Annotated in this window: 50 protein-coding genes and 2 tRNA genes; 27 read left to right on the top strand and 25 right to left on the bottom strand. The window is 71.2% G+C overall.

The features are described 5' to 3' along the window. Positions 1 to 32 precede the first annotated feature (32 nt). Positions 33 to 105 (bottom strand) — tRNA-His (locus tag TR42_RS09655). Between the two features lie 37 nt (positions 106 to 142). Next, positions 143 to 760, bottom strand: a complete 618-nt coding sequence (gene orn, locus TR42_RS09650) for an oligoribonuclease (RefSeq protein WP_042215305.1) — start codon at positions 758 to 760, stop codon at positions 143 to 145. 264 nt (positions 761 to 1,024) lie between these two features. Between orn and TR42_RS09645 the strand changes: the two genes are divergently transcribed. From TR42_RS09645 to TR42_RS09605, 9 genes are all read left to right on the top strand, one after another. Continuing rightward, on the top strand, positions 1,025 to 1,381 hold the full coding sequence (locus TR42_RS09645; RefSeq protein ID WP_042215303.1) for a GntR family transcriptional regulator: 357 nt from the start codon (positions 1,025 to 1,027) through the stop codon (positions 1,379 to 1,381). After that, positions 1,378 to 2,265 carry an ABC transporter ATP-binding protein gene (locus TR42_RS09640; RefSeq protein WP_042215302.1) on the top strand — a complete coding sequence of 296 codons (888 nt, stop codon included), beginning with the start codon at positions 1,378 to 1,380 and terminating at the stop codon, positions 2,263 to 2,265. The genes TR42_RS09645 and TR42_RS09640 overlap by 4 nt, the downstream gene beginning before the upstream one ends. Next, positions 2,265 to 3,023, top strand: a complete 759-nt coding sequence (locus tag TR42_RS14350) for a hypothetical protein (RefSeq protein WP_052405911.1) — start codon at positions 2,265 to 2,267, stop codon at positions 3,021 to 3,023. The genes TR42_RS09640 and TR42_RS14350 overlap by 1 nt, the downstream gene beginning before the upstream one ends. A gap of 318 nt (positions 3,024 to 3,341) precedes the next feature. Next, positions 3,342 to 4,349 carry an ABC transporter substrate-binding protein gene (locus TR42_RS09630; RefSeq protein ID WP_042215300.1) on the top strand — a complete coding sequence of 336 codons (1,008 nt, stop codon included), beginning with the start codon at positions 3,342 to 3,344 and terminating at the stop codon, positions 4,347 to 4,349. A 106-nt stretch (positions 4,350 to 4,455) separates the two neighbouring features. Next, positions 4,456 to 5,991, top strand: coding sequence for a sugar ABC transporter ATP-binding protein (locus TR42_RS09625; protein WP_042215298.1), 1,536 nt, complete (start codon positions 4,456 to 4,458; stop codon positions 5,989 to 5,991). Next, the gene (locus tag TR42_RS09620) at positions 5,988 to 7,028 is read left to right on the top strand and encodes an ABC transporter permease (RefSeq protein ID WP_042215296.1); all 1,041 of its coding nucleotides are present in this window, start codon (positions 5,988 to 5,990) and stop codon (positions 7,026 to 7,028) included. The genes TR42_RS09625 and TR42_RS09620 overlap by 4 nt, the downstream gene beginning before the upstream one ends. 8 nt (positions 7,029 to 7,036) lie before the next feature. Beyond that, on the top strand, positions 7,037 to 8,059 hold the full coding sequence (locus TR42_RS09615) for an ABC transporter permease subunit (RefSeq protein WP_042215329.1): 1,023 nt from the start codon (positions 7,037 to 7,039) through the stop codon (positions 8,057 to 8,059). A 55-nt stretch (positions 8,060 to 8,114) separates the two neighbouring features. Further along, complete coding sequence (locus tag TR42_RS09610; protein WP_042215294.1) at positions 8,115 to 9,644, top strand: sugar ABC transporter ATP-binding protein; 1,530 nt, start codon at positions 8,115 to 8,117, stop codon at positions 9,642 to 9,644. Positions 9,645 to 9,646: 2 nt separating this feature from the next. After that, the gene (locus TR42_RS09605; protein WP_042215292.1) at positions 9,647 to 10,666 is read left to right on the top strand and encodes a LacI family DNA-binding transcriptional regulator; all 1,020 of its coding nucleotides are present in this window, start codon (positions 9,647 to 9,649) and stop codon (positions 10,664 to 10,666) included. 1 nt (position 10,667) lies between these two features. On the opposite strand, the gene TR42_RS09600 is transcribed toward TR42_RS09605, so the two are convergent. After that, entirely contained in the window at positions 10,668 to 11,777 is a 1,110-nt protein-coding gene (locus TR42_RS09600; protein WP_042215291.1) for an NADH:flavin oxidoreductase/NADH oxidase, read from the bottom strand. A gap of 81 nt (positions 11,778 to 11,858) precedes the next feature. Further along, the gene (locus TR42_RS14345) at positions 11,859 to 12,458 is read right to left on the bottom strand and encodes a TetR/AcrR family transcriptional regulator (RefSeq protein ID WP_052405909.1); all 600 of its coding nucleotides are present in this window, start codon (positions 12,456 to 12,458) and stop codon (positions 11,859 to 11,861) included. Between the two features lie 214 nt (positions 12,459 to 12,672). Here TR42_RS14345 and TR42_RS09590 point away from each other — a divergent pair, with 214 nt between their 5' ends. Further along, positions 12,673 to 13,719, top strand: coding sequence for a heme-binding protein (locus TR42_RS09590; RefSeq protein ID WP_201770796.1), 1,047 nt, complete (start codon positions 12,673 to 12,675; stop codon positions 13,717 to 13,719). A gap of 110 nt (positions 13,720 to 13,829) precedes the next feature. Here TR42_RS09590 and TR42_RS09585 read toward each other — a convergent pair. Continuing rightward, positions 13,830 to 13,903: transfer RNA gene (locus TR42_RS09585), tRNA-Arg, on the bottom strand. Positions 13,904 to 14,084: 181 nt separating this feature from the next. Here TR42_RS09585 and TR42_RS14340 point away from each other — a divergent pair. From TR42_RS14340 to TR42_RS09560, 5 genes are all read left to right on the top strand, one after another. Then, on the top strand, positions 14,085 to 15,674 hold the full coding sequence (locus TR42_RS14340; RefSeq protein WP_052405906.1) for a dynamin family protein: 1,590 nt from the start codon (positions 14,085 to 14,087) through the stop codon (positions 15,672 to 15,674). Then, positions 15,671 to 17,131, top strand: a complete 1,461-nt coding sequence (locus tag TR42_RS14850) for a GTPase (RefSeq protein ID WP_052405904.1) — start codon at positions 15,671 to 15,673, stop codon at positions 17,129 to 17,131. Before TR42_RS14340 ends, TR42_RS14850 begins: the two co-directional genes overlap by 4 nt. A 182-nt stretch (positions 17,132 to 17,313) precedes the next feature. Beyond that, complete coding sequence (locus TR42_RS09570) at positions 17,314 to 17,835, top strand: single-stranded DNA-binding protein (RefSeq protein ID WP_042215289.1); 522 nt, start codon at positions 17,314 to 17,316, stop codon at positions 17,833 to 17,835. Between the two features lie 130 nt (positions 17,836 to 17,965). Next, entirely contained in the window at positions 17,966 to 19,648 is a 1,683-nt protein-coding gene (gene ettA / locus TR42_RS09565; RefSeq protein ID WP_042215288.1) for an energy-dependent translational throttle protein EttA, read from the top strand. A 135-nt stretch (positions 19,649 to 19,783) separates the two neighbouring features. Further along, positions 19,784 to 20,278, top strand: a complete 495-nt coding sequence (locus tag TR42_RS09560; RefSeq protein ID WP_143059027.1) for a hypothetical protein — start codon at positions 19,784 to 19,786, stop codon at positions 20,276 to 20,278. A gap of 20 nt (positions 20,279 to 20,298) precedes the next feature. Here TR42_RS09560 and TR42_RS14330 read toward each other — a convergent pair whose 3' ends face one another. Then, complete coding sequence (locus TR42_RS14330) at positions 20,299 to 20,682, bottom strand: VOC family protein (protein ID WP_052405902.1); 384 nt, start codon at positions 20,680 to 20,682, stop codon at positions 20,299 to 20,301. A gap of 40 nt (positions 20,683 to 20,722) precedes the next feature. On the opposite strand from TR42_RS14330, the gene TR42_RS09550 reads away from it, so the two are divergent. After that, positions 20,723 to 21,202 carry an acyl-CoA thioesterase gene (locus TR42_RS09550; RefSeq protein WP_042215284.1) on the top strand — a complete coding sequence of 160 codons (480 nt, stop codon included), beginning with the start codon at positions 20,723 to 20,725 and terminating at the stop codon, positions 21,200 to 21,202. A 215-nt stretch (positions 21,203 to 21,417) separates the two neighbouring features. Here TR42_RS09550 and TR42_RS09545 read toward each other — a convergent pair whose 3' ends face one another. The 6 genes from TR42_RS09545 to TR42_RS09520 form a co-directional block, all read right to left on the bottom strand. After that, positions 21,418 to 22,317 (bottom strand): glycine betaine ABC transporter substrate-binding protein, encoded by a 900-nt coding sequence (locus tag TR42_RS09545; protein WP_042215283.1) that lies wholly within the window; start codon positions 22,315 to 22,317, stop codon positions 21,418 to 21,420. 141 nt (positions 22,318 to 22,458) lie between these two features. Then, positions 22,459 to 23,397 carry an ABC transporter permease gene (locus TR42_RS09540; RefSeq protein WP_052405900.1) on the bottom strand — a complete coding sequence of 313 codons (939 nt, stop codon included), beginning with the start codon at positions 23,395 to 23,397 and terminating at the stop codon, positions 22,459 to 22,461. Further along, a complete protein-coding gene (locus tag TR42_RS09535) occupies positions 23,397 to 24,695 on the bottom strand; it encodes a quaternary amine ABC transporter ATP-binding protein (RefSeq protein ID WP_042215281.1) in 1,299 nt (432 codons plus the stop codon). Before TR42_RS09535 ends, TR42_RS09540 begins: the two co-directional genes overlap by 1 nt. A 334-nt stretch (positions 24,696 to 25,029) precedes the next feature. After that, positions 25,030 to 25,905 carry an acyl-CoA thioesterase gene (locus TR42_RS09530; RefSeq protein ID WP_042215279.1) on the bottom strand — a complete coding sequence of 292 codons (876 nt, stop codon included), beginning with the start codon at positions 25,903 to 25,905 and terminating at the stop codon, positions 25,030 to 25,032. Then, positions 25,905 to 26,327, bottom strand: a complete 423-nt coding sequence (locus tag TR42_RS09525; RefSeq protein WP_042215276.1) for a globin — start codon at positions 26,325 to 26,327, stop codon at positions 25,905 to 25,907. The genes TR42_RS09530 and TR42_RS09525 overlap by 1 nt, the downstream gene beginning before the upstream one ends. A 26-nt stretch (positions 26,328 to 26,353) precedes the next feature. Continuing rightward, a complete protein-coding gene (locus TR42_RS09520; protein WP_052405898.1) occupies positions 26,354 to 27,445 on the bottom strand; it encodes a mechanosensitive ion channel family protein in 1,092 nt (363 codons plus the stop codon). A gap of 64 nt (positions 27,446 to 27,509) precedes the next feature. Here TR42_RS09520 and malQ point away from each other — a divergent pair, with 64 nt between their 5' ends. Continuing rightward, the gene (gene malQ / locus TR42_RS09515; RefSeq protein WP_042215274.1) at positions 27,510 to 29,654 is read left to right on the top strand and encodes a 4-alpha-glucanotransferase; all 2,145 of its coding nucleotides are present in this window, start codon (positions 27,510 to 27,512) and stop codon (positions 29,652 to 29,654) included. A 41-nt stretch (positions 29,655 to 29,695) separates the two neighbouring features. Here the strand turns inward: malQ and pepN (TR42_RS09510) are convergent, their stop codons facing one another. The 3 genes from pepN (TR42_RS09510) to TR42_RS09500 form a co-directional block, all read right to left on the bottom strand. Beyond that, positions 29,696 to 32,290, bottom strand: a complete 2,595-nt coding sequence (pepN, locus tag TR42_RS09510; RefSeq protein WP_042215273.1) for an aminopeptidase N — start codon at positions 32,288 to 32,290, stop codon at positions 29,696 to 29,698. A gap of 305 nt (positions 32,291 to 32,595) precedes the next feature. Then, on the bottom strand, positions 32,596 to 35,196 hold the full coding sequence (pepN, locus tag TR42_RS09505; protein ID WP_042215271.1) for an aminopeptidase N: 2,601 nt from the start codon (positions 35,194 to 35,196) through the stop codon (positions 32,596 to 32,598). Positions 35,197 to 35,271: 75 nt separating this feature from the next. Then, positions 35,272 to 36,747, bottom strand: coding sequence for a GGDEF domain-containing protein (locus TR42_RS09500; RefSeq protein WP_143059026.1), 1,476 nt, complete (start codon positions 36,745 to 36,747; stop codon positions 35,272 to 35,274). A gap of 91 nt (positions 36,748 to 36,838) precedes the next feature. Between TR42_RS09500 and TR42_RS09495 the strand changes: the two genes are divergently transcribed. Next, complete coding sequence (locus TR42_RS09495) at positions 36,839 to 38,218, top strand: MFS transporter (protein WP_236623417.1); 1,380 nt, start codon at positions 36,839 to 36,841, stop codon at positions 38,216 to 38,218. A 6-nt stretch (positions 38,219 to 38,224) separates the two neighbouring features. Here the strand turns inward: TR42_RS09495 and TR42_RS09490 are convergent, their stop codons facing one another. Further along, on the bottom strand, positions 38,225 to 38,803 hold the full coding sequence (locus TR42_RS09490; protein WP_042215268.1) for a DUF3558 family protein: 579 nt from the start codon (positions 38,801 to 38,803) through the stop codon (positions 38,225 to 38,227). 158 nt (positions 38,804 to 38,961) lie between these two features. Here TR42_RS09490 and TR42_RS09485 point away from each other — a divergent pair, with 158 nt between their 5' ends. Further along, positions 38,962 to 39,426, top strand: a complete 465-nt coding sequence (locus TR42_RS09485; RefSeq protein WP_042215266.1) for a MarR family winged helix-turn-helix transcriptional regulator — start codon at positions 38,962 to 38,964, stop codon at positions 39,424 to 39,426. Between the two features lie 9 nt (positions 39,427 to 39,435). Here TR42_RS09485 and TR42_RS09480 read toward each other — a convergent pair whose 3' ends face one another. Continuing rightward, a complete protein-coding gene (locus TR42_RS09480) occupies positions 39,436 to 39,912 on the bottom strand; it encodes a tRNA (cytidine(34)-2'-O)-methyltransferase (RefSeq protein ID WP_042215265.1) in 477 nt (158 codons plus the stop codon). A gap of 75 nt (positions 39,913 to 39,987) precedes the next feature. Here TR42_RS09480 and TR42_RS09475 point away from each other — a divergent pair, with 75 nt between their 5' ends. Continuing rightward, positions 39,988 to 41,832, top strand: coding sequence for an ABC transporter ATP-binding protein (locus tag TR42_RS09475; RefSeq protein ID WP_042215315.1), 1,845 nt, complete (start codon positions 39,988 to 39,990; stop codon positions 41,830 to 41,832). A gap of 39 nt (positions 41,833 to 41,871) precedes the next feature. After that, positions 41,872 to 43,572 carry an alpha-glucosidase gene (locus TR42_RS09470; RefSeq protein WP_042215263.1) on the top strand — a complete coding sequence of 567 codons (1,701 nt, stop codon included), beginning with the start codon at positions 41,872 to 41,874 and terminating at the stop codon, positions 43,570 to 43,572. Here TR42_RS09470 and TR42_RS09465 read toward each other — a convergent pair. Both TR42_RS09465 and TR42_RS09460 read right to left on the bottom strand, forming a co-directional pair. Then, complete coding sequence (locus TR42_RS09465) at positions 43,569 to 44,186, bottom strand: hypothetical protein (protein ID WP_143059025.1); 618 nt, start codon at positions 44,184 to 44,186, stop codon at positions 43,569 to 43,571. The two genes, TR42_RS09470 and TR42_RS09465, sit on opposite strands and share 4 nt — an antisense overlap. Positions 44,187 to 44,339: 153 nt before the next feature. Beyond that, positions 44,340 to 46,277 carry a M13 family metallopeptidase gene (locus TR42_RS09460; RefSeq protein ID WP_042215259.1) on the bottom strand — a complete coding sequence of 646 codons (1,938 nt, stop codon included), beginning with the start codon at positions 46,275 to 46,277 and terminating at the stop codon, positions 44,340 to 44,342. A 197-nt stretch (positions 46,278 to 46,474) separates the two neighbouring features. On the opposite strand from TR42_RS09460, the gene TR42_RS09455 reads away from it, so the two are divergent. Beyond that, complete coding sequence (locus TR42_RS09455) at positions 46,475 to 46,927, top strand: ribose-5-phosphate isomerase (RefSeq protein ID WP_042215258.1); 453 nt, start codon at positions 46,475 to 46,477, stop codon at positions 46,925 to 46,927. A gap of 135 nt (positions 46,928 to 47,062) precedes the next feature. Here the strand turns inward: TR42_RS09455 and TR42_RS09450 are convergent, their stop codons facing one another. The 3 genes from TR42_RS09450 to TR42_RS09440 form a co-directional block, all read right to left on the bottom strand. After that, positions 47,063 to 48,322 carry a GNAT family N-acetyltransferase gene (locus TR42_RS09450; protein ID WP_042215257.1) on the bottom strand — a complete coding sequence of 420 codons (1,260 nt, stop codon included), beginning with the start codon at positions 48,320 to 48,322 and terminating at the stop codon, positions 47,063 to 47,065. Positions 48,323 to 48,422: 100 nt separating this feature from the next. After that, positions 48,423 to 49,691 (bottom strand): GNAT family N-acetyltransferase, encoded by a 1,269-nt coding sequence (locus TR42_RS09445; protein ID WP_042215256.1) that lies wholly within the window; start codon positions 49,689 to 49,691, stop codon positions 48,423 to 48,425. A gap of 74 nt (positions 49,692 to 49,765) precedes the next feature. Further along, the gene (locus tag TR42_RS09440; RefSeq protein ID WP_081953292.1) at positions 49,766 to 50,272 is read right to left on the bottom strand and encodes a CoA-binding protein; all 507 of its coding nucleotides are present in this window, start codon (positions 50,270 to 50,272) and stop codon (positions 49,766 to 49,768) included. Positions 50,273 to 50,427: 155 nt separating this feature from the next. On the opposite strand from TR42_RS09440, the gene TR42_RS09435 reads away from it, so the two are divergent. Further along, positions 50,428 to 50,928 carry a Dps family protein gene (locus TR42_RS09435; RefSeq protein WP_081953291.1) on the top strand — a complete coding sequence of 167 codons (501 nt, stop codon included), beginning with the start codon at positions 50,428 to 50,430 and terminating at the stop codon, positions 50,926 to 50,928. 66 nt (positions 50,929 to 50,994) lie between these two features. Here TR42_RS09435 and TR42_RS09430 read toward each other — a convergent pair whose 3' ends face one another. The 3 genes from TR42_RS09430 to cysK form a co-directional block, all read right to left on the bottom strand. Further along, the gene (locus TR42_RS09430) at positions 50,995 to 51,927 is read right to left on the bottom strand and encodes an aldo/keto reductase (protein ID WP_042215254.1); all 933 of its coding nucleotides are present in this window, start codon (positions 51,925 to 51,927) and stop codon (positions 50,995 to 50,997) included. An 86-nt stretch (positions 51,928 to 52,013) separates the two neighbouring features. Further along, complete coding sequence (cysE, locus tag TR42_RS09425; RefSeq protein WP_074789523.1) at positions 52,014 to 52,661, bottom strand: serine O-acetyltransferase; 648 nt, start codon at positions 52,659 to 52,661, stop codon at positions 52,014 to 52,016. A 51-nt stretch (positions 52,662 to 52,712) separates the two neighbouring features. Further along, complete coding sequence (cysK, locus tag TR42_RS09420) at positions 52,713 to 53,648, bottom strand: cysteine synthase A (RefSeq protein WP_042215253.1); 936 nt, start codon at positions 53,646 to 53,648, stop codon at positions 52,713 to 52,715. A gap of 365 nt (positions 53,649 to 54,013) precedes the next feature. On the opposite strand from cysK, the gene TR42_RS09410 reads away from it, so the two are divergent. The 4 genes from TR42_RS09410 (at position 54,014) to TR42_RS09395 (ending at position 56,502) form a co-directional block, all read left to right on the top strand. After that, positions 54,014 to 54,481, top strand: coding sequence for an SRPBCC family protein (locus tag TR42_RS09410; RefSeq protein WP_042215249.1), 468 nt, complete (start codon positions 54,014 to 54,016; stop codon positions 54,479 to 54,481). Between the two features lie 63 nt (positions 54,482 to 54,544). Beyond that, positions 54,545 to 55,015, top strand: a complete 471-nt coding sequence (locus TR42_RS09405) for an SRPBCC family protein (protein ID WP_042215247.1) — start codon at positions 54,545 to 54,547, stop codon at positions 55,013 to 55,015. Between the two features lie 65 nt (positions 55,016 to 55,080). Continuing rightward, positions 55,081 to 55,497 (top strand): DUF1761 domain-containing protein, encoded by a 417-nt coding sequence (locus tag TR42_RS09400; protein WP_042215244.1) that lies wholly within the window; start codon positions 55,081 to 55,083, stop codon positions 55,495 to 55,497. A 57-nt stretch (positions 55,498 to 55,554) separates the two neighbouring features. Continuing rightward, on the top strand, positions 55,555 to 56,502 hold the full coding sequence (locus TR42_RS09395; RefSeq protein ID WP_042215243.1) for an aldo/keto reductase: 948 nt from the start codon (positions 55,555 to 55,557) through the stop codon (positions 56,500 to 56,502). The last annotated feature ends 87 nt before the right edge of the window (positions 56,503 to 56,589 follow it).

Raw genomic sequence — 56,589 nt, 5'->3', positions numbered from 1 at the left:
CGGCGTCTGCGACGCCGGGGCCTTCGGATCAGGGTGGCTAACGGGACTTGAACCCGCGGCCCCCGCGACCACAACGCGGTGCTCTACCAACTGAGCTATAGCCACCATCGTCCCTCGCGGGACGGAGACCAGTGTACCGGTTCTACGGGGCTGCTCTTGACGCGTCCGGCGCCACGCGGGCCGCGGCCGCCTTGGCCTCGTCCGAGTCGGGGCCGGGCAGCGGGACGAGGATGGTCTCGCGGTAGTACCGCAGCTCGGTGATCGAGTCGCGGATGTCGCCGAGCGCGCGGTGCCCGCCGGTCTTCGCCGGCGCCTGGAAGAACACGCGCGGGTACCACCGGCGCACCAGCTCCTTGAGCGAGCTCACGTCGACGACGCGGTAGTGGAGGTGGCCGATGACCTCGGGCATGTCCCGCTCGAGGAACATGCGGTCCATGCCGACGGTGTTGCCCGCGAGGTGCGCCTTGCCGGCGACCGGCACGTGCGCCTGGATGTATGCGAGCACCTGCGCCTGCGCATCCTCCATGGTGGTGCCGTGCTCGAGCTCGGGCAGCAGGCCCGACGTCTCGTGCATGGTCCGCACGAAGTCGCCCATGCCCGCGAGGGCCTCGGCGGAGGGCTTGATCACGACGGAGACGCCGTCTCCCAGGACGTTGAGGTCGGAGTCGGTCACGAGGCACGCGACCTCGACGAGGGCGTCGCTGCCCACGTCCAGGCCCGTCATCTCGCAGTCGATCCACACGAGCGGGGTGTCAGTCATGGTGCTCACCCTATCGAGGCCCGCCCGCACGATTCCCAATGGCACGGGTGAACGGTGTGACCAGGGTGACGCAGGAGACGGTCGCGGCCCGCACATCGTCCCCTCCTGTCACTTCCTCCATTGGGAGTCGCCTCCTGTCACTTCCTCCATTGGGAGTCCCTTCCCGTCACTCCCTGCATGGGGAATCGTGCGAGGGGTTGACGGATCGGAGTCGACATGGTTGGTTAGTTAGTGAAGTAACTAACCAACGGACCAGGAGGCGCGGTGGACGACGGCAGGCCGATCTTCCAGCAGATCGCGGAGCAGCTCGAGGACCGGATCCTCGACGGCTCCATGCCGGAGGAGTCCCAGGTGCCGTCCATCAACGAGCTCGCGGCGTTCCACCGGATCAACCCGGCCACGGCGCTCAAGGGCGTCAACCTGCTGGTCGACGCCGGGGTGCTGCATAAGCGCCGCGGCATCGGGATGTTCGTCTCGGCCGGGGCGAGGGCGCTGCTCCTCGCGTCCCGGCGGGACGAGTTCAGGGGCGCGTACGTCGCGCCGCTCGTGGCGCGCGCCACGACGCTCGGGATCGACCCCGAGACGCTCATCGACATGATCAGGAAGGAGGCGGGACGATGACCGCCATCATCGAGGCCCAGGCGCTGAGCCGCCGGTTCGGCTCGGTGCACGCCGTCGACGGCGTGACGTTCGCGGTGGAGGAGGGGAGCGTGACGGGTCTGCTCGGTCGCAACGGCGCCGGCAAGACCACGCTCATGAACCTCGTCACCGGCCAGGACTTCGCGAGCGGCGGCACCGTGAGGATCTTCGGGGAGGACCCCGTCGAGAACGCCCGCGCCCTCACCCGGACGTGCTTCATCAAGGAGTCGCAGGGCTACCCCGACGCCTATCGGGGCCGCCACGTGCTCGCGATGGCGGAGCGGTTCTTCCCGCACTACGACGCCGCGCTCGCCGCCCGGCTGGTCGCGGACTTCGGCGTGCCGGTCGACCGGATGATGAAGAAGATGTCGCGCGGGCAGCGCTCGGCCGTCGGGGCTATCGTCGGGATCGCGTCGCGCGCCGAGCTCACGCTGCTCGACGAGCCCTACGCGGGGCTCGACGCCGTCGCCCGCCATGTCTTCTACGACCGGCTTCTCGAGGACTACGCCGCGCACCCGCGCACCATCGTGCTGTCGACGCACCTCATCGACGAGGCCGCGGACCTGCTCGACCATGTGCTCGTCATCCACGAGGGCCGCCTCGAGATCGACGCCGCGACCGAGGACCTCCGCGGCGCCGCGTCGACGCTCGTGGGCCGCGCCGCGGACGTCGACGCGTTCGTCGAAGGCCGCGAGGTCCTCGGACGCGAGCGCGTCGCGGGGATCTCCTCCGCCACCGTCGCGGGGCTCGACGCTCAGGACAAGGCGCTCGCCGCATCGTCCGGGCTCGAGGTGACGCCCGTGTCCCTTCAGCAGCTCATCGTGCGCCGCACGGGCGGCGCCACCACCCGAGAGGAGGCGGCGTGATGGCCGCCATCGCCGAACCCGTACGTCCCGCCGCGCAGATCCCCACCGGCCGCCGCGTCTGGAACGCCGCACGCATCCACGTCGCCAACCCGTGGCCCGCCGCGATCCTCCCGTGGATCGTGCTGCTCGGCGTCCATGGCCTCACCTGGAGCATCTGGGCGCTCATCAGCCACTACGCGGGCGGCGAGCTCGACCCCGACGCGTTCCGCTACGCCGGGGGAGTCTCGTGGCTGGTCATCTACATGATGATCGTCGCGATCCAGGCGATGAACGCGGGCTTCCGCTTCGCGATGGGCATGTCCTCGACTCGGCGCGACTACTACGCCGGCACCGTGGCCTTCTTCGCCGCGATGGCGCTGGTCTACGCGGTGGGGCTCGCGATCCTCGCGGCGGTGGAGCGCGCGACGGACGGATGGGGCCTCGACGGCTCGTTCTACGCGCCCGCGTACCTGTACGACGAGCCGCTCGCGGTGGTGGGCTTCCACTACTTCGCGCTCTACCTGCTCTTCACCTCGATGGGGGCGCTCATCGGCGCGCTGTTCGTGCGGTGGCGGGCCTACGGCCTCTACGCGTACTTCGCGGGCCTGTCGCTCGCGGTGGTCGCGCTGATCTGGTGGGCCCTCGAGGCGGGCGACACGCTCGTCGCCTTCTTCCGCGACAACCCGATCGCCGTGGTGATGGCCTGGACGCTGCCGCTGAGCGCGGTGCTGGCCGTGCTCGGCTGGCTGGTGATCCGGCGCGCACCCGTGCGCGGCTGACCGACCGCCCGCCGCGCCCCGCGCGGCCGGCATGAGAAGCGGCCCGCGCATCGTCCCCCCTCGACGATGCGCGGGCCCGCCGCGCTCAGGCGCTCCGCGAAAAGTGAGCATTCACATTTCGCGTGACCCCATGGTGCCGTCGCCTGTCACCGTGAACGCAACGAGGACGCCGATCCGTTACATAACCGTGACCCTGGCGTGCTTGTGAACCCTCACAATGTGAGCGCTAATATGCGAATTGCACGGCACCAACGTAGGTGTCGTGGGGCAACGCGCTCGATCCGGCAACGAAGCCGGGCAGGACAGGGAGGTTCTGATATGAAGAAGCGTTTTCTCTCCGGCATGGCACTCGCGGGGGCTGCGGCCTTCGCGCTGACGGCATGCTCCTCCGACGGCGGCGACACCGGCAGCAGCGATGCCGCGTCGGGTGACGGCGGCGGCGGTGGCGGCGACACGATCGTCGTCGGCTTCGCGCAGACCGGCTCCGAGTCGGGCTGGCGCTCGGCCAACACCGAGTCGATGAAGACGGCGTTCTCCGAGGACAACGGCTTCGAGCTCGTCTTCAACGCGGCGGACAACGACACGGCGGCGCAGATCGCCGCGGTCCGCGGCTTCATCAACCAGGGCGTCGACGCGATCGTCATCGCGCCGATCGTCGAGGACGGCTGGGACGATGTCCTCACCGAGGCCGCCGATGCCGGCATCCCGGTGATCCTCGAGGACCGCACGGTCTCGGCGTCGGAGGACCTCTACGCCGCGTGGATCGGCCTCGACTTCGAGGAGGAGGGCGTCAAGGCGGGCGAGTGGGCCGCCGAGATGTACGGCGACGAGGAGACCAAGATGGTGGTCCTCGAGGGCACCACCGGATCGGCTCCCGCCAACGACCGCGCGACCGGCTTCGACGCGGCCATCGAGGGCACGATGATCGAGAAGATCGACTCGCAGACCGGTGACTTCACCCGTGACGGCGGCAAGTCCGTCATGGAGGGGTTCATCCAGAACTACGGCGTCGACAACATCGACCTGGTCTACGCGCACAACGACGACATGGCGCTCGGTGCGATCGAGGCGATCGAGGCGGCCGGCGCGGTGCCGGGCGAGGACATCAAGATCATCTCGATCGACGCGGTCCACGACGGCATGCAGGCGCTCGTCGACGGCAAGATCAACTACATCGTCGAGTGCAACCCGCTTCTCGGCGACCTGGTCGCCGCCGCGGTGACCGGTGTGATCAACGGCGACGACGTCGAGGCCGTGCAGTACGTCGAGGACCTGGCGTTCGACCAGGCCGCGGCCGAGGCGGCGCTGCCGGACCGCAAGTACTGATCCTCTCCGGATCGTGACCTTGTAGGCGCGGGCTCCACCTGCGGGGGTCGGCTCAGGCCGGCCCCCGCAGCGGGGACCCGCGGCACCGACCAGAAAGCTGCCCCTCATGACTGCGGACATCGAAGTCCCACCGATCGTCGAGATGCGCGGGATCACCATCCGGTTCCCCGGCGTCCTCGCCCTGGACAACGTCGACTTCACGCTGCGGCCCGGCGAGGTCCACTCGCTCATGGGCGAGAACGGCGCGGGGAAGTCGACACTCATCAAGGCCCTCACCGGCGTGTACGCGATCGACTCCGGGTCGATCGCGGTCGCGGGGGAGCGGCAGACCTTCGACACCGCGGCCGATGCCCAGGAGGCCGGCATCTCGACGGTGTACCAGGAGGTCAACCTCTGCACCAACCTCACCGTCGGCGAGAACGTCATGCTCGGGCATGAGAAGCGTCGCGGCACCGGGATCGACTGGAAGGCGACGCACCGCGAGGCGGCGCGCCACCTCGACAGCCTGGGGCTGCAGCTCGACACCCGCTCGATGCTCTCGAACCACTCGATCGCGATCCAGCAGCTGGTCGCGATCAGCCGCGCGATGGTGCTCGACGCGAAGGTGCTCATCCTCGACGAGCCGACCTCGAGCCTCGACCGCGGCGAGGTCGAGCAGCTCTTCGGCGTGATCCGGGACCTGCGCGACAAGGGCGTCGCCATCCTGTTCGTCTCGCACTTCCTCGACCAGGTGTACGAGATCTCCGACCGCATCACGGTGCTCCGCAACGGCACGCTCGTGGGCGAGTACCCCATCGAGGAGCTGCCGCGCGACGCGCTGGTGACCAAGATGATCGGCCGCGAGCTCGAGGACCTCGCCGCGATCGCGAACTCCTCGCACCGCAGCATCGACCGCACGGGCACCCCCGTGGTCAAGGCGACCGGGCTGGGCAAGCGCGGCGTGCTGGAGCCCGCCGACCTCGAGATCTACGAGGGCGAGGTGGTCGGCATCGCCGGCCTCCTGGGCTCCGGACGCACCGAGCTGGTGCGCCTGCTCTACGGCGCCGACCGTGCAGACGAGGGCAGCGTGGAGGTCCACGGCGAGCACGCCAGGCTCCACCAGCCCCGCCACGCGATCGAGCACCGCATCTCGCTGTCCTCGGAGAACCGTCGCGAGGAGGGCGTGGTCGCGGACCTCACCGTCGCCGAGAACATCGTGCTCGGCATGCAGGCGCGTCAGGGATGGCTCAAGAAGATCCCGAAGAAGGATCAGGACGCCGTGGTGCAGGAGTACATCGAGGCCCTCGGTGTGCGTCCCGCCAACCCGAACGCGCTCGTGGGCAACCTCTCGGGCGGCAACCAGCAGAAGGTGCTGCTCGCGCGCTGGCTCGCGACGGCTCCCGAGCTGCTCGTGCTCGACGAGCCGACGCGCGGCATCGACGTCGGCGCCAAGGCCGACATCCAGCGCAAGGTCGCGGAGCTGTCCGCGCAGGGCCTGTCCGTGATCTTCATCTCCTCGGAGCTCGAGGAGGTGCTGCGCATGGCGCAACGGGTCGTGGTACTCAGGGATCGCAAGAAGATCGGCGAGCTCGAGGCCGCGACCACCGACCTCGACGCGCTCATCGACTACATCGCCAACGCAGGTGAGGGGACCGCGGCATGACCGCCATCTACAAGCATCGGCTCTTCTGGCCGATCGTCGCCCTGCTGACGCTCATCGTCGTCAACGCCGTCGCGCGTCCGCAGTTCATCAAGATCACCATGCGCGACGGCGAGCTCTACGGCCCGCTCATCAGCATCCTGCGCGAGTCCGCGCCGCTCATGCTCGTCGCGCTCGGCATGACCATCGTCATCGCCACCCGCGGCATCGACCTCTCGGTCGGCGCGACCATGGCGGTCTCGGGCGCCGTGGCCCTCACGATCATCGACGGCTCGGACGACCCGGGCAACGTCGGCACCGTGCTCATCGCCTGCGTCGTCGCGGTGCTCGTGTCGCTCGTCCTAGGCGCATGGAACGGCTTCCTCGTCTCGGTGGTCGGGATCCAACCGATCATCGCGACCCTGGTGCTCATGCTCGCCGGGCGAGGTGTCGCGCTGCTCATCACCGGCGGCTTCATCACCACCGTCAACTCCGAGCCCTTCGCGTTCATCGCCTCGGGCTACCTGTTCGCCCTCCCGTTCGCGTTCCTCATCGGCCTGGTCGCGATCATCGTGCTCAGCCTGGTCGAGCGCCGGACGGCGCTGGGCGTGCTCACGGAGGCCGTCGGCATCAACCCCGAGGCCAGCCGCCTCGCGGGCGTGAGGTCGCGCAGCATCATCTGGGGCGCGTACATGGTGAGCGGCATGCTCGCGGGCATCGCGGGCCTCATCTACGCCTCGAACATCAAGGCGGCCGATGCGAACGCCGCGGGCGTGTTCATCGAGCTCTACGCGATCCTCGCGGTGGTGCTCGGCGGCACGTCGCTCAACGGCGGCAAGTTCTCGATCGCCGGCACCGTGGTCGGCGTGCTCATCATCCAGACGCTGGAGTCGACCATCCTCTTCCTCGGCGTCTCGTCCGCGCAGAGCCCGGTGTTCTTCGCGGTCGTCGTGGTGATCGTGGTGATCGTGCAGTCCTCGCGGCTGCGCGACGGTCTGGCGGCCCTGAGCACGCGGCTGAGGTCGCGCAGCGAGGCCGACGAGAAGGTGGAGGTGGCGTGATGGCCGCGATGACCATGGCGCGTGCGGAGACCCGCACGAAGGAGCGAGGAGAGTCCCCGGTGCAGACCTTCATCAGCCGGCACGGCGGGATGATGCCCAGCTTCGCGGCCGTCCTCATCCTGATCCTGCTGTTCATCGGCGGCGAGATCTTCCTGCGCGGCGACTTCATCACGCCGCGCAACATCTCGGCGCTGCTGCTCGACAACGCGGTGCTGCTGGTGCTCGCCGTCGGCATGACGTTCGTGATCCTCACCGGCGGCATCGACCTGTCCGTCGGCTCGGTGATGGCCTTCACGGGCATCCTCGGGGCGAAGATGCTGGGCGACGGCGTCCCGGTGGGCATCGCGATCCCCGCGATCCTGCTCGGCGGCGCCGCGATCGGCCTGCTCATCGGCATCCTGGTGCAGTACTTCGGGGTGCAGCCGTTCATCGCGTCGCTCGCCGGGCTCTTCCTCGGGCGCGGCCTCGCGTACATCGTGAGCCTGTCCTCGATCAAGGTCGAGAACGATGCGGTGCTGTGGCTCCAGTCGACGCGCATCCGGCTGGGCGACTGGTACATCACCCCGACCGGGATCATCGCGCTCACCACGGTGGCGGTGGCGGCCTTCGTGCTCCACCTCACGCGCTTCGGCCGCACCATCTACGCGATCGGCGGCAACGAGCAGTCCGCGCGGCTCATGGGTCTCAAGGTCGGGCGGGCCAAGATCGCGGCGTACGTGATCTCCGGCTTCTGCGCCGGCCTCGCGGGGCTCCTGCTCACGGCGTACTCCGGTGCGGGCTACCCCCGCAACGGCATCGGCACCGAGCTCGACGCGATCGCCGCGGTGGTGATCGGCGGCACGCTGCTCACCGGCGGGCGCGGCTACGTGCTCGGATCCATGGTCGGCGTGTTCGTCTACGGCACCATCAAGACGATCATCAACTTCATGGGCGCCGAGCAGTCGTGGATGCAGATCATCGTCGGGTCGCTGCTGCTCCTCTTCATCGTGGTCCAGCGCGCGATCGTCGCCCGCTCGGAGGGCCGTCGTTAGCCCTCTTCCAGCCACGTTGCACGCCGCACCTCGTCCGCACCCACATAATGGGCGCGTGGACGAGGTGCGGCCTTTGCTCGAGCTCACCGGCGCGACGGTGCGCTTCGGTGCCGATGCTGCGCTCGATCACGTCGACTTCCGGCTGTTCCCCGGCGAGGTCCACTCGCTCATGGGCGAGAACGGCGCGGGCAAGTCCACGCTCATCAAGGCGATCACCGGCGCGCTCGCGATGGACGAGGGCGAGCTGCGGCTCGCGGGCGAGCGCGTCGCCTTCGCGTCGCCCCACGAGGCGCAGCGTGCCGGCATCTCGACCGTCTACCAGGAGATCGAGCTGCTGCCCAACCTCTCGGTCGCGGAGAACATCTTCCTCGGGCGCGAGCCGCGCCGCTCGGGCGTGATCTCGCGGCAGCTCATGCGCGAGCGCGCCGCCGGGCTGCTCCAGGAGCTGGGCCTGTCGATCGACCCGGGCTCGCTGCTCGGCACCCACTCCGTCGCCGTCCAGCAGCTGGTCGCCATCGCCCGCGCGATCTCGGCGGACGTGCGGGTGCTCGTGCTCGACGAGCCCACGTCCAGCCTCGACCTCGACGAGGTCGCCGAGCTGTTCCGGCTCATCCGCGAGCTCAAGGCGCGCGGCGTCGCGATCCTCTTCGTGTCGCACTTCCTCGACCAGGTCTACGAGCTCGCCGACCGCATCACGGTGCTGCGCGACGGCGCGATGGTGGGCGAGTACCTCACCGGCGAGCTGCTGCGCATCGACCTGGTGCAGAAGATGCTCGGCCGGGAGATCGGCGAGGTCCGCGCGCGCGGCCGCGCCTCCGAGGACGATGCGGACGAGGCGAGCGCCGCCGTGCTCCGGGCCCGCGGGCTGTCGGTGGGCCAGGGGATCGCCGACGCCGACGTCGACCTCGCCGAGGGCGAGGTGCTCGGCGTCGCGGGGCTGCTCGGATCCGGGCGCACGTCGCTCGCGCACGGCCTCACGGGCGTCGCGCATCTCGAGGCCGGGGTGATCCGCATCGAGAGCGAGGCCGTCCGGCTCGACTCGCCGCGCCACGCGATCTCGTTCGGGGTGGTCTACTCGTCCGAGAACCGCCGCCGCGACGGCATCGTCGCCGAGCTCAGCGTGGTCGACAACATCACGCTCGCGCTGCAGTCCGAGCGCGGGGTGTTCCGGCGGATCCCGCCCGCGCGCCGCCGGGAGCTCGCGGCGAGCTGGGTCGACGCGCTCGACATCCGGCCGCCGGACCTCGACCGCCCGGTGGGCACGCTCTCGGGCGGCAATCAGCAGAAGGTGCTGCTCGCGCGGCTGCTCGCGCTGTCCCCGCGCGTGCTGGTGCTCGACGAGCCGACCCGCGGCATCGACGTGGGCGCGAAGGTCGAGATCCAGAACCTCGTGGCGGAGCTCGCCGACAACGGCATGTCGGTGGTCTTCATCTCCGCCGAGCTCGAGGAGGTGCTTCGCGTGGGCGACCGGGTCGCCGTGATGCGCGACGGACGCATCGTCGAGACGGTCGCCGCGGCCGACCTCACCGCCGACTCGCTGCTCGCGCTCGTCGCGCAGCCGGACGAGGACGAGGGCGAGGACTGAGCGTGGCGAAGCAGGGGAGCGCGAAGGCCGCCAACATCTTCGACGTGGCGCGGCTCGCGGGCGTGTCGCACCAGACGGTGTCGCGCGTGCTCAACGGCATGCCCAACGTGAGGCCCGCGACCAAGGAGCGCGTCGAGAAGGCCATCGCGCAGCTCGACTACAGCCCGTCGCCCGCGGCCCGCGCCCTGGTCACCCGCCGCACGCGGACCATCGGCCTCATCACGCCCGGCGCCGTCGACTTCGGGCCCGCGTCGATCGCGATGCACTTCAACCTCGCGGCCCGTGCGGCGCGCTACAGCGTCGACGCGGTGAGCACCGTCGACAGCGACCCCGCCCTGGTGCGGGCCGCGCTCGAGGGGCTGCTGCGCCAGCGCGTCGACGCCGTCGTGGTGGTCGTCGCGTACGCGGGCGCGCTCGAGGTGGTCCGCGGGCTCGACCTCGCGATCCCCGTGGTCGCGGCGGCCTCGACCGCGCGCCGCGACCCGCGCATCGTCTCCATCGACCAGTACCGGGGCGCCCGCTCGGCGGTGCAGCACCTCGCCGAGCTGGGCCACGAGCGGATCCTCCACCTCGCCGGGCCCGCGCAGGCGCCCGACGCGACCGAGCGCGTGCGCGGCTGGCGAGACGAGCTCGCGGCACGGCGCTTCGAGGTGGTCGAGCCCGTGCACGGCGACTGGACCGCGGAGAGCGGCCACCGGCTGGGGCTCGAGATCGACGTCGCCGCAGGGGACGCGGTCTTCGCCGGCAACGACCAGATGGCGATCGGGCTGCTGTCCGCGCTCCGCCAGCGCGGCCTGAACGTGCCCGAGGACGTCAGCGTGGTCGGCTTCGACGACATTCCCGAGGCCGGCTACCTCTACCCGCCGCTCACCACGGTCCGTCAGGACTTCGAGGCGCTCGGCCGGCAGATCATGCAGAAGGTGCTGGTGGCGCTCGAGGAGCACGACGGCGAGACCTCGGACACGCCGCTGCCGACGCGGCTCGTGGTGCGCGGGTCGACGCGAGCCTCGAGCCGCGGGTAGCTCAGTCCTCCTCGGCCGCGGTCGCGGGGCGCTTGGCCCATGACGCGCGGCGGTACTGCGGCGGCCAGTAGTCGAGCTCGACGCCCAACTCGTGCGCGGCGCGCAGCGGCAGGTGCGGGTCGCGCATGAACTCACGGCCCACGAACACCGCGTCGGCCTGCCCGGAGGCGACGATGCGCTCGGCCTGCGCCGCATCCACGATCTGCCCCACCGCGGTCGCGGCGATGCCGGAGCGCTCCTTGATCGCGGTCGCGTGCGGCACCTGGTACCCGGGGGCGACGGGGATCACCGCGCCGGGGACGAGGCCACCGGTCGAGGTGTCGACGAGGTCGGCGCCGGCCTCGCGCAGCCACTGCGCGACGGTGACGGTGTCCTCGAGGGTCCAGCCCTCGGGCTCGAGCCAGTCGGTGGCCGAGACGCGCACGAACACGGGCACGTCGTCGCCCGCGACCGCGCGCACCTTGCGGACGACGTGCAGCAGCAGGCGCGCGCGGCCCACGAGGCTGCCGCCCCAGCGGTCCTCGCGCGAGTTCGAGACGGGCGACAGGAACTGGTGGAGCAGGTAGCCGTGAGCGGCGTGGACCTCGAGCACGTCGAAGCCCGCCTCGAGCGACCGCCGCGCCGCCTCGCCGAACGCCTCGATCACCGCGGCGATGCCGTCCTCGTCGAGCGCGACGGGCTGCTCGTAGCCCTCGAACGCGATCGCCGACGGCGCGACCGTGGTCCACCCGCCGTCGCTCGCGGGGACCGTTCCCGAGCCGCTCCACTCGCGGTACGTCGAGGCCTTGCGGCCCGCGTGCGCGAGCTGGATCGCGGCGAGCGCCCCCTGCGAGTGGAGGAAGCGGACGATGCGCGCCCAGGCATCGCGCTGCGCATCGTCCCAGATGCCCGTGTCCCACGGCGAGATCCGGCCCTCGGGCGCCACGGCCGTCGCCTCGGCCATGACCAGTCCCGCGCCGCCTCGCGCGAACGAGCCGAGGTGCACGAGGTGCCAGTCGTCGGGGACGCCGTCACGCTGCTCGCACGAGTACTGGCACAGCGGGCTCACCCAGAGCCGGTTGCGCGCCGTGATCGAGCGCAGGGGCAGGGGGCTGAAGAGCAGGGAGGTCATGGGTTCCTTCTCGAGTGCCGGCGCGCGGGTGCGGGCCGGTGGGGCGTGAACAGCGGGAGCGCGTCCGTGATTCCGGGGGCGTCAGGCGCGCGCCACGGTGAACCACAGCGGAGGGATGAGGGAGAGGATCGTGCCGACCGCGACCTCGGGGTCCAGCGGAGCGGGACCCTCGAGCCAGACGCGCAGCGCGCCGGCCGTGCCCTGGCCCACGAAGGCCGCCGCCATCGCGATGCGCAGCGCGTCGGGTCCGCCGAGGTCGACGCCGTGATCGCGCGCGAACGTGAGCAGGCTCGCCTCGACGTGGCCCGCCAGCAGCTCGGACAGCACCGAGCCGTGCCGGCCCGCGGCCTGGGCGAGGCCGCGCCGGTAGACGTCGGCGTGTGCGAGCACATGCTCGACGAGCACCAGCTCGGAGGCCCTCCACGTCTCCTCGATGCGGTCGGGGGCGAGGTCGACGTCGGCGAAGAACGAGTCGCGGATGGTGTCGAGCTCGCGCAGCAGCACGCTCGTGAGGAGAGCCGCGGGGGATGTCGCGTGGTTGTAGAAGGTCGCGCGCGTGACGCCCGCGAGGCGCGCGATCTCGGTCACCGCGATCCGCTCGATCGGGCGTTCTGCGGCGAGCGTGAGCACCGCATCGGCGAGTGCGTCGGCGCTGCGCGCGAACCGGGGATCCGTGGTCACGAGCCCAGCCTAGCCAGTGGGGGTCCCGGGCGGTCGAGACCCCTGGGGCGCACGGGTCCCGACGAGGCGCTCCGCATTCCTCGTCGTAGATGCACGATCGCATTCCTGCCCGTTTTCGAAATGTCGAAATCGTGATGAAATCGGAAACTGTGCCTGCGCCGATGCAGGCATGACAACACTGCGTTGCCGAATTCAATGGGGAGGGGGGTACGCGATGCTGACCAAGATGGACAGCCTCTACACCGAGAGGTATCGCGCGAATTCGCGCGTGGTCGAGATCGCGTCGACCACCGACGAGGAGCTGGGTCCGCTCAAGCTCCTGCCGGGCACGTGGAAGAACACGGACCGGCTCAACGGCCGCGGATGGAACATGATCGCGCTGCCGTTCGCCGAGGAGGGCGGTGCGCTCGACTACCGCCTGCTGGTGAACCAGTTCAACGAGGAGATCAAGTTCTCCCTCGTCGACAAGCGCGTTCCCAACCGGGGCATCGATATCGGTGAGCCCGGGGTGCGAGGGGACAGCACCAACACCGACCAGCTGGTGGTCACGCTCGATTACGAGCAGATGATCTCGCAGATCGCCGCGGACGACTTTCCCAAGAGCGGGCTCGCGGGAGATCCGGAATTGGCGATCCATCACGAGCCCGGGCTTTTCCTGCACATGGGCGAGCCCAGAATCGACGGGATCAACATCGCCCGTCTCGCGTCGATTCCGCACGGCAATTCGGCGCTCGCTCTCGGGAGGTTCCTCACGACGGATCAGCCCGCGCGCATCGAGGACATCTCGGGGCTTCCGATCGGGGCGTTCCCTGCGCCGCCGGAAGGCGAGGAGGTGGATGTCGAGGCGCTGCTCGAGCGCGCCTACCTCGCGCCGTACAAGCACTTCCACGACAACAGGTTCGAAGGGCTCTTCGACCCGGTGAGCCCGAACGCGCTCCTCAACGCGCTGCCGACAAACGTCGCCAACAACACGGTGCTGTTCCTCGACACCAAGCTCGACCGGGCGGGGGTCCACAACATCCCGTTCGTCGAGCGCCAGGCCGACGTCTCGGAGATGACGGCGACGTTCTGGATCCTCGAGCTCGAGGGAGGCGAGGACGAGCCCGAGCTGCTGCTCGCCTACACGCAGACCGTGATGCTCGAGTTCTTCCCGCGGCGTGACGGCGAGCCCGGGCTCATCAAGTGGCCGCACGTCTCGATCAACGTCATGGAGAAGGTGGAGGAGGCGACACCCGAGAAGCCGACGATGCCGGGCTACTGACCCGCACGGTCCTCGGCGGCGCGTTCCACGTCGCGCCGCATGCCCGCGGCCCGCACCGGCCGCGACCCGACGAGGGCCCCTCCGCTGGGGAGGGGCCCTCGTCGCCTGGGTGCCCCCGGCAGGATTCGAACCTGCGACCTGCGGATTAGAAGTCCGATGCTCTATCCAGCTGAGCTACGAGGGCCGGCGGCCGATGCCGCGGTCACCAGGGTAGTGCCCGCGGGCAGTGCCTCTCGGACGGGGAGCCGCGACGGCTGCGCGCGAGCCGACGGGAACCGCGTTCGCCGCAGCGCCGCGTCCGTGCCGCCTGGTACGAGGCCCCCGCGCTACCCTTGTCGCATGGTTCGGAGAGGGTGCGCCGTCGCATGAGCATGCGACCCATCAAGACGTGGTCGTACCCCGGCAACCTTCTGGACGCCCTGGTCGACACCCGCCGCGTGGTCGCGGGGGTGCAGCTGCCGCTGCCCACCGCGGGCGTCGAGGAGGCACGCGAGACCATCCAGCGGATGCTCGACCAGCTCGACCACCACCTCATCCCGCGCGTCCGCGAGGAGGCCTCGCCCGCCATCGTCGTGGTCGCGGGATCGACCGGCGCCGGCAAGTCGACCGTGGTGAACGCCCTGGTAGGCGAGCAGCTCACGCCGTCGGGCGTGCTGCGGCCCACCACGCGCGTGCCGCACCTGTTCCACCACCCCCTCGACACGCAGGTGCTCACCGACGTCGCCGCGCGCGCGAAGGTGGTCGCCACCGAGGCGATGCCGCGAGGCCTCGCGCTCGTCGACTCGCCCGACCTCGACTCGATCAGCGGCGAGAACCGCGAGATCGCCCATCTCATGATGGAGGCGGCGGACCTCTGGATCTTCGTCACCACCGCCGCGCGCTACGGCGACGCGGTGCCGTGGGAGGCGCTCCGCGCCGGCGCCGACCGCGGCGCCTCGATCGCGGTGGTCCTCAACCGCGTCACCGTCGACGTCGCCGCGCAGGTGCGCCGCGAGCTGGTCGACCGGCTCGCGACCGAGCACCTCGAGACGCTGCCGCTCTTCGTCATCCCCGAGGACCCGACGCGCCAGGCCACCGTGCCGCGCGACGTGGTGGGCGGGCTCGGCCGCTGGCTCGACTCGGTCGCCGCGGCCTCCGCCACCACCATCGTCGAGCGCACGCTCCACGGCGCCGCCGAGTCCCTCAAGGAATGGCTCGAGACCCTCGCGGAGGCGATGGACGACCAGTCCGCCGCCGCGAAGGACGTCCGCTCCGAGGTGCGCCGCGCCGCCGCGCAGGTGCAGCAGGAGGGCGGCGACCGCTGGTGGGAGACCATCCCGACCGGCGCTCTCACGGCGCGCTGGCAGCAGGCCACCGCCGACGGCGGCGCGCTGTTCAAGCTCCGCAACACCCGGTGGGTGCGGCGTCGCCACGCGCGCGAGCAGCGCGACGAGGTGCTGCACGCGATCTACCGCGACCTCCTCGAGGCCGTCGAGTCGCGGCTGGTCTTCGCCGCATCGTCCGTCGCGGATGCGATGGAGGAGGCGCTGCGCAAGGCCGAGACGGGCGTGGGGCCGTGGCTCGCGGAGCGTCGCGATCCGCGCGACGCGCGTCAGGCGCGCGAGCGCCAGGCCGCGGACGCCGCGCGCCGGTGGGCGCACCGCTGCCAGGAGATCGTCCTCGCGCTCCCCGGAGCCGAGCACGGCATCGCGGTGATCGGCGAGCCGGGCCTCACCACCACGCTCGCGAGCGCCGCGCTCGGCATCGAGCAGGCGCGCACCGCGCTCATGATCCTCACCTCGCAGTCCGTCGGCGACGCCGTCGACCAGGCGCGCGAGGAGCTCGACGCGGCCCGCAGGCATTGCGTCAACCGCGAGTCCCTCGACATGATGAAGCCGACCGACATCCCGTCGCTCATGCCGGACTCGTCGGCCAAGATCCGCTTGCGCCGCGCCGAGCTCAGGGGGCTGCTGTGAGCGTGAGCTTCGAAGAGGTCTCGCCCAAGGACGAGACCGCGGTGCTCCACGAGCGCGTCGAGCGCCTGCGCTCGTCGCTGGAGTGGGCGAGCGAGGCCATCCCCGCGCCCATCCGCACCGAGCTGCACGCGGCGGTCGACCGCTGCGACGAGCGCCTCGAGCTCGGCATCGACTGGACGGTCGTGGCGCTCGCGGGCGGCACGGGCTCCGGCAAGTCCACGCTCTTCAACGCGCTCACCGGCGTCGAGTTCGCGATCTCCGGGGTCGCGCGTCCCACCACGTCGCACGTGAGCGCCGCGGTCTGGGGCCACGAGCGCGCCGATGCGCTCCTCGACTGGCTGGGCGTCGAGCCCGGCAGCCGCCTCCGTCGCGACGACGCCCCGCTGTCCGAGGACCCCGAGCTCACGGGGCTCATCCTCCTCGACCTTCCCGACCACGACTCGGTCAACGCGCACAACCGCGAGGTGGTCGACCGCATCCTGCCGCGGGTCGACCTGCTGCTGTGGGTGGTCGACCCCCAGAAGTACGCGGACAACGCGATCCACGAGGGGTATCTGCGCGAGGCGTCGGCGACGGGGCAGCCGTCGCTCGTCGCGCTCAACCACGTCGACCGGCTCTCGACGCAGGACGCGTGGGAGGTCGCCCGCGACCTGCAGCGCCTGCTGGCCGAGGACGGCATGCTCTCTGTGCCGGTCATGCCCGTGAGCGCGCGCACCGGCCAGGGCGTCGACGTGCTGCGCGCGGAGATCGAGGGGGCGGTGCAGGCCCGGTCCGTCGCGGCCGATGCGGTCGCCGCGGACCTCGTGGACGCCGGCCGCACGCTCGAGCGCGCCCTCGCGCGCGACGCCGACCCCGAGCTTCCCGACGTCGCCGAGCTGGTCGCGTCGCTGGCCAAGGCCGCCGGCGTCGACGCGCGCGCCGAGGCGGCCGCCGCGGTGGTGGCGGGCAAGGCGTCGTCGGTGCCCGTGCAGGAGAGGATGCGCCTCGAGGTGGTCGACCGCGAGCGGCTCGACTGGGTCGACGCGGCCTCCGAGGGGCTGCCCGTCCAGTGGCGCGTGGTGATCGATGAGGCGATCGATCCCGCGGACGCCCTCACGCGCGAGATCGACATCGCGCTCGCCGCGGTCGAGTGGCCCGTCGCGGACCACGCGCCGTTGTTCCGGCGCCGGGCCCGCGGGAGCGTGATCCGCAAGGAGATGCTGCGCCTGGGACGGGAGGCCGTGCTGTCGGCGATCGAGCCGCACGTGGTGCAGCCCACCGATGCGATCCACCAGGCGTACCGCAACCTCGACGAGCTCACGGTCATCGCGCGCGCCTCGGCGCCCGAGCAGCCCGCGCACGACGAGGAGCCGGTCCAGGCCCCCGCCGAGGCCGTCGCGCCTGTCGAGGAGGAGCCGCTGCCGGCGGACATCTGGGCGCCCGTGATGCGCGACCGGGACGAGCACCACCGGGACTGACGCCGATGCGGCGGCGGGCCGAGGCCCGCGCGTCGGGTCCCGCGCCTCGGCTGCACGCGCGTGATGTCCCCGGCGTCCCGCGGCTCCGGCGCGATCCACCGCACCGCGGCGCGCGCCGCATCGTCCCCATGCCCGCCCCGACCCTGGCTCCAGCCGCACCGTGCGGTGCCAGGGAGGAGAGCATGAACGAGCTGACCATCACCGTCGCCGGCTGGGTCGCCACCGACGTCCGGCTGTTCCAGGGCCAGGGGGACCTCGCGATCGCGTCGTTCCGCCTGGCCTCGACGCCGCGCTTCTACGACCGCGAGAGGTCGGTCTGGGTCGACGGCGTCACCGAGTGGTTCACCGTCCGCGCCTTCCGTGGCGCCGCGATCACCGTGAAGCGGTCCATCGAGAAGGGCATGCCGGTGGTGGTCACCGGCCGGATGAGGACGAGCACCTGGGAGGCGAAGGACGGGACACGCGTCGACCATGTCATCGACGCGTCCGCGCTGGGGCCCGACTGCATGCGCGGCGTCGCGACCTTCACCCGGGCGACCGGGGACGCGTCGCTGACCGCGGAGGACATGAGCGCCGCCGCCGGAGCGATCGCCGCGTCGCACACCGGGGCGGACGAGGAGCCGCCCGCCGACGATCTCGAGCCCGCGTTCGACGCGGCGGAGGACCCCGTGGGCGACGACGAGGCGATGGCGCCGCTCGCCTGAACCCGGGGCGACGCCGGACGAGGCGGCGGGAGCGTGCGCGCTCGCGCCCGCCGCCGCATCGTCCTCCCGTAGGCTAGGGGGCGGCATCCGGGCGCCCGCGCGCCCGCACAGTTCTATTGACGGAGCAGCAGTGGCAGAGTTCATCTACACCATGCAGAAGGCGCGCAAGGCGCACGGCGACAAGGTCATCCTCGACGACGTCACCATGGCCTTCTACCCGGGCGCGAAGATCGGCGTGGTCGGTCCCAACGGCGCAGGTAAGTCCACGATCCTCAAGATCATGGCGGGCATCGAGCAGCCGTCGAACGGCGAGGCGCGCCTCACCCCCGGCTACAGCGTCGGCATCCTCATGCAGGAGCCCCCGCTGAACGAGGAGAAGGACGTCATCGGCAACGTCCGCGAGGGCGTAGGCGAGATCTACACCAAGCTTGAGCGCTTCAACGCGATCTCCGAGGAGATGGCGAACCCCGACGCCGACTACGACACCCTGCTCGCGGAGATGGGCACGCTCCAGGAGGAGCTCGACCACGCGAACGCGTGGGACCTCGACGCTCAGCTCGAGCAGGCGATGGACGCGCTGCGCTGCCCGCCGCCGGACGCCGACGTCACCGTCCTCTCCGGCGGTGAGCGCCGCCGCGTGGCGCTGTGCAAGCTGCTGCTGGAGAAGCCCGACCTGCTGCTCCTCGACGAGCCCACCAACCACCTCGACGCCGAGTCCGTGCTGTGGCTCGAGCAGCACCTCGCCAAGTACCCCGGCGCCGTGCTCGCCGTCACGCACGACCGTTACTTCCTCGACCATGTCGCGGAGTGGATCTGCGAGGTCGACCGCGGCCGCCTGTACCCGTACGAGGGCAACTACTCGACCTACCTCGAGAAGAAGCAGGAGCGCCTGCAGGTCCAGGGCAAGAAGGACGCCAAGCTGGCCAAGCGCCTCAAGGACGAGCTCGAGTGGGTCCGCCAGAACCCCAAGGGCCGCCAGGCGAAGTCCAAGGCCCGCCTCAACCGCTACGAGGAGATGGCGGCCGAGGCGGAGCGGACCCGGAAGCTCGACTTCGAGGAGATCCAGATCCCGCCGGGCCCGCGCCTGGGCTCCGTGGTCATCGAGGCGAAGAACCTCAAGAAGGGCTTCGGCGACCGCACGCTGATCGACGGGCTGTCGTTCTCGCTGCCGCGCAACGGCATCGTCGGCGTCATCGGCCCCAACGGCGTCGGCAAGACCACGCTCTTCAAGACCATCGTGGGCCTCGAGCCGCTCGACGGCGGCGAGCTCAAGGTCGGCGAGACCGTGGACGTGTCCTACGTGGACCAGAGCCGCGGCGGCATCGACCCCGACAAGTCGCTGTGGGAGGTCGTCTCCGACGGCCTGGACTACATCAACGTCGGCAAGGTGGAGATGCCCTCGCGCGCCTACGTGAGCGCGTTCGGCTTCAAGGGCCACGACCAGCAGAAGGCCGCCGGCATCCTCTCGGGCGGTGAGCGCAACCGTCTCAACCTCGCGCTCACGCTCAAGGAGGGCGGCAACGTCCTGCTGCTCGACGAGCCGACCAACGACCTCGACGTCGAGACCCTCGGCTCGCTCGAGAACGCGCTGCTCGAGTTCCCCGGCTGCGCCGTGGTGGTCTCGCACGATCGCTGGTTCCTCGACCGCGTCGCGACGCACATCCTCGCGTACGAGGGCACCGAGGAGGACCCGGCCAAATGGTTCTGGTTCGAGGGCAACTTCGAGTCCTACGAGGCCAACAAGGTCGAGCGCCTCGGCGCCGAGGCGGCCCGCCCGCACCGCGTGACGTACCGCAAGCTCACGCGCGACTGATCCGTATCGAGAGCCCCCTGGTGCAGCGCACCAGGGGGCTCTCGCGTGTCCGCCCGGCCGTGGTGCCGCTCCGCCGGAACAGTGAATAGCAGGTATATCATTCCCTCGGGATCCACGACGCAGGAGGGGGCGAGCGTGCGAGCATCCGTGAAGGTCGCGGTCGTGGCGGCGGCAGCGGGCCTGCTCGCGTGGCCGTGGATCAACGCTGGGCTCCACGAACGCGCGCACGGTCAGGTGCTCGACGCTCTCGTGATCCCCGACGATTGGACGCTCACGAGCGAGCTGTCCCGCAACGCCTGGTCGTGTCTCGACCCCTTCGGCGGATTCAGCGGGATCCCGTGCGACTACACCAGGCGCGCGTACGACGTGGACGTGCTGCCGGCGGACCCGGCCGACCTCGAGCTCATCGCCGGCGCCGAGTGGGACATGCACGAGAGAGCGGTGTGGGACGACGCGGTGCCTCGGCGCTGCGACGGCGAGGGGGAGGAGACCCGGTCGGGTCAGGTGATGTGCGTCGCACACACGGTCATCCGAGGCCTCGATGTGACCGTCAGACTCCGAGCCGATGCCGCGGTGAACGGCTACGTCACCAGCGGAGAAGCCACGCTCCATGTCGGAGGTGGCCCCTGATCTGGTGAGCCCGCGCGTGCTCAGCCGACGCGCTGCACCAGCTGCACCGGGTGCCCGTCGGGGTCGTTGACGAACGCCACGCGCAGCACGTCGCGGAACGCATGCGGCTCGCGCCGAGGCGCCCCGCCGGCCTCGACGGCGTGCGCGTAGGCGCCTTCAACATCGCCCGTCCAGAGGGTGAGGCATGCGCGGTCGCCCTCGGTCACGGGGGACAGGCCGTGGCTCTCCGCGGCGGGTCCGGGCAGCGCCAGCCCGAGCGTGAAGCCGCCGAGCGCCATCTCGATCTTGACCGGCGCATCGTCCCCGCTGCGGAAGGTCTCGGCGAACCCCAGCGCGCGGTAGAACGATGCGGCGCGCTCGCAGTCGGCGACGAAGAGGATCACCTGCGGCTCGGAGAACTCCATCCCGTCAGGCTAGGCGCGCCCGCGCGCTAGCGTGAGGCCCATGACACGCATCCACGTGCCGATCACGCTGCGGTGGTCGGACCTCGACGCCTACGGCCACGTCAACAACGCGGAGATGCTCCGCCTGCTCGAGGAGGCGCGGATCCGCGTCTTCTGGGCGGACCGCTCCGCGGCGGAGGGCCACGAGGTGCCGCACACCGCGCTCATCGCGGGCGGACCCGACGCCGAGACGCTCACGCTCATCGCGGCGCAGCAGATCGAGTACCTCGCGCCCATCCCGTACCTGCGGCGCCCGCTCGACGTGCAGCTGTGGATCGGCCGGCTCGGGGGCGCGAGCCTCGAGATCTGCTACGAGGTGCGCTCGCCGCAGGGCGATCCGGAGCAGGTGCTCTACGCGAAGGCCTCGACCACGCTCGTGCTCATCGACAACGCGACGCAGCAGCCGCGCCGGCTCACCGACGCCGAGCGAGAGGTCTGGAGCGCGCATCTGGACGAGCCGGTGGCGTTCCGCAAGCGCTGAACGACCGCGGATGCCCCACAGCGTGCGCCGAGCCTGAGAAAGCGACGAGGAACGCCCCATTCGGGGAGGGCGTGCGGGTTTCGCGAGCCGGGGGCGGGCGCCGCGAACCGGGGCCGGGAGCCGGGAGTCGGGGCGGGCCGCAGGGGAGGAGCGCGGGAACGCGGCAGCGCCGGCCGCTCCCGAGGGGGCGACCGGCGCTGCGGTGAGGACGGGTGTTACGCGGTGAGCGAGTCGACCCACTCCTGGTTCGCGGCGACCCACTCGGACACGATGTCCGCGTAGTCGGCCGAGTCCGCGCCGTTGAGCTGGTTCTCGAGGTCGTACAGGTGGTCGGCGTCCATGGTGAACGCGCCCATCCACTCGGCGACCTCGGGGAAGTCCTCGCCCAGGCCGGTGCGGCCGTAGGTCACGATGCTCTCGGCCTCGCCGAGCGTGCCCTCGGGGTCCTCGAGGTTCTTGAGGTCGTACGCGCCGTAGGCCCAGTGGGGCTCCCACAGCGTGACGATGATGTTCTCGCCGTTCGAGGTGGCGGTGTCGAGCTCCGAGAGCATCGCCGGGGTCGACGAGGTGAGGAACTCCATGTCGTCGAGGCCGTAGGTCGGGATGACCGCGTCCTGGACGGTCGCGGTGAGGCCCGCGCCGGGCTCGATGCCGACGATGCGGCCGCCGAACTCGTCGGCGTTGTCCGCGAGGTCCGCGAGCGAGTCGATCGGGGCGTCGGCGTTGACCGCGACGGTGAGGGCGGCGGAGTCGAACCAGGCGCCGAGCTCCTCCATGTCGTCACCGAACTCCTCGATGTACGAGGCGTGGGTGAGGGGCAGCCAGACGTCGGTCACGACGTCGTAGTCGCCGTCCGCGACGCCCTGGAAGACGACGGCCGGGTCGGCGTACTCGAGCTCGACGTTGTAGCCCTTGCCCTCGAGGATGTTCTCCCACAGGAGCGAGGTCGCGAGCGACTCGTCCCAGCCGTTGAACACGGCGAGGGTGAGGTCGCCACCGGCGGTCTCGGTGCCCGAGGTCGCCTCCTCGGTGGTCTCGGCGTCCGCCGAGCAGCCGGCGAGGACGAGGCCACCCGCGGCGGCCATGGCGAAGGGCGCGAAGGCGCGAAGCTTCATGATGTGTTTCCTTTCTCAGCGAGGGGTGTCTCCCCCCGCAGCGAGCAGCACCGGTCGCCCATCGGTCGGGGCGGGGTGCACGCGGCTCCCTCAGAAGCCGCGAGGTCTAGGGCATCGCCAGGGGACGATGCGGTGGGTGGTTCAGGCGCCGGCCGTGACGGGTACGTCTGCGGAGGTGGCGTCCTCCGCGTCGAAGCGTGCCTGGGCGGCGGCCTCGGCACGTGCCTTGCGGCCCTTGGACCACTGCGAGTACAGGCCCATGCCCTTCCCGAACGACGCGGTGAAGCGGTCGAGCAGGATCGCGAGGACCACCACGGACAGTCCGGCCTCGAACCCGAGGCCCACGTTGAGCGCCGAGATCGACTGCATGACGTCCTGGCCGAGGCCGGGCGCGCCGACCATCGCCGCGATGACGACCATCGACAGCGACAGCATGATGACCTGGTTGACGCCCGCCATGATCGACGGCATCGCGAGCGGGAGCTGGATCTGGCGCAGGATGCGGCGCGGGTGCGCGCCGAAGGCCTGGCCCGCCTCCACGACCTCCTTGTCCACGCCGCGGATGCCCAGCTCGGTGAGGCGGACGCCCGGAGCGATCGCGAAGATGAACGTGGCGATGACGGCGGGCGCGACGCCGATGCGCAGCAGCGCGAGCGCGGGCGGCAGGTAGACGAAGGCGGGCAGCGTCTGGAGGAAGTCCAGGATCGGCTTGATCACCTTCGAGACGGTGTCGTTGCGCGCGGCCCAGATGCCGAGGGGCACCGCCACCGCGATCGCGAGGAAGGCCGCGACCAGGACGAGCGAGAGCGACGCGATGGCGTTGTCCCACTGGCCCACGGAGATGATGAACGCGAGACCAAGGACCGCGCCGACCGCGAACCGCCAGCCGCGCGCGAGCAACGCGCCGACGGCGACCAGGACGATGACGATCCACGGGGTGGGCGTGGAGAAGAGCCACAGCACCGCGTCGAACATCCCGAGGAACAGCGCGCGCATGCCCTCGAAGAACCACCCGAAGGCGGCGTCGACCCAGTCGAAGAAGTACTCGATCCAGTCGCCGATAGGAAGACGGAACTCCATCAGACAGCCTCCTTCGGCTCGGGGGCGCCGGCTCCGACGGCGGCCTCCAGGACCTCGTCGACCACCTCGGTGGGCATCGGGTCCGGTCGCGGCGCCGCCTGGACGGCGGCCTCGGGCTCGCCGCCGAGCGCGGCGAGCAGCGTGACGCGGGGGATGACGCCCACGAGGCGGTCGCGCTCGTCGAGCACGCCGAGGGGGAGCGACGCCTCGAGCGACGGGATGAACAGGTCGGCGAGCGCGGTGTCCTTCGACACGGCGCCGTGGTCCGACCGGATGACGGACGCGAGGTCGCGCTCGCCGCGGCGGACCAGCTCGAAGACGTCGCGGTCGCTGACCCAGCCGGCGATGCTGCGGTTCTTGTTCACCACGTACGCGCCGGCGAGCTGCTCGTCGCGCATCGTCGTGAGCGCGGCGCGCGGGCCGGCGCCGACGTGGACGACGGCACGCGGCTTGCGCATGACCGACTCCGCGGTGAGCACCTTGGTGCGGTCGACGTCCTGAACGAACTGCTCGACGTAGTCGTTCGCGGGGTTGGTGAGGATGTCCTCGGGCGAGCCGATCTGGACGATGCGGCCGTCACGCATGACGGCGATGCGGTCGCCGATGTACATGGCCTCGTTGAGGTCGTGCGTGATGAAGATGATGGTCTTGCCTAGCTCCGCCTGGAGCTCGAGCAGCTGGTCCTGCATCTCGCGACGGATCAGCGGGTCGAGCGCGGAGAAGGCCTCGTCCATGAGCAGCACGTCGGTGTCGGCCGCGAGGGCGCGGGCGAGACCCACGCGCTGCTGCATGCCGCCCGAGAGCTCGGAAGGGTGCTTCTCCTCCCAGCCCTTGAGGCCCACGATCTCGGTGACCTTGCGGGCACGGGCGATCCGCTCCTCGCGCTCGACGCCCTGGATCTCGAGGCCGTAGGCCACGTTGTCGAGGACGGTGCGGTGGGGCAGCAGCGCGAAGTGCTGGAACACCATCGAGACGCGCTTCTTGCGGATCTCGCGCAGGCGCTTGGGTGCGATGCCGGTGATGCGCTCGCCGCCCACGTCGACGGTGCCGGCGGTGGCGTCGTGGAGGCCGTTGAGCATGCGGATGAGGGTCGACTTGCCCGATCCGGACAGGCCCATCACCACGAAGATCTCGCCGCGCTGCACCTCGAACGAGGCGTCGATGACGGCGGCCGTGGTGCCGGCGGCGAGCTCATCGCGCGGCGTCCCCTTGTGCAGCGCGATCACCGCCTCGTCGGCGTGGCGGCCGAAGACCTTGTACAGGCCTTCGGCGCGCAGGGCGATCGTGTCGTCGTTCATGTGGTCCTTCAGCTCCTGAATAGGTGCGCAAGGGCCTCGGCTAGCGAGGGGACTCGCAGCCGTCGGACGGCAATCACGGGCCCGCCGGGCAGCGTCCGTGGGACGCCGCTACTAACACTCCGATGCGACTGGCGGGGACTGCTGCATCAGGAGGCCTTTGGCTGGTCATTGACGCCGGCTTGGGAGTTTCTCGCCAAGCGCAGCGGCCCCAGGACCGTAACAACCGGGACCTGTGGCCTGTCCACCTGAGACGGGCTTCGTTACACAATCGAAATAATTGCGGACATGCAAAGGACGATGCGCGCCCGGCGCATCGTCCCTGGCAGAAGGCCCTTCAGGGGAGGTGGATCATGCCCTCCTGGGCCGCGGACGCGACGAGGCGGCCGTCCTCGGAGAAGATCCACGTGCCGGTCAGACCGCGGCCGCCCTGTGCCGTGGGCGAGTCCTGGACGAAGAGCAGCCACTCGTCGGCGCGCGCCGGCCGGTGCCACCACATCGCGTGGTCGAGGCTCGCGAAGGAGATGTCGGGCGTCACCCACGACGCGCCGTGGCGGCGCAGCAGGGGCTCGAGCATCACCTGGTCGGAGCCGAACGCGAGGAACGCGCGGTGGAGCAGGTCGGAGCCCTCGATCGGCTGGCGCAGGCGCATCCACGCCGTCTGGTACTGCTTGGGCCGCTTGTCCGGTCCCAGGAACAGCGAGCCCTCGACGTGGCGCACGTCGAAGGGCGCCTCGGTGAGCCAGAAGTCCGCCGACGGGTGTCCCTGGAACGGCGCGAGCACCTCGATGCCCGAGGTCACGGTCTCGGGCCCGGGCACCTCCGGCATCGTCACGGCGTGCTCGGGGCCCTCCTGCTCGATCTGGAAGGACGCGATCATCGACAGGATCGGGCGCCCGTTCTGCAGCGCGTGCGTGCGTCGCGCGGAGAACGAGCGGCCGTCGCGGAGGATCTCCACCTCGAACTGGATGGGCTGCGACGCGTCTCCGGCGCGCAGGAAGTACCCGTGGAGCGAGTGCGCGAAGCGGTCCTCGGGCACCGTGGCGCCCGCGGCGAGGAGCGCCTGGGCGAGCACCTGGCCGCCGAAGACGCGCCCGCCGGGCATCGGCATCGAGTCGCCCTCGAAGCTCGTCTCGCCGTCACGGCGCAGCGTCAGCGCGGCAAGCCCGGCGGCGACGGCGGACTCCGCCCACACATCCTCGGTCACGGACATCAGCTCTCCTCGGTCGGTTCGAACGTGTTGACCATCGAGTGCGCGGCGCGCTCGAGGTAGTCCATCAGGGTCACCGCGTGGAGCGGCGACAGGTTCTGGCGCGCGACGGCCTCGCGCATGCAGGCGATCCACCGGTCACGGGCGTCGGGGTTGACCTTGAACGGCACGTGGCGCATGCGCAGGCGCGGGTGGCCGCGCTGCTCGGAGTACGTGGTGGGTCCGCCCCAGTACTGCTCGAGGAACAGGGTGAGGCGCTCGACGGCGCCGTCCATGTCGTCCTCCGGGTACATCGGCCGGAGCACCGGGTCCGCGGCGACGCCCTCGTAGAAGGTGCGGACGATGGCGGAGAACGTCGCGTGGCCGCCCACCGCGTCGAAGAAGGACTGCCCCTCCGCCTGCGCGGGAGCCGCGCCGACGCTCATGCCGGGGGTCGCGGGGGACGAGGCGCTCACTCGTCGTCCCCGTCGGGGTCGTTGCGCGGGGGCAGGGGCCGGCCGTGCTCGTCGACCGGCTGGTCGTGCTCGGTCCGCGGGGAGTCGTGGAGGCTTCGCTTGCCGCGGTCGGTGTCGACCACCATGGCCTCGCCGGGCACCGCGAGCTCGATGCCGCGCTCGGCGAAGATGCGACGCATCTCGAGACGGACCTCCCGCTGCACGTCCCACTGCGTCGCCGGGTTGACCTGCACCAGGAGCCGGAGCATCACCGCGTTGTACTCCAGCGACTCGACTCCCGCGACCTCGGCGTCCCCGAGGATCGCCGAGGCGACCTTGCGGTGGCCGTCGCGCGCGGACTGGACCGCGTCGATCATCGCCTGGCGGGCGGCCTCGACGTCGGTGTCGTACGCGAACCGCACCTCGATGAGCGCGCGCGACCACATGCGGGTCATGTTGCCCACGCGCGTGATCTCGCCGTTGGGGACGTACCAGACGGTGCCGTCGAGCGAGCGCAGCCGCGTGCACCGCAGGCCCACCTCCTCGACCGAGCCCGTCGCCTCGCCCAGGTTGACCACGTCGCCGACGCCGTACTGGTCCTCGAGGAGCATGAAGACGCCGCTCAGGACGTCCTTGACGAGGGACTGCGCGCCGAAGCCGAGCGCAACGCCGACGACACCGGCGGAGGCCATGAGCGGGCCGATCGGGACGCCGATCATCGACATGACGGTCGTGACGCCCACGGTGATGAGGACCACCGCGAGCGTCGAGTTGAGCACCCTGCCGATGGTGTTCGCGCGCTGTCGGCGGCGCTCCGCCTCGAGCCGCAGCTCCATGGTCGGCGGATCCGCGATCGGGATCTTCGCCTTCTTGAGCGCCCGCCGCGTGCGGGAGTCGCTCAGCGGCGCGCCGCGCTCGATGCCGAGCGTGATGCCGCGGATGACCGCACGGCCCACGAACCACACGATGATTAGCAGGAGGATCGCGAGCCCGAGGCCGATGAACTGGCCGCTCGTGTCGCTGGTGAGGTCCTCCCAGAGGTTCTGGACCTCGCTGGCGGGACCCTCGAGGGTCGGAGACGGAGATGGCTCGGTGGAGACGCTCAGCATTGGACCAATGTAACCAGCGCGCGGCGCTCGACCTATACACCCTCGCATCTGGCAGGATTGCAATGTGATCGATGCGCCCGAGGTCGAGCGCGAGGCTCCGTCCGACGCCCTCGTCGCGCTGGCACGCGCGTGCAAGGTCTCGGTGGAGTACTACGCCATCGACGGAACCCAGGTCCAGTGCTCAGCCGCGGCGATCCGTGCCGCCCTCACCGCGATGGGGCTCGACGCCTCCTCGGACCCCGCGTGCGAACGCTCGCTTGCGGCCCTCGAGGACCAGGAGTGGCTGCGGCTCGTGCCGCCGGTGACCGTCGTGGTCGAGGGCGAGACGCGCGAGCTGCCCGTGCACGTGATCGACGGGGAGCCGGCCGAGGTCGCCCTGCGCCTCGAGTCCGGCGAGGTGCGCGACATGGAGCAGCTCGACAGGTGGGTGCCCCCGCGCGACGTGGGAGCCCAGACGTTCGGGCGCGCGACCTTCGAGGTCCCCGGCGACCTGCCGCTCGGCTGGCACCTGGTCGAGGCGGAGACCACGGGTCGCAGGGCGCGCGGCTACGTGGTCGTCACGCCGGCCCAGGTGACCGTGCCCTCCGAGGTGCGCGAGCATCGTCCCTGGGGGCTCACCGTGCAGCTGTACTCGCTGCGCTCGGAGCGCTCGTGGGGGATCGGCGACCTGTCCGACCTCGCGGACCTGTGCGCGCTGGGCAAGGCGCGCGGCGAGGCCGACTTCGTCCTCATCAACCCCCTGCACGCGACCGAGCCCGTCCCGCCGATCACCAACTCCCCGTACCTGCCGACGTCGAAGCGGTACATGTCTCCGCTGTACATCCGCGTCGAGGACATCGCCGAGGTCGCGTACCTCCCGTCGCAGCAGCGCGCCCTCCTCGCGTGGGAGGCCGAGCGCCCGCAGCGCACCAACGACACGGACGAGCAGCTCGACCGCAACGCGATCTGGCGGCTCAAGTCGGCAGCGCTCGAGGAGGTGTTCCGCGCGCCGCGCTCCGCGGGTCGCGAGGCGCTGTTCGAGCAGTTCTGCATCCGCGAGGGCTCCGCGCTCGAGGACTTCGCGACCTGGTGCGCGATCGCCGAGGCGCACAGGGGCCTGCCGTGGCCCGCTGAGCTCGAGTCCCCGACGTCGCCCGCCGTCGCCGCGTGGCGCGACGAGCACGCCGATCGCGTGCTGTACCACGCATGGCTCCAGTGGATCTGCGAGGAGCAGCTCGCGAGCGCGCAGGCCACCGCCGACCGCGCGGGCATGAGCATCGGCGTGATGATCGACCTCGCGGTGGGCGTCCACCCCGAGGGGGCCGACGCGTGGTCGTACCAGCGCGTGCTCGCGCAGGGCATGTCGATGGGCGCGCCGCCGGACTTCTACAACGCGCTCGGTCAGAGCTGGTCGATCCCGCCGTGGCAGCCGCGCGCGCTCGAGGCCGCCGCGTACCTGCCGTTCCGCGACATGGTGCGTGCCGCGGTGCGCAACGCAGGCGCGCTGCGCATCGACCACGTGCTCGGGATGTTCCGCCAGTGGTGGGTCCCCGAGGGCCACACGCCGGTCGACGGCGCGTACGTCTACGTCGACCACGAGGCGCTCATCGGCATCATCGCGCTCGAGGCCGAGCGCGCGGGGGCCATCGTCATCGGCGAGGACCTCGGCACCGTCGAGCCGTGGGTGCGCGAGTACCTGCACGGCCGCGGCATCCTCGGCACCTCGATCGCGTGGTTCGAGCGTCACGACGACGGCGCGCCGCGCGTGCCCGAGGACTACCGCGCCGACACGCTCGCGGCGGTCACCACGCACGACCTCCCGCCCACCGGCGCGTACCTCGCGGGCGAGCACGTCCGGCTCCGCGACGAGTTGGGGATGCTCGGCGAGGGCAGCGTCGAGGACGCGCAGGCGGAGGCGGAGCGCGAGCGTCAGGCCTTCATCGACATCATGCTCGAGCGCGGCTGGATCCTCGGGGACTACAACGAGGAGGACCTCATCGCGGGGCTGCACCGCTGGGTGCTGTCGAGCCCGGCGATGCTCACCGGCGTCGCGATCACCGATGCGGTCGGGGAGAGGCGCGCGCAGAACATGCCGGGCACGGACACCGAGTACCCCAACTGGTGCATGCCCATCACGGATGGCAACGGAGTGCCCGTCCTGCTCGACGACCTGTTCGAGCACCCCCGCGTGCGGCGCCTGTTCCGCGCGATCAAGTCCTCGCGCGGCTGACGCGGGACGATGCGGCTCGCGCCGCATCGTCCATCCGCCCGTTAGGCGACCGCCGCCATGCGGCTGACCGCCTGGGCCACCTGCGCCCGGCGCACGTGGTCGATGCCCTCGAGCACCACCTTGCGCAGCGGGCTCGGCGCGTCCGCGTTGTCCTCGAGCCAGGCCTCGAGCCGGTCGACCAGCCCGTCGACCCGGCCGGTGAGGTTGACGGGCAGCACCACCCGCGCGACGCGCACGCCGACGAAGCCCGCGTTCGCGTCGTAGTACGCGCGCATCGTGCCCAGCAGGTCGTCGACGAGCGGCGCCAGGAGGCCCGGGTCGACCGCGCGGGCGAGCCCGGCCGCCATCTCGAACTGCACGGCGTTGACGGCGGGGCCGTCCGCGGGGCGCGCGAGCGCGTCCCACGCCGCCTGCTTGGCCTCCTCCGTCGCGATCGCGGCGCGCACGCCCGCGGCACGGCGCTGGCCGGCGGCGCTCACGTCGAGCGAGGCGTAGTGATCGACCTCCTCCAGGCCGATGCCTCCGGCCGCGGCCAGGCCGCCGAGGAGGTCCCACGTGAGGTCCGAGTCGACCTCGAGGCCGGGGACCTCGGCGTCGCCCTCGACGAGCGCGCGCAGCCGCAGCCCCTGCTCGGTGGTCGACGCGAGCTGCGCGTAGCCCTTGAGCAGCTGGAGCTGGATGTCGGAGCCGGGCGCCGCCGCGCCCACCGCGCTCCAGAGCCGCTCGGCCGCGGCCTCGGTCACGGCGGCGACGTGCTCCGGTGCGAGGTAGCGGCGCAGCGCCGTGACCATGAGCGCGATGTGCGACTCGGCGGTCGCGGAGTTGAGCAGGCGCGGAGCCAGGCTGAGGACCGCGTCGATGTAGCGCTGCGCCGGCAGCGAGCCGTCGCGCGTCATGTGCCACAGCGCGTCCAGGACGATGGCCTGCGTCATCGCGTCGTCGATGCCCTCGATGCGCGCCTCGAGGCTCGCGAGCGTGACGTCGTCGAGGTGCAGCTTCGCGTACGTGAGGTCGCCGTCGTTGACCAGCAGCACGTCCGGTCGGGCCTTGCCCGCAGCGTCGGGGACCTCGGTGAGCTCGCCGTCGAGCGTGGTCGGCACGGTCCAGTCGCGCGAGAGCGCGCCGTCGCTCAGGGAGTAGCCCGACACCTCGACGCGGTGGGGACGATGCACGGGGAGCTCCGCCGGCACGTCCTCGGCGATCGCGAGACGGGTGAGCGCGCCGTCGTCGTCCGTCGCGAGGATGGGCCGCAGCGTGGTGACGCCGGGGGTCTCGAGCCAGACCTCGGCCCAGGCGTCGAGCGGGCGGGCCGCCGCGGCCTCGACCTCCGCGAGGAACTCGGCGAGCGTCGCGTTGCCGTGACGGTAACGGTCGAGGTAGGTGGCGACGCCGCCGAAGAACGCGTCCTCGCCCACGAACTGCGCGAGCTGCTTGAGCGCCGAGGCGCCCTTGGCGTACGTGATCATGTCGAAGGCGGACACCGTCGCCTCGGTGTCGGGCACCTCGGTGACGATCGCGTGCGTGGTCGGGAGCTGGTCCTGGACGTAGGCGACGGACTTGCGGTTCGCCGCGAACGTCACCCAGGCGTCCTTCCACTCGGAGACCTCGGCGGCGGCCCACGTGCCGATGAACTCGGCGAAGGACTCGTTGAGCCACAGGTCGTCCCACCACTTCATGGTGACGAGGTTGCCGAACCACATGTGCGCGAGCTCGTGCAGCACCACGACGGTGCGGAACTCGAGCTCCGCGGCGGTCGGGCGCCCGCGGAACAGCATGCGGTCCTCGGAGATGGTGACGCAGCCGATGTTCTCCATGGCGCCGAGGTTGTACTGCGGCACGTAGATCTGGTCGTACTTCTCGAACGGGTACGGGGCCTGGAACACGCGCTCGTAGAGCTCGAGGCCGGCCTGCGTGTCGGCGAGCACCTGGTCGCCGTCGAAGTGCTGCTCGAGGGACGGGCGGCCGTAGACGCGCGCAGGGATCTCGCCGTTCGTGCCGTGCAGCGCGCCCTCGTGGTACGCGTACGGCCCGGCCACGACCGCGGCGCCGTAGCTGGGGATCGGGACGGTCGGGCCGAACTCCCAGCGCGCGACGCCGTGCTCGACGCCGGCGATCGTGACGGTGCCCTCGACGGCCTCGGGCTCGGGGGTGGGGGAGTTCGAGATGACGGCCCAGTGGTCGGGCACGGTCACCGTGAAGGAGAACTCGCCCTTGAGGTCGGGCTGGTCGAAGCACGCGAAGGCGGCGCGCGTGTCGTTGGCCGCGAACTGGCTGTAGAGGTAGACCTCGCCGTCCGCGGGGTCGACGAAGCGGTGGATGCCCTGCCCGTCGTTGCGGTAGCCGAAGTCGCCGACGACCCGCAGCGTGTTGTGCTCCTGGAGGTCGTCGAGCGGGACGCGGCCGTCGACGTAGCGCGTGGGGTCGACCGGCTCGCCGTTGAGCTCGATCATCGCGAGCGTCGCCCACGCCGCCTCGATGAAGGTGGACCCGCCCGGGACCGCGTCGAACTCGACGGTGGTGTCGGACCGGAACGAGGGCCCGGCGGCGGTGAAGTCGAGGCCCACGCGGTAGCGCACGTTCGAGACGGTGTCGAAGCGCTCGGCCGCCTCCTGCTTGGTGAGGTTCATGCCTGGCATGAGACAAGTCTGGCAGGGCGGAGGGGCGCTCGCCGCCTCAGCGGTCCCGGGCCCGGCCCACGCGCGGCTCGCGCTGCGGGGCGCTGACGGTCGTTTCCCGGCGCGTGCGGCGCGTCATGGGGCGCTCCCCGTCGGCAGCCGCGGGGTGACATGCGAACGGCCGCCGCGGTGAGAACCGCGGCGGCCGTCGGCGGATGCCCCATGGGAGGCGCTCAATGCTCAGAACCGACCGTCAGCGCCCCATTCCGGGAAATGGCGCGGAGTGGGCGTGACGGGCAAGGGGTGTGCGGGGCGAGCAGGCGGGATCAGCCCTCGAAGGCCAGGTCCGCCGCCTGCGCCTTGAGCGCGCGACGGACGCCGTCCTTGCTCTCGCTCACGAGGCGCTTGAGGGCGTCGTGAGCGTCGGCGTTCGCCTCGAGCCACTCGAAGGCCTTGTCCTGGAGGTCCGGGACGCGGCCCGCGAGCAGCACCGGGTACAGGCCCTCGATGAGGTTCGCGGCGATCTCGTTGGTCTTGGTCGAGTAGATCCGGCGCAGCGCGCCGAAGTACTCGTCCACGAACGGCACGAGCAGGTCGAGGTCGTGGGCGTGGTTGAAGCCCGCGATGGTCTCGTACTGCAGCGCGTTGGGCAGGTCCTTCTCGGCGTTGACCAGCGCGTCGAACGCGGCGCGCTTCGCCTCCGGGGTGGCGATCGCGGCGCGTGCGTGCGCGGCGCGGCGCTGGCCCGACGCGGTCGCGTCCTTGCTCAGCTGGAGCTCGACCGCGACCTCGCCCGCGCGACCGCCCGCGCACAGCGTGATGAGCAGGTCCCACGTGAGGTCGGCGTCGATGGTGAGACCATCGATCGCGATCTTGCCGTCGATGAGCGCCTGCACCGTGTCGTACATCGAGTCGACGCAGGCGAGGCCGGCGAACGCGCGCACGAACTGGAGCTGGCTGTCGGAGCCGGGCTCGGCCGCGACCATGAGCCGCCAGATCGCGCGAGCCGCCGCCGCCTGGACCTCGTCGGTGTGCGTGGGGTGGACGTACAGCGCGATGGTGGTCGAGAGCTGGCGCAGCAGCACGAGGACCGTGGTCGACTCCGTCTCCTCGCCGATGTTGTTGAGCACCAGGTCGATGTACTGACGCGCGGGCATCTCGGCGTCGCGCGTCATGTCCCACGCCGCCGCGAGCACCATCGAGCGGGCCAGCGGGTCGGTGAACTTCGACACGTGCGCGACGGCGGTCGCGAGCGACGCCTCGTCGAGGCGGACCTTGGCGTACGCGAGGTCCCCGTCGTTGACCAGCACGAGGGCCGGACGCTGCCTGCCCACGAGCGCGGGGATCTCCGTCAGCTCGCCGTCGATGTCGACCTCGACCTCGAGCACGCTCTCGAGCACCTCGTCGCCCTCGTCGGTGGTGACCAGGTCGTAGCCGCCGATGCGGAGACGATGCGGGCGCTGGGTCGGCCACTCGGCCGGGACCTCCTGGCGGACGGCGAACGAGGTGATGACGCCCGCATCGTCCGTCTCGATGATCGGGCGGAGCGTGGTGACGCCGGCCTTCTGGAGCCACACGTCCGACCAGCCGGACAGGTCGCGGCCGGACGCCTTCTCGAGCTCGACCAGCAGGTCGTTCAGCGTCGCGTTGGCGTGGTGGTGCTTGCGCATGTACTCGGCGACGCCGGCGAAGAACTCGTCCTGGCCCACCCACGCGACGAGCTGGCGCAGCACGGACGCGCCCTTAGCGTAGGTGATGCCGTCGAAGTTCACCTCGACGTCCTCGAGGTCCTTGATGTCCGCCATGATCGGGTGCGTCGACGGGAGCTGGTCCTGCCGGTACGCCCACGACTTCTCGAGCGCGTTGAACGTCACCCACGAGTTCTTGTACCGGGTGACCTCGGCGGTGGCGAGGGTCGACGCGAACTCCGCGAACGACTCGTTGAGCCACAGGTCGTTCCACCACTTCATGGTGACGAGGTCGCCGAACCACATGTGGGCCAGCTCGTGGAGCACGGTGACGGTGCGGCGCTCGATCTTGGCCTGCGCCGTCTTGGAACGGAACACGTAGTCCTCGAGGAACGTCACGCACCCGGCGTTCTCCATCGCGCCCGCGTTGAACTCGGGCACGAAGATCTGGTCGTACTTCTCGAACGGGTAGTCCGTCTCGAACTTCTCCTCGTAGAAGGTGAAGCCCTGCTGGGTGTCGTCGAGGATGACGTCGGCGTCGAGGTACGGCGCGAGCGCCTTGCGGCAGTACACGTTCGCGCTGAGCGTGCCCTTGCGCGACTCCACCGTGCCCTCGACCTCGTGGTACGGACCGGCGACGACCGCGGTGACGTAGCAGGGGATGCGGGTGGTGGGGGAGAAGGTCCAGCGCGCCTTGCCGCGCGCGGTCCCGGCGATGTCGATCGACCCCTCGGCGGCCTCCTTGGTGGAGGGCGAGTTCGACAGCACGTGCCAGTGCTCCGGCGCGGACACGGTGAACGTGAACGACGCCTTGAGGTCGGGCTGCTCGAACACCGCGTACACGCGGCGCGTGTCGGCGACCTCGAACTGCGAGTAGAGGTACACCTCGCCGTCCTCGGGGTCGACGAAGCGGTGCAGGCCCTCGCCGGTGTTCATGTAGGAGCAGTCGGCGACCACGGTCAGCTCGTTCTCGGCGGCGAGACCGGGCAGCGCGATGCGCGAGTCGGCGAAGTGCGTGGCGGGGTCGAGCGCCTCGCCGTTGAGGGTGATGCTCAGCACGGACGGGGCGATGAGATCGATGAACGTGCTCTCGCCGGCCGTGGCGGAGAAGCGCACGGTGGTCGTCGAACGGAAGGTGGTGTCCGACGTGGTGAGGTCGAGGTCGACGGCGTAGGTGTCGACGGCGACGATGGCGGCGCGGGCCTCGGCCTCGGCGCGCGTGAGGTTGGTACCTGGCATGGCGCGATTCTGCCACGCCGCGGTCCCGCCGAGCGCGGCGCGCCGGTAGCAGGGAGGACGATGCGGGGGCGGTCCTCAGTCGCGCGCTGCGCCGGATGCCTGCTGGCGCTTGTCGGTGTACATCGCACGATCCGCGCGCGTCAGGAGGGAGTCGAGCGTCGCGTCCTCCCCGGGGCTCACGGTGGCGAAGCCGACGCCGGCGGCCACCGGCACCACGGCGTCGGTGAGCGCGAAGGGCCGGTCGAAGGCGTCGAGGATCCGCATGGCAGCGGGCTCCACCGCCGCCGCGGGATCGCCCTCGACGACCGCGACGAACTCGTCGCCGCCGAAGCGGCCGACCATGTCCGAGGCCCCCGCACGCACCGTGCCGCACAGGCGCGTGCCGACAGCCGCCAGGAGCTCGTCCCCCGCCGTGTGGCCGTAGGTGTCGTTGATCGCCTTGAATCCGTTGAGATCGATGAACACCACGACCGCCCCCTCGGCCCGCCCCGCCGACACACGCGCGAGCAGCGACTCGAGGTGCCGTTCGACCGACCGCCGGTTCGGCAGGTCGGTGAGCGCGTCGTGATCGGCGAGATGCTGCAGGCGCGCCTCCGCGGAGCGATGCGCGGTCGCGAGCTGGCTGACCCGCGCCAGCACCAGGAGGATGACCGCCAGATGCGCGATCGCGCCGGTGAACCAGTCGGCGGAGCCCACGGTGAGCGCACGGAGCACCGCGATGAGCGGCGTGCTGACGAGCGCGAGCCCCAGCGCGACGATGCGCCCGCGGGTGAGGCGCACCGGACGGGGCGATCCGACGGTGAACGTGTCGGGTCCCGCCGGGTGGGCGATCGCGGCCCACGCCGCGGCGTACGCGAACGGCCATCCGATGCCGACCCACCACGGGGCGAGCCCGGTGACAGGATCGACGTACATGACGCTGAGCGAGTTGGTCGTGACCGCGACGACGATGGCGGCGACGAAGCCCGTGAGCGCCGGACGGGCGGTCGGCGGGATCGCGCCGTTGATCGATACGCCGACGACGATCCCTGCGGCCCCGCTCATCAGCACCGTGATGGCGAACACGTAGATCTGGTCGCCCGTGGACGCCCCCGCGCGCTCGAGCGCGGGCGCCAGGACGGCGATCCACAGCGCGGCGGCCACCGCGATCCCCAGCGTCGCGGCGTCGAGCACCCCGCCGACGTCGGTGCGCACGGTGGGCACGATCGCGATGAAGGCCGCGCCGAGGAGGCACAGATAAGCGGTGCCGATGATCAGCTGGTTGGCAGGTTGCGGCGAGTGCGCCGCGCCGCCGATCCCGACCACCGCGAACCAGACGATGTTCGCGGTGGCGAGCAGCGCGAACCCGGAGAAGAGCAGAAGGTAGACGCGCCGCGCGATCCCCGCCGTCCCCACCATGCGGAGGACCACCACGCCCGCGACGACCAGGCTCGACGCGGTGATGGTCGCACCCCGGACGAGCTCGCCGCCCGTGGCGTAGAGAACCACGCCCGTCAGCCCGAACGCGATCGCGCACGCCACGACCCCGGCGGTGGTGCTGACAAGTCTCACACCTTCACTATCGACAGCCTGCCTCGCGAGTGGAGCGGTGCGAGTGCGGCGAGGCCCCGGCACGCCGGCGCATCGGCCCTAGAATCACCCGGTGACCCAGGACCCGCAGACCTCGAGCGACGCGTCCGGCGCGCCCGCATCGTCCCGACGCGGGCTGTCCCGCCACCTGGTCGACATCGCCCCGCTCAAGGCCAGCCCCGCGTTCGCGCGCCTGTGGATCGGCGGCGCGATCTCGGGAGTCGGTGCGTTCATGACCACCGTCGCGGTGGGGCTGCAGATCTACGAGATCACCGAGTCCACGTTCGCGGTCGGCCTCGTGGGCGGCATCGCGCTGGTGCCGATGATCGCCGCCGGGCTGTGGGGCGGCGTGCTCGCCGACGTCTTCGACCGTCGCAAGGTGGTCATCGCCTCGTCCCTCGCGTCGTGGGCGTCCATCCTCGCGCTCGTGGTGCTCGCGTTCTGGGAGCAGCACCTCCAGGGCCTCGGCACCCACGCCCCGGTCTGGCCGTTCTACCTGGTCACCACGGTCAACGCGATCACGTCGACCGTCTCGAACGCGACCCGCGGCTCGGTGGTCGGACGCATCCTCCCCGCCGACATGCTCAGCCGCGCCACGGCGCTCAACGGCATCTCGTTCGGCGCGATGGTGACCGTCGGGCCCGCGCTCGCGGGCGTGCTCGCGGCGAGCATCGGCCTGCCCTGGACCTTCGCGATCGACGCGGTGCTGTTCACCGCGGGCTTCCTCGGGATCTGGATGCTTCCGTCGCTGCCGCGGCTGGGGGAGCGGGTCGAGGCGGGCTGGCCGGTCCTCAAGGAGGGGCTGACCTTCCTGCGGAGGTCGCCGAACATCCGCATGAGCTTCATCGTGGACGCGATCGCGATGACGTTCGGGCGTCCGTACGCGCTGTTCCCCGCGCTCGGCGCGCTCGTGGTCGGTGGCGGGGCGCTCACCGTGGGCGCGCTCACCGCCGCGGGCGCGATCGGCACGATGCTCACCAGCCTCTTCTCGGGCCGCATCGCGCACGTGCACCGGCACGGCATCGCGATCTCGCGTGCGATCCAGGTGTTCGGCGCCTTCGCCGTGCTGTTCGGCGTGTTCACGTGGGTGGGCATGCACAGCGGGCATGCGGCGGGCGAGGGCTGGGGCGGCACCGACTTCTCGACGCTGGCGCTCATGGCGCTCGCGATGGCGGGCATGGGCGCCTCCGACGAGCTCAGCGCGATCTTCCGCCAGACCATGATCATCCAGGCCGCGCCCGACGAGATGCGCGGCCGGCTCCAGGGCGTCTTCATCGTCGTGGTGACGGGAGGCCCGCGCCTGGGCGACATGTACGCGGGCGCGCTCGCGGCCGTCACCGCGCTGTGGTTCCCTCCGCTGCTCGGCGGGTTCGTGATCATCGCGCTGATCGTGATCCTCACCCGCGCGCAGCGTGCGTGGCGCGAGTACGACGCGACGTCGCCGACCCCCTGAGCGCGGTCAGGAGCTGAGGTTGGCTGCGACCCTGCGGCCGATGTCGATGATCGCGTCGGCGCCCTCGCTCCGGCTCGCGTCGGGGTCGATCATCGACACCTTGACGAAATAGTCGCCGACGCTCATGCCGAGCGTGTGCCGGGACGGTGTCATGTAGAGGTCGGTCGCGCCCTCGACCTCGCGGGAGACGTCGAGCGTCTTCCCGAAGACCTCCTCCGCGAGCGCGCGGTGGCTCGAGGCGTCGGGGAACGCCCAGTTGATCTCGACCTGGACCCGGGGCTCGGTCTTGTCCTCGTTCTCGGGCCGCCAGTCGCAGATGTTGCGGCCGTCGGTGGAGAGCGCGGAGTTGAAGACGCCCTGCGCGAGGTTAGCTCCGACCGCGTTCGAGACGTTGCCCCTCTTGACGAGCGCGCAGGGATCGACCGTTCCCGCGGGGGCGTGCGCCACCGGCGAGGCCGTGGAGAGCGCGGTCGGCGTCGCCGATGCGGACGGGTCGCCGCTGGAGCCCAGCGGCGTGCAGCCCGAGAGCAGCGCGACCCCGGACGCCGTGGCGGCGGCGCTCGTGAGCAGTTGGCGAGGCGTCATGGAGGTCCCTTCGATCACGCTGACGCTAGCATCCGCGAGGACGGTCCCCGTGACGCCCCAGGTCTCTGCGGGAGGGCGCCGACGCGTGCGGCGCGGCCAGCGCGCTGACCGGGCCCGGGCGCCGCGGCATCGTCCGCTCCCGGGTCTACCGTGGAGGCATGCCCGCCGACGCCTCCCCGGTCACCGAGGCGACCATCGCCAGCTCCCGTGCGCTGCTCGGGATCGTCGCGCGCTCGCTCGTGCCCGCGATCAGCGAGGTGACGGTCCCGCAGTTCCGGGTGATGGTGGTCCTCACGCAGGGCGGAGGTCTGCGCATGGGCGACCTCGCCGAGCGCATCGGCGTCCATCCGTCGACGCTAACGCGCACGGTCGAGCGGCTCGAGCACGGCGGGTGGATCGTGCGGGCGGCCGATCAGGAGAACCGGCGCCAGGTGCGGGTCGACCTCACGGGCAAGGGGAAGGCGCTCGTCGCCACCGTCACCGACCGCCGCCGCGCGATGATCGCCGAGGTGATCGAGGCGATGGCGCCGGCCGAGCGCGAGGCCCTGCGGTCAGGGATGGAGGCGTTCGCGCGGGCGGCCGGGGAGCCGCACGCCGCCGATCTGCTCGAGCTCGGGATCTGAGCCCGCGCGTCACTCCATGTCGGAGAAGCCGAGCTGACGCGCGGCCTCGTACGTCACGATCGCCGCGGCGTTCGAGAGGTTGAGCGAGCGCCTGCCCGGCAGCATCGGGATCCGCACCCACGACGTGATGCGGGGATGGTCGAGCACCTCGTCGGGCAGCCCGGTGGGCTCGGGGCCGAACAGCAGCACGTCATCGGCCTCGTACGCGAGGTCGGTGTAGGTGACGTCGGCGCGCGCGGTGAACGCGTAGACGCGGGCGTCGGGGAGCGCGTCGAGCATCGCGTCGAGGCCGGTGTGGACCGTCACCGTCGCGAGGTCGTGATAGTCGAGCCCCGCGCGCCGCAGCTTCGAGTCCTCGAGCTCGAACCCGAGCGGCTCGATCAGCTGCAGGGGCGCGCCCGTGACCGCCGACAGCCGGATCGCGTTGCCGGTGTTCTCGGGGATCCGGGGCTCGAAGAACGCGATGGACGGCAGGGCGACAGGCATGGCGCCAGTGTCGCACGCAGGTCCTAGGCTCTCTGCATGAGCCATCCCGCGCCCCCCGGCAGCCGCCGCGCAGCGATGGGAGGCATGCCCGGGCGCGGCTTCGCGAGCCGTGACGAGGACGCGCAGCGCGCCCTCAACGCCGAGGCGCCCGACATCCCCGACCTCTGGCCCCGCGTGATCGCGCTCTTCCAGCCCTACCGCGGCGCGCTCGTCACCACGGCCGTGCTCGTGGTCGCCGCCGCGGGCGCGACCGTGATCCCGCCGCTGCTGGTCGAGCGCATCTTCGACCAGGCGCTGTTCCCGCCCGACGGCGAGCCGCGGCGGGCGCTGCTCGCCGAGCTCGTGGCGGTGATGATCGTGATCTTCATCGCCGCCGCCGGGCTGCAGATCTGGCAGACGTACCTCACCGCGTCCGTGGGCAACCGCGTCACGGGCGACCTCCGCGAACGGCTCTTCGCGCGGCTCCAGTCGATGGAGCTCGCGTTCTTCACCCGCACCAAGACGGGCGTGATCCAGTCGCGGCTCCAGAACGATGTGGGAGGCGTCTCCGGCGTGCTCACCACGTTCGTGTCGAGCATCGTCGGCAACTCGGTCACCGTCGCGGCGAGCCTCGTCGCGATGCTGCTGCTCGACTGGCGGCTCACGCTCCTCGCGGTCATCCTCATGCCCGCGCTCGTCACGGTGCAGCGCCGGGTGGGCCGCGTGCGCGCGCGCATCGCGTCGCGCACCCAGGAGTCGCTGTCCGAGCTCACCGCGATCACCCAGGAGACGCTCTCGGTGAGCGGGATCCTGCTGTCGAAGGTCTACAACCGGCAGCGTCTCGAGACCGAGCGGTTCCAGGCCGAGAACGCGACGCAGATCCGCCTCCAGGTGCAGCAGGCGATGACCGGCCAGTGGTTCTTCGGGCTCGTCACCATCGTGATGTCGTCGGTCCCGGCCGTCATCTACCTCGCGGCGGGCCTGCTGATCTCGGGTGGGTCCTCGGTGCTGACCGCCGGCACCGTCGTCGCGTTCACCGCCGTGCAGTCGCGGCTGCTGTTCCCGCTCATGGCGCTCATGCGCGTCGCGCTCGAGGTGCAGACCTCGCGCGCGCTCTTCGCCCGGATCTTCGAGTACCTCGACCTCGAGCCGGCCATCCGCGACGCGGACGATGCGGTGGGCGTCGAGGACGCGCCTGGGCCGCTGGGCGCGGTCGAGTTCCGCGACGTCGAGTTCCGCTACCCGGGCGCCCGGGACGACGCCCCGGCGACGCTCGACGGCGTGAGCTTCCGGGTCGACCCGGGCACCACCCACGCCTTCGTCGGGCCGTCGGGGGCGGGCAAGACCACCATCGTCTACCTCGCGGCGCGCCTGCACGAGGCGAGCGGCGGAGCGGTGCTCTTCGCCGGCGAGGACGTCCGGCGCCTGCGGCACGAGTCCGTGGTCGACCACGTGGGCGTGGTGTCGCAGGAGACGTACCTGTTCCACGCGACCATCGCGGAGAACCTGCGCTACGCGCGGCCCGATGCGACCGATGCCGAGCTCGAGGACGCGTGCCGGCGCGCGAACATCCACGACGCGATCCAGGGCTTCGAGCACGGCTACGACACGATCGTGGGCGAGCGCGGCTACCGCCTGTCGGGCGGCGAGAAGCAGCGCGTCGCGATCGCGCGCGTGCTGCTCAAGGATCCGCCCGTGCTCCTGCTGGACGAGGCGACGAGCGCGCTCGACACCGTGTCGGAGCGGGTGGTGCAGGCAGCGCTCGACCGCGCGGCGGAGGGGCGCACCACCCTGGTGGTCGCGCATCGGCTGTCCACCATCGCGCGCGCGGACGTGATCCACGTGGTCGACCGCGGACGCATCGTCGAGACCGGGTCTCATGCGGAGCTCCTCGCGCGCGGCGGGCTCTACGCCAGGCTTGCGGCCCAGCAGGCGGACTAGGGTGGACAGAGCCCCGCCCGACGCTGAGAGGAGCCTTCCGTGACCGATGACTGGTGGAAGTCCGCCGTGGTCTACCAGGTGTATCCGCGCAGCTTCCAGGACTCCGACGGCGACGGCATCGGCGACCTGCGTGGCATCCTCAGCAGGCTCGACCATCTCGCGTGGCTCGGCGTCGACGTCATCTGGCTGTCGCCCATCTACGCGTCGCCGCATGCGGACAACGGCTACGACATCTCCGACTACGAGGCGATCGACCCCGCCTTCGGCACGCTCGACGACTTCGACGCGTTGCTCACCGCCGTGCATGCGCGCGGCATGAAGCTCGTGATGGACCTCGTGGTGAACCACACGTCGGACGAGCACCCGTGGTTCCTCGAGTCGCGGGCCTCGCGCCACAGCGCCAAGCGCGACTGGTACTGGTGGAGGCCCCCGCGCGACGGCTTCGAGCCCGGCGCGCCCGGCGCGGAGCCCACCAACTGGCGCGCGTTCTTCTCGGGCCCGACCTGGGCCTTCGACGAGGAGTCAGGGGAGTACTTCCTCCACCTCTTCCACCCCAAGCAGCCCGACCTCAACTGGGAGAACCCCGAGGTCCGCCAGGCCGTCTACGCGATGATGAACCGCTGGCTCGACCGCGGCGTCGACGGCTTCCGGATGGACGTCATCAACCTCATCTCGAAGGTGCTGCCGCTGCGCGACGGCGAGCCCCTGCCCGGCGGGCTGGGCAACGGCTTCCCGCTGTACGCGTGCGGCCCGCGCAACCACGAGTTCCTCCAGGAGATGCACCGCGAGGTGTTCGCCGGGAGGGAGGGGCGCTTCCTCACGGTGGGCGAGACGCCGGGAGCGACCGTGGACGATGCGGTGCTCTTCACCGATCCCGCGCGCGCCGAGGTGGACATGGTCTTCCAGTTCGAGCACGTCGACGTCGACCACGGGCCGCTGGGCAAGTTCGACCCGCAGCCGCTCGACCTGGTCCGGCTCAAGGCGATCTTCGCGCGGTGGCAGGCCGGGCTCGCGGAGCGCGGGTGGAACTCGCTCTACTGGGACAACCACGACCAGCCGCGGGTGGTGTCGCGCTTCGGCGACGACCGCGACCACTGGGCGGCCTCGGCGAAGGCGCTCGCGGCGGTGCTGCACCTCATGCGCGGCACGCCGTACGTCTATCAGGGCGAAGAGATCGGCATGACCAACGCCGGCTTCGCCTCGGTGGACGAGTACCGGGACGTCGAGTCGCTCGGCGCGTACGACGAGCTGCGCGAGATCGACGTCCCGGAGCAGCGGATCCTCGACGGCATGTCCGCGATGAGCCGCGACAACGCCCGCACGCCCGTCCAGTGGGACGCCTCGCCGCATGCGGGCTTCACCACGGGCACCCCGTGGCTCCGTGCGACCCCCAACCACACATGGCTCAACGCGGAGGCGCAGCGAGAGGACCCCGACTCGGTCGCCTCGTTCTACCGCGCGCTCATCGCGATGCGCCACGACGAGCCCGTGGTCGCGCACGGCGACTTCACGATGCTGCTGCCCGAGCACCCGCAGGTCTTCGCGTACCGCCGCGTCCTCGACGGCACGGTGCTCACCGTGGTGGCGAACATCTCGGGCGAGGAGGTGATCGCCCACGTCGACGTCGCGCACGGCGCCCTGGTGCTCCACAACCTCGGCACGGAGGCGACGCCGTACCCGGCCGGCGCGGGGGAGATCCCGCTCGGCCCGTGGGGGGCCCGGATCTACCTCGCGCGCTAGAGGTTGCCGACCACGATCTCGGCGAGCTCGACGGTCATGTCGGTGACGTCGTCCGCGTCTGCGGACATGTACGAGACCTGCACGAAGTCGTCGCCCGCACGCATCCCGATGATGGAGCCCGAGGCGACAGAGTACGCATCGGTGGCGCCCGCGACCTCGACGTCCTCCGTCGCGCCCATCCACTCCTCCGCCGAGTCACGCTGCGACACGACGTCCCCCACGCCCGGCAGCACCAGCACCTGGACGATCGCGAGCGTGTCGCCGCTGTGCGTCCAGTTGCAGACGTACTGGAGGTCGCTCGAGAGGTCGGTGTCGAACACGCCCTGGTCGAAGGCGAGCCCCGTCACGTCCTCGAGATCGGCGTCGCCGAGCAGCGCGCACACGTCCGCATCGCCGCCGCCGGCGGCCTCCGTCTCTTCGGTCGGGTCGGAGGCGTCCTCGTCGTCGGTCCCTGCCTGGGGCTCCTCGGTCGCCGCGGCGGTGTCGTCGACCGCGCTCTCCTCCGAGGTCACCTCATCCACCGACGGCGGGTCGTCTCCACCCGAGCAGCCGACCATGCCCATGGCCATGCCCGTCGCGAAGGCGGCGGTCCCCGCCCACATCCTGATGCTCATCCGGACCCCCTCTGTCCGTGTCGAGCTCCCCCTCCACCCGTTCTAGCACCGGGGACGCGCCCTCGCGCGGCGTTCAGCGAGCGTTCACCCGGACGCGCATCGGCCCGGCCCTCCGTCGCCGGGGGACCGGGCCGATGCCGAGTCAGGCGGCCGTCACCAGATCGAGACGCGCTCCTCGGGCGCGAGCCACAGCTCGTCCGAGTCCGCGACCTCGAAGGCCTCGTACCAGGCGTCCATGTTGCGCACGATGCCGTTGACGCGGAACTCGCTCGGCGAGTGCGGGTCCGTCGCGAGGCGCGTCACGAGCGCCTCGGAGCGAACCTTCATGCGCTCGGTGAGCGCGTAGCCGATGAAGAAGCGCTGCACCGCGGTGAGGCCGTCGAGCTCGGGAGCCTCGGCGATGGGGTGGCCGAGCGCGATCTCGTAGGCCTTGAGCGAGATCTCGACGCCCGCGAGGTCGCCGATGTTCTCTCCGACGGTGAGCGCGCCGTTGACGTGGTGCGAGCCGTCGAGCTGCTTGGGGGAGTAGCCGTCGTACTGGGCGATCAGCATCTTGGCGCGGGCCATGAAGGCCTCGCGGTCCTCCTCGGTCCACCAGTCCTCGAGCGCGCCGGTGCCGGAGTACTTCGAGCCCTGGTCGTCGAAGCCGTGACCGATCTCGTGACCGATGACGGAGCCGATGCCGCCGTAGTTGACCGCCGCGTCGGCCTCGGGGTGGAAGAACGGCGGCTGCAGGATCGCGGCCGGGAACACGATCTCGTTGGCGACGGGGAGGTAGTAGGCGTTGACGGTCTGCGGCGTCATGAGCCACTCCGAGCGGTCGACCGGCTTGCCGATCTTCGCCCACTCCCAGTCCTCCTCGAAGGCGCTCGCGGCGCGGATGCTGCCCACGAGGTCCTCGGGCGAGACCTCGAGGCCGGTGTAGTCGCGCCACTTGTCGGGGTAGCCGATCTTCGGGGTGAACTGACGCAGCTTCTCGAGCGCCTTGTCCTTGGTGCCCGGGGTCATCCACTCGAGCGACTCGATCGACACGCGGTACGCCTCGACGAGGTTCTCGACGAGCGCGTCCATCTGCTGCTTGTACGCCGGCGGGAAGTGGCGGGCCACGTACTCCTGGCCCACGAGCTCGCCCACGACGCCCTCGACCAGGCCGACGGCGCGCTTCCACCGCTCGCGCTGCTCGGTCGCGCCGCTCAGCACCGTGCCGTAGAAGTCGAAGTTCGCCTTGGACAGCTCCTCGGTGAGGTACGCGGCCCGCGAGTTGACGATGCGCCAGCGGAGGTAGGCCTTCCACGTGTCGAGCTCGGTCTCGGCCCAGATCTTGGCGAAGGCGGTGAAGTAGCTCGGCTCGCCCGCGACCAGCAGGCCGTGCGCCGCCTCGGGGAGGCGGATCGCCTCGGCCCAGACGCCCCACGGGAAGCCCGGCGCGTCCGCGGCGAGACCGTCGAGCGTGGTCGGGTTGTGGGTGAGCTCGGCCTCGCGGGTCTTCACCACGTCCCAGTGCTCGCGTGCGATCGCGGTCTCGAGCCCCACCACGGTCGAGGAGTCGAAGGCCAGGCCCGTGAGGCCGGCCATCCGGTCGACGTGAGCGACGTACTTCTCGCGGGTCTCGGCGTGCGCCTCGTCGCGGTAGTACGCCTCGTCGGGCAGGCCGATGCCGGACTGGCCCAGGTAGACCACGTTGCGGTCGGGGTCGAGGCGGTCCGCGAAGACGTAGTAGCCGGCGGCGCCCGAGACGCCGTCGCGCTGGAGCTCGCCCATCGCGCGGGCCAGCTCCTCATGCGTGCCGGCGGCCTCGACCTTCGCGAGGTCCGCGTCGAGCGGCGCGACGCCCAGCGCGTTGACGCGGTCGACGTCCATGAAGGCCGCGTAGAGCGCGCCGATCTGCGACTCGCGCGGCGCCTCCTCGATGATGACGCGGACCTGCTTCTCCGCCTCGTCGCGCAGCGTGTAGAACGAGCCGTCCGCGGCGCGGTCGCCGGGGATCTCGTGAGTCTCCTCCCACGGCCCGGAGACGTACCGGAAGAAGTCGTCCTGCGCGCGGACGGTGGGGGAGAACTCGGACTGGTCGATGCCGGAGCGAAGCGTCATGGCTCTCACCCTAGGGGCGCGGTGCGACGCCCGTCGCGAGTTTCGCTGACGGCGAGCCCCCGCGGACGATTGCCAATGACAAGAGTGACCAGTGCGACTCGCAGGACGCTCACCATCAGTCCCACCCATCCCGCGCGCATCGTCCTTCACCTTTGTCATTGGAAATCGACGCGTCGGGCGCTGGCACAATGGGCGCCATGCGCATCCACATCGCCGCGGACCACGCGGGCTTCGAGCTCAAGCAGCACCTCATCTCCCACTTCTCCGAGGCCGGCCACGACGTGGTCGACCACGGCGCCCACGAGTACGACGCGCTCGACGACTACCCGCCCATGTGCATCGCCGCCGCGGAGGCCGTGGCGGCGAGCGAGGGCGCGGACCTCGGCATCGTCATCGGCGGCTCGGGCAACGGCGAGCAGCTCGCCGCGAACCGCGTCACCGGCATCCGCGCCGCGCTGATCTGGTCGGTCGAGACCGCCAAGCTCGCGCGTCAGCACAACGACGCGCAGGTCGGGTCGCTCGGCGGCCGCATGCACTCGCTCGAGGAGGCGACCGCGATCGCCGACGCGTTCATCGCCGAGCCGTTCTCGGGCGACGAGCGCCACCAGCGCCGCATCGACCTCATGAAGGACTACGAGGCGCAGCGCTGACGCGCGCCCGCTTCGCATAGACGACGCCGCGCCCGCACCGTCCCACCGGGGACGATGCGGGCGCGTCCGCGTTCTCGGCGCACCCGCCACGGTGCGCGTGAGCCGGCGTCAGATTGCGCTGCGCCGGCGCGGCCCTCAGAAGTCCCAGTTCGCCAGGGGCGCGACGGGGGACAGCATCGCCGTCGCGAGGTCGCGCGCCTGGCCGGGCGTGTGCTCACGCACCAGGCCCGCACGCACGAGCGCCTCGAGCGAGGTGCCGCCCAGGTAGCACTGCGACAGGTGGCGGATGTCCATCGACAGGTCCGGCGCATCGTCCGTGCGGGACACCTGGGCGTCGCCCCCGGCGACCCGGACCCGCCACCGGCCGGCGTTCGCGGGCACGTGCTTGTCCGCGACCTCGACCACCACGTCGCAGTCGTGGAAGTACTCGCGCGCCTCGAGCGCGGTCGGGACGTCGAGCAGGCGCACCCACAGGTTGTCGATCACCTTCGAGCGCACCCCGCGGGGATCGCGCAGCTGGTGCAGCAGCGGGTCGTCCGTCGCGAGGTTCTCCGTCATGGTCGTCTCGACCAGGTCGAAGTCGGTGAGGGTCTGCCACAGGCGCTGCGAGGCCGCGGGGGACATCGAGCCGTGCTCACGGACCTGGCACACGCCGTCGTGGATGCCCACCGACGAGCGGGCGTGGCGGCGGAAGAACGCGTACGCGACCGGATCGCCCGCGTCCTCGACGATCGCGAGGCGCCACTTCTCCATGCCGCGACGGTTGCCCACGGGATCGGTGAAGCGCGCGTTGCGGCCGGAGCCGACCGCGTTGATCACGGTGCCCGGGCGGTCGAGCCGTGCCTGGAGGCCGGCCACCAGCTCGTCGTGCTCGTCGAAGGACGCGCGCTCGAGCCGCACCGTGAGATCGTCGGCGCCGTCGACGGCCCACATCCGCGCGCCACGCGGGATCTCGGCCTTCACGGTCTGCGAGCCCATGCCGTAGCCGAAGCGCGCGTAGATGGGCGCCTCCATCGCGTACAGCACCGACACAGCCTCTCCGCGGGCGAGCGAGCGCTCGAAGTGGTCGTGGATCATGCGGGTCATGAGCCCGCGGCGACGATGCGCGGGGTGCACGCCCAGCCACGACAGCCCCGCGGTGGGCACCTTGCGCCCGCCGGGCACCACCATCTCGGTGCCGAAGCTCGCGTGCACCGCGGCGATCTCGCTCACGCGGCCGCGGCGCGCATCGGTCACCTCGAGCGCGCGTGCCCGCTCCACCGGGAGCGCGTCCACGTAGTCCTGCCGGTCCTCCCGCAGCCACTCGCCGACGAAGGCCCACTGGACCACGTCGAAGAACTCGTCGAGCCGCTCCTCGGCGACGCTGATGGGCCGGTATCCCTCTGCCTTCTTCATCCCTCCACCGTGTCACGATGCGAGACGCGAGCCGAATCCTGTGGGGTCGCTCACACGCGGAATGCGCCGCGGCGGCGCGGTACGCGCACCCGCGCGACTATCAGAAGAACAGGTTGCAGACGGGGGCGGACGTCGACTCGAAGGCCGCGGCCAGCGCGTGCACCGCTCCGGGGGTGCGCTCCTCGACCAGACCGGCCGCGGCGAGCGACGCGAGGCTGACCCCGCCCAGATAGGCAGCGGAGAGCTCCTGCACGCCGATGACCACGTCGGGCTCGACCCCCGGCGCCGCCTCGACGTGGCCCTCACCGTCGCGGGACGTCACGCGCCACGGTCCGGCGTTGTCCTGGAACAGCGGGTCCGGAACGCTCACCACCGCGTCGACGGGGCAGAGGTACTCGCGCGCGGTGAGCGCGGCGGGGACGTCGACGATGCGCAGCCAGATGTTGTCCCGTACACGCGCACGAGCCGCGCGGGGGTCCTTGAGGAGCCACAGCAGGGGATCGTCGAGCGCGAGCGGGCTCGCCTTGACCGTGCCCATGAGGTCGAGGTCGAGCAGCACCGACCACAGGCGACGGGTGGCCGCCGGGTCGACGGCGCCGAACGACCAGGTGTGCACCGTGCCGCTCGGCAGCCCGTCGTCGTCCCACTTCCCGGCACGCCTGAACAACGCGTACGCGACCGGGGTCCCGTGGGTCTGTTCGATGGTGAGGATCCTCATCCGCTCGCTGTCGCGGCGGTGCGCGCCCGGGTCGGCGAAGCGGGCGCGCAGCGCGTCGCCGTCGTCGAGGGTCGGCGTGCCCGGGCGCTCCATGCGGCGCTGGAGGTCGGCGAGGATGCCGCCATGGCGCTCGAGGCTCGCGTCCTCGATGCGGGCGCGGAGCGCATCGGCGCCGGGGACCTCGCGAAGGTCGGCGCCGCGGGGGAGCGAGACGTCCATCTGCCGAGCGGCGAGGCCGTAGCCGAACCTCTGGTAGATCTCCGTCTCGGCCGCGTACAGCGCCGACGCGACCTCGCCGCGGGCCCGGGCGTCGGCGAGATGGTCGCCCATCATCGCGCGGAGCAGGCCGCGCCTGCGATGGCCCGGGTGCACCCCGACCCACGTGAGCCCCGCGACGCGGACGAGCGCTCCACCGGGCACCCGCATGCGGTACGTGTAGGACGCCGCCACCCCGGCGAGATCGCCGACCTCGCCGAGCGTCGGATCCGCGATCTCCATCGCGCGCGTCCGCGAGAACGGGATCTCGGAGGCGTACGCCTCGAGATCCTCCGCGCGCATCTCGCCCGTGAAGGCCCACGTGTTGACGTCGAGCATGTCGTTCGCGCGGTCCGGCGCGAGCGAGATCAGTCGGTACCCGGGTGACACGGACATACGGTCATCGTGTCACCTGGGACGATGCGCGTCGCGGTGAGCGGGCGGTGGCGGACCGCCCGCCGATGCGCGGCTCAGAGCGCGCGGAACGAGGTGATGCGGTCCTGGAGTCGGCGGTACTCGACCTTGATGCAGCGGTTCTGAACGGCGAGCATCCCGGCCGCTCGCGCCCGCGCCATGGCGTCGGCGTTCGTGATGCCGAGCTGGAGCCACAGCGCCTTCGCGTTCGCCGCCACGGCGTCGGCCGCGACCGCGGGGGTGTGCTCGGCCCGACGGAAGACGTCGACCAGGTCGACCCTCACGGGAAGATCCGCGAGCGAGTCGTAGAAGCCGTGCCCCTGGATCTCCTCGCCGGCCGCGGCCGGGTTGACGAGGTACACCTCGTACGGGGTGTGCTCCATGAGCCAGACGGCGATCTGGTAGCTGGTGCGCGACGGGTTGGGCGACGCGCCGACGATCGCGACGCGCGAGGTCCGGGCGAGCGCGAGCGCGAGCTCGTCGTCTCCCGGGACGTCCGCGATCTCGGGGGCAGGGCAGGACTCGGCGACCTGGTGGCGGGGGTCGAGGCTGATGTGCTCCATGCCCCCGGAACGTATCAGCCATCTGTCGCATTCCGCCGCGCGGGGAGACCGGTCGGCGCGATGCGGCGGGGAATGCGGCGCGGGCCGGCACGGTTGGCCCCTGGTGGACGGCGCCGCGATCCCGCGGTGCCGCGACAGAGCAACGAGGAGGAGACATGGCTGCTACGACGCCTATCCGCACCACCGAGTCCACCCCGAGCATCGGGATCAAGGCGGAGGACCTCAAGGCCATCAACGCGGGCCTCTCGCAGGTCCTCGCGGACACGTTCACGCTCTACCTCAAGACGCACGGGTACCACTGGAACGTCACCGGTCCGCACTTCCGCTCGCTCCACCTGCTCTTCGAGGAGCAGTACCAGGAGCTGTGGGCGGCCGCCGACGTGCTCGCGGAGCGCATGCGCGCGCTCGGCTCGGGCGCGCCGGGCTCCTACGCCGAGTTCCTCGAGCACGCGTCGATCAAGGACAACGAGCGCACCGCGGACGCGATGACGATGGTGGCGAACCTCGGGCGCGACCACGAGACGCTCGCGCGCCTCATCCGGCCGCTCGTCGAGGTCGCCGAGGACGCGGGCGACGGCGCGACCGCGGACCTCTTCAACGCGCGCCTCGCCGTGCACGAGCAGGCGGCGTGGATGCTGCGGTCGTTCGCCGCGTAAGCCCCCCGCACGCATGATGCCCGGCCCCCGCGAAGGGGAGCCGGGCATCGTCGCGTCAGGACCGGGTCAGGGAACCGTGTGGCCCGCGGCCCGGAACATCTCGTACCACTCGGCGCGCGCGAGGTGCACGTCGGCGCCCTTCGCGGCGGCCTCGACGCGCGACGGCGTGGTGGTGCCCAGCACCACCTGCATGTGCCCGGGGATGCGCGTGATCCATGCGACGGCGATCGCCTCGGCAGGAACCTCGTACTTCCATGCGAGGCGGTCGATCACCTCGTTGAGCTCGGCGTACTTGGGGTTGCCGAGGAACGGTCCGTCGAAGAAGCGCGCCTGGAAGGGCGACCACGCCTGGATGGTGATGTCGTTGAGGCGGCAGTAGTCGATCATCCCGTTGTCGCGGTCGATCGACTGGTCGAGGTCGCCCATGTTCGCCGCGATGCCGCTGGCGACGGCGGGGGCATGGGTGACCGACAGCTGGATCTGGTTCGCCACGAGCGGCTGGCGCACGCTGCGCTTGAGCAGCTCGATCTGTCCCGGCGTGTGGTTCGAGACGCCGAAGTGCCGGACCTTGCCGCTCGCGTGCAGCTCGTCGAACGCGCGCGCGACCTCGTCGGGCTCCATCAGCGCATCGGGGCGGTGGAGGAGCAGGATGTCGAGGTAGTCGGTGCCGAGCGCCTCGAGCGACCCGTTGACCGAGTCGACGATGTGCTCGTACGAGAAGTCGAAGAACGGGCCCGGGTAGCGGATCCCGCACTTCGTCTGGATGGTGAGCGCCTCGCGCTCGGCGGGGCTGAGGCGCAGCGCCTCCGCGAAGCGGCGCTCGCAGCCGTGGTACGGCGGGCCGTAGAGGTCCGCGTGATCCATGAAGTCGATCCCGGCGTCCATCGCCGTCTTGACGAGCGTGCGGACCTCCTCATCGGACTTCTCGACGATGCGCATGAGGCCCAGCACCGCGGCGGGGACCGTGATGTCGGTTCCGGGCATGGTGAACGTCTTCATCGACACTCCTTCTGTCAGGGGGAACCCGTCCAGTGTAGGGACGCGACGAGGGCCCCCGCGCCTGCGGGGGCCCTCGTCGATGCGGCTCAGATGTAGTACATCGCCGGCTCGTGCGACTGCAGCGGCGGTGCGTCCGGGTCCGGGTGGCGGTGCGAGTCGCCAGAGTCGATGGACGATGCGGCGGTCGACGCCTCGGTGGCCCCGGGGTGGTTGCGGATCACGGCGGGGATGCCGACCGCGGTCGCGCCGTCCGGGACGTCCTTCACCACCACCGCGTTGGCGCCGATGCGGGCGTCCGGCCCCACGCGCAGCGGGCCGAGCACCTTGGCTCCCGCGCCGATGACGACGCGGTCGCCGATGGTCGGGTGCCGCTTTCCGGGGCTCATGGTGGTGCCGCCGAGGTTGATGCCGTTGAACAGCAGGACATCGTCCCCGACCACGGCGGTCTCGCCGATCACCACGCCCATGCCGTGGTCGATGAAGACGCGTCGGCCCAGCTGGGCGCCGGGGTGGATCTCGATGCCGGTGGCCCGACGTGCGTACTGGGACACGAGGCGCGCGTACGAGCGTGCGCCCTTGTTCCACAGCCAGTGCGCCACCCGGTGGTACCAGACGGCATGGACTCCCTGATAGGAGCCCGCGATGACCCACCATGCGGGGGCCGCGGGGTCGCGCCGCTTCGCGGTGCGGACGTCCTCCAGCATGCGGGGGAGGAGTCCGATCTCGGATGCCATCTGGGTACCTTCCGGGTGGGGACTGGGTGCAGAACGCACGAAGGCGTGAGATTAGTCCATGAGGTCCGAGTAGAGGACCGAGGACAGGTAGCGCTCGCCGAAGGACGGGATGATCGCGACGATCGTCTTGCCCGCGTTCTCGGGACGCTTCGCGACCTCGACTGCGGCGTGGAGCGCCGCGCCGGAGGAGATGCCGACCAGCAGCCCCTCCTTGCGCGCCGCGGCGCGCGCGGTCGCGACCGCGGTCTCCGCGTCGACGTCGATGATCTCGTCGTAGATCTCGGTGTTGAGGATCTCGGGCACGAAGTTCGCGCCGATGCCCTGGATCTTGTGCGGACCCGGCTGGCCGCCGTTGAGGATCGGGGACTCGGCCGGCTCGACTCCGATGATCTGGATCGAGGGCTTCTTCTCCTTGAGCACCTCGCCGACGCCGGTGATGGTGCCGCCGGTGCCGATGCCCGCGATGACGATGTCGACCTCGCCGTCGGTGTCGTCCCAGATCTCGACCGCGGTGGTCTTCCGGTGGATCGCCGGGTTGGCCTCGTTGGCGAACTGGCGGGCCAGCACCGAGCCGGGGCGCTCCTCGGCGACCTTGTTGGCGGCCTCGACCGCGCCCCGCATGCCCTCGGTGCCCGGCGTGAGGATGAGCTCCGCGCCGAACGCGCGCAGGAGCGCGCGGCGCTCCTTCGACATGGTCTCGGGCATCGTCAGGACGACGTTGTAGCCGCGCGCGGCGCCGACCATGGCGAGCGCGATGCCGGTGTTGCCGGAGGTCGCCTCGACGATGGTGCCGCCGGGACCCAGCGAGCCGTCCGCCTCGGCGGCGTCGACGATGGCGACGCCCAGGCGGTCCTTGACCGAGTTGGCGGGGTTGTAGAACTCGAGCTTGCCCAGCACGGTGGCGTCGACGCCCTCGGCGAGGGCGTTGATCTTGACCAGCGGGGTGTTGCCGATGAGGGCGGTGGCGTCCTCGTAGATGCGAGCCATGGTGTCTCTTTCCCTTGAGAGATGAGTGGGTCCGGGTGCAACGCAGGGGCATCGGGATCGATGCCGGGGCGAGCGCTGGTGGAAGGCGGGGCCGGGCGGGAGCCGGGCTGCGCTTGCCAGCGCTCTACAGACAGCAGCAGCCGCAGCAGCGGCAGCAGGTGTCAGCGGGAGCGCACGTGGGGACGGCAGAGGCGGGCGCGGGGATCGCGCTGCTCTCGATGCTCATCGTCCGGACCTTTCGTGGCTTCGCGCTCAGGCTAGCGCCGCACCGGCGGACCCGGCAACCCTCCTGACGCGGGCCCGCACCTGGCACTACGGTGGGACGAATCGGATGGAACGGGCGCCTGAGCCGGGAGGGAGTCGTCATGTCGGGGCCGCTGGATGTCTCGGTCGAGCGTGAGGGGATCGTGGCCGCGTCGCCACAGGACGTCTGGCGTGCGCTGACCGAGCCCGAGCTGCGTGTCGAGATCTTCTCCATGGTGACCCAGGCGGTGACCGAGGACGGCGTGCCGGGCGAGGTCGGGCACGTGCTCCAGATGATGGAGCGGGACGCCGGCAGCGAGCCGAGCGTGGTGCGCCTCACCACCGTGGTGTCGGAGCCGTACCGGCGGCTGGTGCAGGAGCGCACGGGTCCCGACGGGCACTTCACCTCGACGACGCTCCTGGCCGAGGAGGGGACCGGCACGCTCGTCAAGCGCGTCTTCCACGTCTTCCATCCGGAGCCCTCGCTCGCCGAGCGCGCGATGCGCAAGGCGATCGTCACCTTCTTCTCGCTGGGCGGCACGGTGCGCCTCAAGGCGGACATCGGCGACCTCACCAGGCACTTCGCCTGAGGCTCGCCGCGCCGCGCGCGTGCGCCCGGGTTAGCCTGAGCGGAGTCGACGAGGGGACGGACGATGGTCGGACACAGCGTGCGGGCCGAGCGCGAGATCGCGGCGGACGTCGAGCGCGTCTGGGAGGTCATCACCGATCTGGACTACGCCTCGGAGGTGATCCCCGCGATCCTGCACATCGAGCGGCTCGAGGGCGAGGGCTACGAGGTCGGGGTCCGGTGGCGCGAGACGCGCAAGATGTGGGGGCGCGAGGAGACCGAGGAGATGTGGGTCGAGACCGTCGATGCGCCGCGGTCGACCACGGTCAGGGCGGAGTCCCGCGGCACCGAGTACGTCACCACCTACACGCTCGAGCCGCTCGCGGACGGCACGCGCATCGTGTGCGACTTCAGCGCCGAGACGCCGCATCCGGGGCCCGCGCAGCGCGTCGGGTGGTTCCTCTTCGGCAAGGCGGGGATGAAGGCGACGCGCAAGGCGCTCGCGGACGACCTCGACCACGTCGCGAAGGCCGCCGAGCACGTCGAGGACGAGTGACGGCGCGCGGGCTACTCTCACGCTGAGGGGCTCGCGTCGCGGCCCCGCGGACCCGGGGAGGGGTCATGGACTGGTTCACGTTCGACGGGATCTCGTGGATCGGGGTGCTGGTGGCGTTCGTCGTCAGCTTCGCGATCGGCTGGTGGTGGTACTCGCCGGCGGGCTTCTGGAAGGTCTGGCGCGATAGGGCCGGGGTGACGGACGACCTCATGAAGGACGCCAACATGGGCGCGGCCTTCGGCGGCACGGTCCTGTTCAACCTGCTCGGCGTCATCGTGCTCGCGATGCTGATGAACGGGCTCGGCGTCGACGACTGGTCCGGCGGGCTGCTGCTCGGGGCCGTGCTCGGCCTGGTGATCCGTGGCGGAGCGCACGCGATCCACAACGGCTTCGCGGTCCGCAGCCCCATGGTCACCGTGATCGACGCGGCGCACGACACCGTGGGGCTCGCGCTTGCCGGCCTCGTGCTCGGGCTGTTCTGAGCATCGTCGCCCGCCTCGATCGGGAACGACGCGCGCCCCTCGACAGTTGACACATGTATGACAGCGAACCTCGCCTCCGCCACTCTGGGAACCCTCGACCTGTCGCGTGCGCCCCTCGCGCTCGGTGGGAACGTCTTCGGCTGGACGGCCGACCGGTCATCGTCCTACGCCGTGCTGGACGCCTTCGTCGCCGGCGGCGGGACGATGATCGACACGGCCGACGTGTACTCGGCGTGGGCGCCCGGCCATAGCGGCGGTGAGTCGGAGACCGTGATCGGGGAGTGGCTCGCGAGCCGCGGGCGGCGCGACGAGGTGATCGTCGCGACGAAGGTGAGCGAGCACCCCGAGCACAAGGGCCTCGCCGCCTCGACCGTGCGGAGCGCTGCGGAGGCGAGCCTCCGACGCCTGCAGACCGACCGCATCGACCTCTACTACGCACACTTCGACGACGCGTCGACGCCGCTCGAGGAGACCGCCGCCGCCTTCTCGGCGCTGGTCGACGAGGGCCTCGTGCGCGAGATCGGCATCTCGAACTACACGGCCGCGCGCATCGACGAGTGGATGGGCGTCGCCGAGAGGGACGGCCTGCACCGGCCCGTGGCCCTGCAGCCCCACTACAACCTCATGGAGCGCGGCTTCGAGGGGGACCTGAGGGCCGCCGCGGTGCGGCACGGGCTCGGGGTGCTGCCCTACTGGGCGCTCGCGAAGGGCTTCCTCACCGGCAAGTACCGCGACGGTGCCGAGGTCGACAGCCCGCGCGCCGCCCAGGCGGGCGAGTACCTCGACGACCGCGGCCGACGCGTGCTCGCCGTGCTCGACGCGGTGGCGGCCGACCACGGCGCGCCCGTCGCCGCCGTCGCGGTCGCGTGGCTGCGCGTCCAGGAGACGGTGGCCGCGCCGATCGCGTCGGCACGCACGCTGGAGCAGCTCGAGCCGCTGCTGACGGCGATGACGCTCGAGCTCTCGGACTTCGAGCTCGCGGCGCTGACCGCGGCGTCCGCGTAGGCGCGGTTCCGGCGGGCCCGCGGACCCCGGGAACGATGAAGGCCCCCTCTGTGCGGAGGGGGCCTTCATCGTGCGAGAGCGGGTGAC

This window comes from Demequina mangrovi (assembly GCF_000759715.1).
GTDB classification, from domain to species: domain Bacteria; phylum Actinomycetota; class Actinomycetes; order Actinomycetales; family Demequinaceae; genus Demequina; species Demequina mangrovi.
Note: the sequence above shows the minus strand (reverse complement) of the source record. Positions and strands in the feature narration are given on the sequence as shown.

Bases quoted from the DNA above. Each gene is read 5' to 3' on its own strand.
- orn (WP_042215305.1), bottom strand. From the start codon at position 760: ATGACTGACACCCCGCTCGTGTGGATCGACTGCGAGATGACGGGCCTG.
- TR42_RS09640 (WP_042215302.1), top strand. From the start codon at position 1,378: ATGACCGCCATCATCGAGGCCCAGGCGCTGAGCCGCCGGTTCGGCTCG.
- TR42_RS14350 (WP_052405911.1), top strand. From the start codon at position 2,265: ATGGCCGCCATCGCCGAACCCGTACGTCCCGCCGCGCAGATCCCCACC.
- TR42_RS09630 (WP_042215300.1), top strand. From the start codon at position 3,342: ATGAAGAAGCGTTTTCTCTCCGGCATGGCACTCGCGGGGGCTGCGGCC.
- TR42_RS09625 (WP_042215298.1), top strand. From the start codon at position 4,456: ATGACTGCGGACATCGAAGTCCCACCGATCGTCGAGATGCGCGGGATC.
- TR42_RS09620 (WP_042215296.1), top strand. From the start codon at position 5,988: ATGACCGCCATCTACAAGCATCGGCTCTTCTGGCCGATCGTCGCCCTG.
- TR42_RS09615 (WP_042215329.1), top strand. From the start codon at position 7,037: ATGACCATGGCGCGTGCGGAGACCCGCACGAAGGAGCGAGGAGAGTCC.
- TR42_RS09600 (WP_042215291.1), bottom strand. From the start codon at position 11,777: ATGACCTCCCTGCTCTTCAGCCCCCTGCCCCTGCGCTCGATCACGGCG.
- TR42_RS09590 (WP_201770796.1), top strand. From the start codon at position 12,673: ATGCTGACCAAGATGGACAGCCTCTACACCGAGAGGTATCGCGCGAAT.
- TR42_RS14340 (WP_052405906.1), top strand. From the start codon at position 14,085: ATGAGCATGCGACCCATCAAGACGTGGTCGTACCCCGGCAACCTTCTG.
- TR42_RS09570 (WP_042215289.1), top strand. From the start codon at position 17,314: ATGAACGAGCTGACCATCACCGTCGCCGGCTGGGTCGCCACCGACGTC.
- TR42_RS14330 (WP_052405902.1), bottom strand. From the start codon at position 20,682: ATGGAGTTCTCCGAGCCGCAGGTGATCCTCTTCGTCGCCGACTGCGAG.
- TR42_RS09550 (WP_042215284.1), top strand. From the start codon at position 20,723: ATGACACGCATCCACGTGCCGATCACGCTGCGGTGGTCGGACCTCGAC.
- TR42_RS09545 (WP_042215283.1), bottom strand. From the start codon at position 22,317: ATGAAGCTTCGCGCCTTCGCGCCCTTCGCCATGGCCGCCGCGGGTGGC.
- TR42_RS09540 (WP_052405900.1), bottom strand. From the start codon at position 23,397: ATGGAGTTCCGTCTTCCTATCGGCGACTGGATCGAGTACTTCTTCGAC.
- TR42_RS09535 (WP_042215281.1), bottom strand. From the start codon at position 24,695: ATGAACGACGACACGATCGCCCTGCGCGCCGAAGGCCTGTACAAGGTC.
- TR42_RS09530 (WP_042215279.1), bottom strand. From the start codon at position 25,905: ATGTCCGTGACCGAGGATGTGTGGGCGGAGTCCGCCGTCGCCGCCGGG.
- TR42_RS09525 (WP_042215276.1), bottom strand. From the start codon at position 26,327: ATGAGCGTCGGCGCGGCTCCCGCGCAGGCGGAGGGGCAGTCCTTCTTC.
- TR42_RS09520 (WP_052405898.1), bottom strand. From the start codon at position 27,445: ATGCTGAGCGTCTCCACCGAGCCATCTCCGTCTCCGACCCTCGAGGGT.
- pepN (WP_042215273.1), bottom strand. From the start codon at position 32,290: ATGCCAGGCATGAACCTCACCAAGCAGGAGGCGGCCGAGCGCTTCGAC.
- pepN (WP_042215271.1), bottom strand. From the start codon at position 35,196: ATGCCAGGTACCAACCTCACGCGCGCCGAGGCCGAGGCCCGCGCCGCC.
- TR42_RS09490 (WP_042215268.1), bottom strand. From the start codon at position 38,803: ATGACGCCTCGCCAACTGCTCACGAGCGCCGCCGCCACGGCGTCCGGG.
- TR42_RS09485 (WP_042215266.1), top strand. From the start codon at position 38,962: ATGCCCGCCGACGCCTCCCCGGTCACCGAGGCGACCATCGCCAGCTCC.
- TR42_RS09480 (WP_042215265.1), bottom strand. From the start codon at position 39,912: ATGCCTGTCGCCCTGCCGTCCATCGCGTTCTTCGAGCCCCGGATCCCC.
- TR42_RS09475 (WP_042215315.1), top strand. From the start codon at position 39,988: ATGGGAGGCATGCCCGGGCGCGGCTTCGCGAGCCGTGACGAGGACGCG.
- TR42_RS09465 (WP_143059025.1), bottom strand. From the start codon at position 44,186: ATGAGCATCAGGATGTGGGCGGGGACCGCCGCCTTCGCGACGGGCATG.
- TR42_RS09460 (WP_042215259.1), bottom strand. From the start codon at position 46,277: ATGACGCTTCGCTCCGGCATCGACCAGTCCGAGTTCTCCCCCACCGTC.
- TR42_RS09455 (WP_042215258.1), top strand. From the start codon at position 46,475: ATGCGCATCCACATCGCCGCGGACCACGCGGGCTTCGAGCTCAAGCAG.
- TR42_RS09450 (WP_042215257.1), bottom strand. From the start codon at position 48,322: ATGAAGAAGGCAGAGGGATACCGGCCCATCAGCGTCGCCGAGGAGCGG.
- TR42_RS09445 (WP_042215256.1), bottom strand. From the start codon at position 49,691: ATGTCCGTGTCACCCGGGTACCGACTGATCTCGCTCGCGCCGGACCGC.
- TR42_RS09440 (WP_081953292.1), bottom strand. From the start codon at position 50,272: ATGGAGCACATCAGCCTCGACCCCCGCCACCAGGTCGCCGAGTCCTGC.
- TR42_RS09435 (WP_081953291.1), top strand. From the start codon at position 50,428: ATGGCTGCTACGACGCCTATCCGCACCACCGAGTCCACCCCGAGCATC.
- TR42_RS09430 (WP_042215254.1), bottom strand. From the start codon at position 51,927: ATGAAGACGTTCACCATGCCCGGAACCGACATCACGGTCCCCGCCGCG.
- cysE (WP_074789523.1), bottom strand. From the start codon at position 52,661: ATGGCATCCGAGATCGGACTCCTCCCCCGCATGCTGGAGGACGTCCGC.
- cysK (WP_042215253.1), bottom strand. From the start codon at position 53,648: ATGGCTCGCATCTACGAGGACGCCACCGCCCTCATCGGCAACACCCCG.
- TR42_RS09410 (WP_042215249.1), top strand. From the start codon at position 54,014: ATGTCGGGGCCGCTGGATGTCTCGGTCGAGCGTGAGGGGATCGTGGCC.
- TR42_RS09405 (WP_042215247.1), top strand. From the start codon at position 54,545: ATGGTCGGACACAGCGTGCGGGCCGAGCGCGAGATCGCGGCGGACGTC.
- TR42_RS09400 (WP_042215244.1), top strand. From the start codon at position 55,081: ATGGACTGGTTCACGTTCGACGGGATCTCGTGGATCGGGGTGCTGGTG.
- TR42_RS09395 (WP_042215243.1), top strand. From the start codon at position 55,555: ATGACAGCGAACCTCGCCTCCGCCACTCTGGGAACCCTCGACCTGTCG.